Here is a 57,671-nt window from a genome sequence, read left to right as displayed (position 1 = left end):
TGTACGAGGAAGGCGACGACGCCGAGGTCCCGGGCATGGATCATCGGCTGGGTCCAGCCGCCGACTTCACGGTTGCCGGTGTGTACGTCCACCGCCATGACGTCGAAGAACAGGCCGGTCTCATGCGATATCCGGTCAGCGGACCACTGCCAGCCCTGGACGTCGTCGAGGTTGATGAGGGTGGCGTCGATCTCGACGCGCACCCGGGCGTCGGTGATCCAGCTCCGGATGTGGCGGGTGGTGTGGAGGGTGGCCTCGTCCTCGCTGAGCGACCTGAGGAGCGCGGTCCGGAACGTGCCGCCGCCGGCGGCGTGGGTGCCGGCGAGGCCGCGGCCCGCGAGCGGGAGGCAGGACAGCACCGTGCGGGCGTCCATGTTCACCAGATCGTCGGTGCGGAGTAACTCGTACAGCTGGCCGATCGACAGCCAGCAGAAACCGGGCAGCGGTTCGACGTCCTCGGAGACTTCGACAATCATGTTGCGATTGCGTTTCCGGTGGAACCAGGAGCCTTGTTCGGACTGGAGCACGTCGGCCAGCACATGGTGGGACCGCGGCCTGCGGAAGAATTCGAGATACGGTACCGGCTTACCGCCGTGCACCCCCGTGTAGTTGCTCCGGGTTGCCTGCACGGTGGGTGAAAGTTGTATACCGTTGTGGTTTCCGGGCTCCATTTTGGCCTGCATGAGGCAATGCAGGACGCCCTTGACTTCCTTGACCAGGATGCCCAGTACACCGACTTCCGGCTGCACGATGATCGGCTGTGACCACCCGCGGATTGGTCCTTGGCCGCTCCGCACTCGCAGGCCCTGTATCGAGAAGAACCGGCCCGAGTCGTGCACTAGATTTCCGGTCGATTTTTGGAATCGCCAGCCGACCAGTCCGCTGAAGGGTATCTCGCTCACCCTTGACCAGTCGCCGGCAGTGTACTCGGCGAACCACTGGTGAAAACCCCACCGATTCGTGACCGTTCCGTCGGCGGCCAGTGCGGAGCGCGCGACCCGCGCTGCTAAGTCGCTGTCCAGCGCCTGTGACGTCGGGGGACAGCCTGGGGAGCTGCGGGTCACCAATCACTCCTTGTTCCGCACGGCGTGCAGGGCTGCGTCCTTGCCCACTCCCGCTTTAGTGGCAACCCAAACCTGGCCGGACCCGGACTGTCAAGCTACTCAAGCGTTCAACGCGGGCAGGTTGCAGACAGGTTGAGTGACAGTTGACTCCCGGATAGGGGCGATCTGTGTACGCCTTCGAGCGATTTGTGATCAGCGTCACATGGGGTTGTGGATCGATCGACCGGTAATAGAGTGTGGAGCACAGCGGCCGGCAGCGTGGGGAAACCGGGGATACCGGCCAAATGTCCGAACGGTCGGCACATGCCTCCTCCGTGAGGCGGCCGTCGCAAGGACGAGCGCCGCAAGACCGAGCGAGCTGAGAAAGTCGACCTTCAGGGTACGGCGGGGGATGTAATTGTTAAAGGCTGCCCGTGCGTTAGAGCGCGATCGCGCTGAAGCCTCGATCGCCGTAGTCGGTTTTTCCTCTCGATTACCGCAAGCCAATTCCCCCGGGGCCTTCTGGCGGCTGCTCCGTGACGGCACGGACGCGGTGACGCCGCTACCGCCGGGCAGATGGACCCGCCGCACAGGCCAGGACGCGACCGTCGGCGCTGAACGCGGCGGCTTCCTCGGCCAAGTGGACGGCTTCGACGCCGACTTCTTCGGCATCTCGCCGCGCGAGGCGGCGGCCATGGATCCGCAGCAGCGGCTCGCGCTCGAACTCGGCTGGGAAACGCTCGAGGACGCGGGCATCGCCCCGGATCGGCTCGCAGGACAACGCGCGGGTGTGTTCGTCGGCGCGATCAGCGATGACTACGCCGCCATGGTGCGGCAGCGGAGTATCGACGCGGTCACCCACCACACCCTGACCGGCTCGCACCGCAGCATGATCGCCAACCGGCTGTCCTATGTGCTGGGCACCCGTGGTCCGAGCGTGGTCGTGGACTCCGGCCAGTCCTCCTCGCTCGTCGCCGTGCACATGGCGTGCCAGAGCCTGCGCGCCGGGGAGTCCGAACTCGCCCTCGCGGGCGGGGTGGACCTCAGCCTCGCCTTCGACGGCACCCTCAGCGTCTCCCGGTTCGGCGGGCTCTCACCGGACGGCCGCTGCTTCACCTTCGACGCCCGCGCCAACGGCTATGTCCGGGGCGAGGGCGGCGGGTTCGTCCTCCTCAAGCCGCTGGACCGGGCGCTCGCCGACGGTGACCGGGTACACGGCGTCCTGCGTGGTAGTGCGGTCAACAACGACGGCGGCGGCGGCAGCCTCACCACACCGAACCAGGCCGCCCAGGAGGACGTCCTGCGCCGGGCTTGTGCCGACGCGGGCGTCAGTCCCGCCGACGTGCAGTACGTGGAACTCCATGGCACCGGTACGGCCGTTGGCGACCCCATCGAGGCGGCGGCGCTGGCGGCCGTCCACGGGGCGGCCCGGCCGGCGGGCACACCGCTGCGGGTCGGCTCGGCCAAGACGAACGTGGGGCACCTGGAGGGTGCCGCGGGCATCACCGGCCTGATCAAGGTGCTGCTCGCCCTGAAGGCGGGCCACCTTCCCGCCAGCCTCAACTTCGAGATGCCCAACCCCCGTATCCCGCTGGACGAGTGGAACCTGCGGGTCCAGACCGAGCTGTCCGCGTGGCCGCGGCCGGACGCGCCGCTGGTGGCGGGGGTGTCCGCGTTCGGCATGGGCGGCACCAACGCGCATGTGGTGGTCGAGCGGGCCCCCGGCGCCGACATACCTCCCCGCGCCGACACCGACCCGGCGGACCCGGTCCTGGCCCTGGGGTCACTGGTCCCCTGGCCCATATCGGGGCGTACCGGCGGCGGGCTGCGTGGACAGGCCTCGCGGCTGCGGGAGTTCGCCGCCGCCACCGACGCCGCCGCCACCGACGTCGGCTGGTCCCTGGCGTCGTCGCGGGCCGCCCTGGAACACCGCGCCGTGGTGCTCGCCGGTGACCGGGACGGCTTCCTCGGGGGGCTGGACGCCCTGGCGTCCGGTGAGCCCGCCGGACAGGTGGTGCACGGCAGGGCCATGGACACGTCCGCCGGTGTGGTGTTCGTCTTCCCCGGGCAGGGGTCGCAGTGGGCCGGCATGGCGACCGGACTGCTCCGGTCCTCGCCGGTGTTCGCCGCCTCGGTCGAGCGCTGCGCCCGGGCTCTGGCGCCGCACATCGAGTGGGACCTCCTCGACGCTCTGCGTGACACCCACGGCGACAGCCCGCTGGAGCGGGTGGACGTCGTGCAGCCGGTGTTGTGGGCGGTGATGGTCTCGCTGGCCGAGGTATGGCGTGCGGCGGGCATCGCTCCGGCCGCGGTGGTGGGCCACTCCCAGGGGGAGATCGCGGCCGCCTGTGTGTCCGGCGCCCTGTCGCTGGAGGACGGGGCGCGCCTGGTGGCCCTGCGCAGCCGCGCCATCGCCGAGGAGCTGGCGGGGCTGGGCGGGATGGTCTCCATCGCCGCCTCCGCCGAGTGGGTCCAGGGTCTGCTGGCGGACCGGGAAGGGGTGTGGGTCGCCGTCGTCAACGGCCCCGCCGCCACGGTCGTCGCGGGCTCCACGGACGACCTCGCCGAAATTGTCAGCGCGTGTGACCGTGCCGATGTGCGTACCCGCAGCATCGCCGTGGACTACGCCTCGCACACACCGCACGTCGAGCGCGTCCGCGACCGGCTGCTGGCGCTGGCGGCCCCCGTCACCCCGCGTACCGGCGACATCCCCCTGTACTCCACGGTGACCGCCGCGCCGGTCGACACCGCGACGCTCGACGCCGGGTACTGGTACCGGAATCTCCGGGAGCCGGTGCTCTTCCACGACACCCTCGCCTCCCTGATCGACGCGGGACACACGCTCTTCCTTGAGGTCAGCCCGCATCCGGCGTTGACAACCGCGGTTTCGGACGCCGCTCACGCGGCCGGCGCCGAGGTCTTCGCCGGCGGCACGCTCCGCCGCGACCAGGGCGGCGTCCAGCGGTTCGTGACCTCGTGGGCGGAGCTCTGGGCCCATGGCGCCGACGCCGACTGGTCCCGCCTGTTCGCCGGGACCGGCGCCCGCCGGACCGACCTGCCCACCTATGCCTTCCAGCGCCGCCGCCACTGGCTCGACGCGCCCACCGCGGCGTCGGAGCCCGACCCGGCCCCCGAGGCCACCCCGAGTCCGCGGTCCGTCCCGCCGGACGCCGGCGGCCCGGACCCGGGCGGGCCGGGCCCCGACGGGCCGGACGTCGACGTGGCGGACGTCGACGTGGCGCACGTCGTGCGCGCCCACGCCGCCGCCGTGCTGGGCCAGTCGGCGCCGGGCGACCTCGACCCGCGGCGGACGTTCAAGGATCTCGGGTTCGACTCCATCATGCTCGGTGAGCTGTGCAGCCGGGTGAACACCGCCCTGGGCCTGCGTCTTCCCACCGCCGCCCTCTTCGACCACCCGACACCGGCAGGACTGACCGGTCACATCCGGGCCGTACGGACCGGCCCCGGCCCGGCGGCGGTCACCCGGCACGCCACCCCGGCCGGCCCCGACGATCCCATCGCCATCATCGGCATGAGCTGCCGCTTCCCCGGCGGCGTGACGTCGCCCGAGGATCTGTGGCGACTCGTCGCCGACGACGGGGACGCGATCTCGGCCTTCCCCGACGACCGTGGCTGGGACCTGGAGCGGCTGCTGCGCGCCGAAGGCAATGGCGTCAGTTTCGCCAAGGGCGGCGGATTTCTCGACCACGCCACCGACTTCGACGCCCGCTTCTTCGGTATATCCCCGCGCGAGGCCCTCGCGATGGACCCGCAGCAGCGGCTGCTGCTGGAGACCTCGTGGGAGGTGCTGGAGCGGGCGGGCATCGACCCGGACTCGCTGCGGTCCAGCTCCACCGGCGTCTTCGTCGGCACGATGGATCAGGAGTACGGGCCACGGCTGCACGACGCGCCGGACGCCCTCGACGGCTACCTGCTCACCGGCAAGACCACCAGCATCGCCTCGGGCCGCATCTCCTATCTGCTCGGACTGACCGGGCCCGCCATCACCGTGGACACCGCGTGCTCCTCGTCACTGGTGGCGCTGCATCTGGCGGTGCGTTCGCTGCGGCAGAGGGAGACCTCGCTGGCGCTCGTCGGCGGCGTGACGGTGTTGTCCACACCCGGCATCTTCACCGAGTTCAGCCGTCAGCGCGGGCTGTCGGCGGACGGCCGCTGCAAGGCGTTCGCGGCCGCGGCCGACGGCACCGGCTTCGCCGAGGGCGCCGGAATGCTGCTGGTGGAACGGTTGTCGGACGCCCGCCGCAACGGCCACCGGGTGCTGGCCGTGGTCCGCGGCTCGGCGGTCAACCAGGACGGCGCGTCGAACGGGCTGACCGCGCCCAGCGGTCTGTCGCAGCAGCGAGTCATCCGCGAGGCCTGGGCCGACGCGGACCTCGCCTCGGCCGACGTCGACCTGGTGGAAGCGCACGGCACCGGCACCGCGCTGGGCGACCCGGTCGAGGCCGGGGCCCTGCTGGCGACGTACGGCCAGGAGCGCCCCGAGGACCAGCCGCTGCTGCTGGGATCGGTGAAGTCCAACATCGGGCACACCCAGGCGGCCGCGGGCGTCGCCGGGGTCATCAAGACGGTGATGGCCATCCGGCACCGCCGGGTGCCCGCCACCCTGCACGTGGACACGCCGACGCCGCAGGTCGACTGGACCGCCGGCGCGGTGCGCCTGGCGACCGAGAGCGGGCCGTGGCCCGACCGCGAGCGGCCGCGCCGGGCCGGAGTGTCCTCGTTCGGGATCAGCGGGACCAACGCCCATGTGATCCTTGAGCAGGCTCCTCCCGCTCCCGCCCCGGCCCCCGCCTTCGTACCCGACGCCCGGCCCGCATCCGCCCCGGCGATGCGCAACGGTGGCGCGCTGCCCTGGGTGCTGTCGGCCCGTACGGCCCAAGGACTGCGGGGGCAGGCGGCGCGGCTGCGCGAGTTCCCCGCATCGTCCGACGCCACCCTGGAGGAGCTGGGACGGTCGCTCGCCACCACGCGTGGCGCGCTGGAACACCGTGCCGTCGTCGTCGCCGAGGACCGGGCGGCCTTCCTCGACGGACTGGCCGCCCTCGCGGCCGCGGAACCGGCTGCCCATGTGGTGAGCGCGACGGCCTCCGCCGAGCCGGGCGGGGCGGTCTTCGTCTTCCCCGGCCAGGGCGGCCAGTGGGCGGGCATGGCGACCGAACTCCTCGCCACCTCCCCGGCGTTCGCCGCCGCCATGGAGAAGTGCGCGCGGGCGCTGGCCCCCGAGACCGACTGGGACCTGTTCGACGCGGTGCGCGACGGCGACGCGTTGGAGCGCGTGGAGATTGTGCAGCCGGTGTTGTGGGCGGTGATGGTCTCGCTGGCCGAGGTATGGCGTGCGGCGGGCATCGCTCCGGCCGCGGTGGTGGGCCACTCCCAGGGGGAGATCGCGGCCGCCAGTGTGTCCGGCGCCCTGTCGCTGGAGGACGGCGCCCGGCTGGCGGTCCTGCGCAGCCGGCTGGTCGCGGCCGAGCTGGCCGGTGGGGGCCGGATGCTGTCGATCGCCGCCTCCGCCGAGCGCGTCCGGGAACTGCTGGCCGACCGCCCGGACGTCTGGATCGCGGTCGTCAACGGCCCGGGCGCGACGGTCGTCGGCGGCACCCCCGAGGCCACCGCCGAACTGCTGGCCGAGGCCGACCGCGCGGGGCTGCGCGCCCGGATGGTCGCGGTCGACTACGCCTCGCACACCCCCCATGTCGAGCACATCCGCGAGCCGCTGCTCACCGTGGCGGCCTCGGTCGCGCCGCGCCCCGGCGCCGTTCCGATGTACTCCACCGTCACCGGTGGGCTCATCGCGGGCGAGGCGCTGGACGCCGAGTACTGGTACCGCAATCTGCGCGAGCCCGTGCGCTTCCACGACACCGTCAGGACCGCGCGCGATGCCGGGCACACGGTCTTCCTGGAGGTCAGCCCGCACCCCGTACTGACCTCGGTGCTCCAGTCGGACGGCGACGGGGCCGAGCCCGAACTGCTCGCGGTCGGGACGCTCCGGCGCGACCAGGGCGGGGTCGGGCAGGTCCTCATCTCCCTGGCCGCGCTCTGGGCCCACGGCCTGGGCCCGGACTGGTCGGGGGTGTTCGCCCCCGGCCATGCCGACCCGGTCGACCTGCCCACCTACGCCTTTCAGCGGGAGCGCTACTGGCTCGCCCCGGCGTCCCCCGGCGGCGAGGTCCGGGTCGACCTGCCCTCCTCGCCACCGCCCGAGGCGCTCGACGGCTTCCCCCGGCGGGTGGCCGAGGCGGCCACGCCCGCCCAGCGGACCCGGGTGGTGCTGGACGAGGTGCGGGCCCACGCGGCGGCGGTGCTGGGATGGTCCGGGCCGGAAGAGGTCGAGATCCGGCGGGCCTTCCGGGAACTGGGTTTCGACTCGCTGACCGCGGTGGAGCTGCGGAACCGGCTGGCGGCCGCTACCGGGGTGAACCTCTCGCCCACCGTCGTGTTCGACCACCCGACGCCGTTGGCGCTCGCCGGGCACCTGCGCGACCGGGCCCTCGGCGAGGACGGCCTGGCGACGGTCGACGGCGTCCCGGTGGCCTCCGACGAACCGATCGCCATCGTGTCGACCAGCTGCCGCTTCCCCGGCGATGTGCGGTCCCCGGAGGAGCTGTGGCGGCTGCTGCTGTCCGACCGGGACACCATCTCGGGTTTCCCCACCGACCGCGGCTGGAACCTCGAGGACCTGTGCCACCCGGATGCCACCCGGCCCGGCACCAGCTATGTCCACCAGGGCGGATTCCTGTACGACGCCGCCGAGTTCGACGCGGAGTTTTTCGGGATCTCGCCGCGTGAGGCGGTGGCGATGGACCCGCAGCAGCGGCTGCTGCTGGAGACTTCCTGGGAGGCCCTGGAACGGGCCGGCCTCGACCCGTTCTCGCTGCGCGGCAGCGACGCCGGGGTGTTCATCGGAGCCGTCCCGCACGGCTACGGCGGCGACGACGCCACGGGGCAGGGGTCCGAGGGCTATCTCTTCACCGGTGCCGCGGGCAGCGTGGCCTCGGGCCGCATCGCCTACACCTTCGGTTTGGAGGGCCCGGCTCTCACCGTGGACACCGCGTGTTCCTCGTCGCTGGTGGCCATGCACCTCGGGGTGCAGTCCCTGCGGCAGGGCGAGTGCTCGCTCGCGCTCGTCGGCGGGGTGACGGTCATGTCCCACCCCACGGTCTTCACCGAGTTCAGCCATCAGCGCGGGCTCGCCCCCGACGGCCGGTGCAAGCCCTTCGCCGCGGGGGCGGACGGTACGGCGTGGGGCGAGGGTGTCGGCGTCGTGGTCCTGGAGCGGCTGTCCGACGCGGTCCGCAACGGCCATCAGGTACTGGCCGTGGTGCGCGGCTCGGCGGTGAACCAGGACGGTGCGTCCAATGGCCTGACGGCGCCGAACGGCCCGTCGCAGCAGCGGGTGATCCGGCAGGCGCTGGCCAACGCCCGGCTGTCGTCGGCCGATGTGGATGTGGTGGAGGCGCACGGCACCGGTACGTCGCTGGGTGATCCGATCGAGGCGCAGGCGCTGCTGGCCACCTACGGTCAGGACCGGCCCGCCGAGCGGCCCCTGCTGCTCGGCTCGGTGAAGTCCAACATCGGCCACACCTCGGCGGCCGCGGGGGTGGCCGGTGTGATCAAGATGGTGATGGCCATGCGGCATGGCACCGTGCCGGCCACGCTGAATGTCGATGAGCCGACGCCCCATGTGGACTGGTCGGCGGGCGCGGTCGAGCTGGTGAGGGAGAATCTCGCCTGGCCGGAGGCCGACCGCCCCCGCCGGGCCGGGGTGTCCTCGTTCGGCGTCAGCGGTACGAACGCCCATGTGATCCTCGAACAGGCCCCGGCCAACGAGGAACCGTCCCACGAGGACCGGCCCGAGCACACCGGCCCACTGCCCTGGGTGGTGTCGGGTCGTTCGGTTGCCGGGTTGCGTGGGCAGGCGTTGCGGTTGCGGGAGTTCGTGGCCGGGCGTGATCAGGTGAGTCCGGCTGATGTCGGGTGGTCGCTGGCGTCCGGGCGGGCGGCTCTGGAGCATCGCGCGGTGGTCATCGCCGATGGGCTTTTGGGGTTTGTGAGCGGGCTGGATGCCCTGGCGGCGGGGGAGCCGGCGGCGCAGGTGGTCAGTGGGGTGGTCTCCGGCGGGTCCGGTGGTGTGGTGTTCGTCTTTCCGGGTCAGGGGTCGCAGTGGGTGGGGATGGCTTCTGAACTGCTGGATGTGTCTCCCGCGTTCACCGAGTCGCTGGTGAGGTGTGGTCGGGCGCTGGCGCCGCACATCGAGTGGGATCTGCTGGATGTGCTGCGGGGTGAGGGTGCGCTGGAGCGGGTCGATGTGGTGCAGCCGGTGTTGTGGGCGGTGATGGTCTCTCTTGCCGAGGTATGGCGGTCGGTGGGTGTGGAGCCCTCCGCGGTGATCGGTCATTCGCAGGGGGAGATCGCGGCCGCGTGTGTGGCGGGTGCGTTGTCGTTGGAGGACGGGGCGCGGCTGGTGGCGCTGCGCAGCCGGGCGATTGCCGGGGAGTTGGCCGGCGAGGGCGGGATGGTCTCCATCGCCGCCTCGGTCGGTCGGGTGGAGGAGCTCCTTGCCGGTCGTGAGGGCGTGTGGGTGGCGACGGCCAATGGTCCGGAGGCCACGGTCGTCGCGGGGGACTCGGCCTGCCTTGATGAGGTGATGGCGGGGGCTGAGGCGGCCGGGCTGCGGGCGCGTCGGGTGGCGGTGGACTACGCGTCGCACACGCCGCATGTGGAGCGGATCCGGGAGCGGTTGCTGGAGCTGGCGGCGCCGATCGCTCCCCGTGCCGCGGAGGTTCCGATGTACTCGACGGTCACCGGTGGTCTGATCGCGGGTGAGGAGCTGGGCGCGGAGTACTGGTACCGGAATCTCCGTGAGCGGGTGTGTTTCCATGACACCGTCCGGGCGCTGCTGGACGCGGGCGACCGGGTGTTCCTGGAGGTCAGCCCGCACCCGGTGCTCGCGGGCGCGATCGAGGAGACCGGACGCGTACGCTCGGTGGACGCCGTGGTCACCGGCACCCTCCGGCGGGGCGAAGGCGGCTCCCGGCGGTTCCTGACCTCGCTCGCGGAGCTGTGGGCCCACGGCATCGACGCCGACTGGCCCCGGGTGTTCGCCGGGACCGGCGCCCGCCGCGTCGACCTGCCCACGTACGCGTTCCAGCCGAAGCGCTACTGGATCGAGACCACCGCGCCCCACACGGCTGCCGCGGCCGACCCGCGCGCCGCCTTCTGGGACCTCGTGGAGCGCGAGGACCTGGATGGCTTCGCGCGGACACTGCGGCTGGACGAGGCAGACCCCGAGCTGTCGGCCGTACTGCCCGCTCTGTCGGCGTACCACCGCAGGCACAAGGCGGCGTCCGCGATGGACTCATGGCGGTACCGGGCCACCTGGAAGCCGCTGACCGACCACGCGCCGGCGTCGCCGACCGGCACCTGGCTGCTGGCCGTCACCCGGGACCAGGCCGGAAGCGAGCTGTACGAGGCGGTCTGCGGGGCGCTGCGCAAGCGCGGCGCGGCGGTCGAAACGGTGGTGGCCCCCGAGGAGGGGCAGCCCTGGACGGAACTGCTCGCCGCGCACACCGACGCGGCCGGGGTGCTGTCGCTGCTCGGCACGGACGAAACGCCGCTCGGCGACGGGCGGGCGGCGCCCGCCGGATTCGGCCGTACCCTGCCGCTGATCCAGGCCCTGGAGGAGTCGGGCCCGGCCGCCCCGCTGTGGTGCCTGACCCAGGGCGCGGTGTCCATCGGAGAGCAGGACCCGCTCACCAGCCCGGCGCAGGCGCTGGTCTGGGGCCTGGGCCGGGTCGCGGCCCAGGAACTCCCCGCGCGCTGGGGCGGCCTGGTGGATCTGCCGCCCGCCCCGGACGGCAAGGACCTCAGCCGCCTGTGCGCGGTGCTGGCGGCCCGGACCGATGAGGACCAGATCGCGATCCGCCCGTCCGGGACCTTCGGGCGCCGGATCGTCCGGGCGCCCCTCGGCGACGTACCGGCGGACGTCTGGACCCCGGAGAAGGGCACGGTGCTGATCACCGGCGGAACCGGTGCCCTTGGCCGGCAGGTCGCGCGCCGGATGGCGGCCCAGGGCGCCGAGCACCTGCTGCTCGTCAGCCGCCGGGGCCAGTCCGCCCCCGGCGCCGCCGAGCTGATGGCCGAGCTGGCCGAGGCGGGAGCCCAGGTGACCGTGGCGGCCTGCGACATCGCGGACCCCGACGCGCTGCGCGACCTCGTGGCGTCGGTTCCCGCCGCGTATCCGCTGACCACCGTGGTACACACCGCGGCCGTACTGGACGACGGCGCCATCACCTCTCTGACGCCCGGCCAGGCCGATCGCGTGCTGCGGGTCAAGGCCGATGCGGCCTGGCGCCTGCACGAGCTGACCGCCGACCTGGATCTGTCCGCGTTCGTGCTGTTCTCGTCGCTGGCGGGCACGGTGGGGATGGCGGGCCAGGGCAACTACGCGCCCGGCAATGCCTATCTGGACGCGCTGGCCCGCCACCGTCGCTCGCGCGGGCTCGTGGCCACCTCGGTGGCCTGGGGCTCCTGGGGGCAGGGCGGCATGGCCGATCGGGACGCGGTGAGCGACACCCGGATCCGGCACGGCGTTCCGCTGCTCCCACCGGACTCCGCGCTCCGCGCACTGGAGGCCGCACTCGCCCACGGCGATACGGACATCGTGATCGCCGACATCGACTGGGACCGGTTCGCACTCGCCTACACCGCGACCCGGCCCAGCCGGCTGCTGGACGAGCTGCCCGAGACCCGCAAGGCCCTCGGCACGGCCGAGGACACCGGCCCGGCCACTGCCACCTCCGGGCTGCGCGACCGGCTCGCCGGGCTGGGAGCACAGGAGCGTGAGAGGCAGCTGCTCGCCGCCGTGCGCACCCAGGCGGCCGCCGTTCTCGGACACGACTCGGCCGACGCGGTGGACCCACAGCGGCAGTTCCTGGAACTCGGTCTGGACTCGGTGACCGCCGTGGAGCTGCGCAACCGGCTCAGCGCCGCGACCGGGCTGCGGCTGGCCGCCACCGTGGTCTTCGACCGCCCGACCGTGGCCGACCTCGCCCGCCATCTCGGCGCCGAGCTGTTCGGAGGCCCCGAGGAGCCGGAGAACCCCGGTGCCGAGGAACTCGACCAGCTCGAAGCCCTGCTGACGGCCATGCCCGACGGGGACCCCGCCAGGGCCGACATCGCCAGGCGGCTGCGGCATCTGCTGTGGTCGGCCACGGGGTCCGAGCAGGCAGCCGAGGACGCCGTCGACTCCGAAGGACTCGAGTCCGCGAGCAACGAAGAGATCTTCGACTTCATCGAGAAGGAATTCGGCATTTCCTGACCGCGCCTCTTGACCGCGCCGCACACGGCACCGGTGCGGCACCCGCCCGCCCACAACTGACCCACTACCGGGGGCAACGCACATGGATGACGTCAAAAAGCTCCGCCACTTCCTGACCCGGGTCACCGCGGAACTGCAGGAGACGCGGTCGCGGCTGCGGGCCGTGGAGTCGGCGGGCAGCGAGCCGGTGGCCATCGTCGGCATGAGCTGCCGCTACCCCGGCGGCGTCACCTCGCCCGAGGAGCTGTGGGAGCTGGTCTCCAGCGGCGGGGACGGGATATCCGCCTTCCCGGCCGACCGGGGCTGGAACGTCGCGGACCTGGTCGACGCCGCGGGCGAACGGCCGGGTACCTCTTATGTGGCCAAGGGCGGATTCCTGCACGACGCGGGCGAGTTCGACGCCTCGTTCTTCGGAATCTCGCCACGCGAGGCACTGGCGATGGACCCGCAGCAGCGGCTGCTGCTGGAGACGTCCTGGGAGCTGTTCGAGCGGGCCGGGATCGACCCGGCGTCGCTGCGCTCCAGCAGGACCGGCGTCTTCATCGGGTCCAGCTTCCGTGACTACGGCAGCAGGCTGCCCGCCATCCCGGAAGAGGTCGAGGGCCACGCCATGACGGGCGTGGCGGGCAGCGTGGCCTCGGGCCGCATCGCGTACACCTTCGGTTTGGAGGGCCCGGCTCTCACCGTGGACACCGCGTGCTCCTCGTCGCTGGTGGCCCTGCACCTGGCGGTGCGGTCGCTGCGGCAGGGCGAGTGCTCGCTCGCGCTGGCCGGCGGTGTCGCCGTGATGTCGACCCCCGACCTCTTCACCGAGTTCAGCAAGCAGCAGGGCCTGTCCCGCGACGGCCGGTGCAAGGCGTTCGCCGCCTCGGCGGACGGCATGGGCGCGGCCGAGGGCGTCGGGCTGCTGCTGGTGGAGCGGCTGTCGGACGCGGTGCGCAACGGCCGTCAGGTGCTGGCGGTCGTGCGGGGCAGCGCGGTGAACCAGGACGGTGCGTCCAGTGGTCTGACGGCGCCGAACGGTCCGTCGCAGCAGCGGGTGATCCGGCAGGCGCTGGCCGACGCCGGGGTGTCGGCCGCCGTGGTGGACGCCGTGGAGGCACATGGCACGGGTACGTCGCTGGGTGATCCGATCGAGGCGCAGGCGCTGCTGGCCACCTACGGTCAGGACCGGCCCGCCGAGCGGCCGTTGCTGCTGGGCTCGGTGAAGTCCAACATCGGCCACACGCAGGCGGCCGCCGGTGTCGCCGGGGTCATCAAGATGGTGATGGCCATGCGGCATGGCACCGTGCCGGCCACGCTGCATGTCGATGAGCCGACGCCGCATGTGGACTGGTCGGCGGGCGCGGTCGAGCTGGTGAGGGAGAATCTCGCCTGGCCGGAGGCCGAGCGGGTGCGGCGGGCCGCGGTGTCCTCGTTCGGCGTCAGCGGCACGAACGCCCATGTGATCCTCGAACAGGCCCCGGCCGACGAGCGTGAGCCCGGCACGGACGCCCCCGCCCCGGCGGCGCTCCCCGGCGCTTTCGCCTGGCCCGTGTCGGGTCGTTCGGCGGCTGGGTTGCGTGGGCAGGCGTCGCGGTTGCGCGAGTTCGTGGCCGGGCGTGATCAGGTGAGTCCGGCTGATGTCGGGTGGTCGCTGGCGTCCGGGCGGGCGGCTCTCGAAGATCGCGCGGTGGTCGTCGCCGAGGGCCGGGAGGGGCTGCTGGCCGGGCTGGATGCCCTGGCGGCGGGGGATCCGGCGGCGCAGGTGGTCAGTGGGGTGGTCTCCGGCGGGTCCGGTGGTGTGGTGTTCGTCTTTCCGGGTCAGGGGTCGCAGTGGGTGGGGATGGCTTCTGAACTGTTGGATGTGTCTCCCGCGTTCACCGAGTCGCTGGTGAGGTGTGGTCGGGCGCTGGCGCCGCACATCGAGTGGGATCTGCTGGATGTGCTGCGGGGTGAGGGTGCGCTGGAGCGGGTTGATGTGGTGCAGCCGGTGTTGTGGGCGGTGATGGTTTCTCTTGCCGAGGTATGGCGGTCGGTGGGTGTGGAGCCCTCTGCGGTGATCGGTCATTCGCAGGGTGAGATCGCGGCCGCGTGTGTGGCGGGTGCGTTGTCGTTGGAGGACGGGGCGCGGCTGGTGGCGCTGCGCAGCCGGGTGATCGCGAAGGAGCTGGCCGGACGGGGTGGCATGGTTTCCATCGCCGCCCCCGCCGACCGGGTCGGCGAACTCCTGGCCGACCGCCCCGAGGTGTGGATCGCGACCGTCAACGGCCCGGCCGCCACGGTCGTGGCCGGCGCCCCGGACGCGCTGGACGAGGTGATGGCGGCGGCGGAAGCGGCCGGGCTGCGGGCGCGCCGGGTGGCGGTGGACTACGCGTCGCACACCCCCCATGTGGAGCGGATCCGGGAGCGGCTGCTGGAGCTGGCGGCGCCGATCGCTCCCCGTGCCGCCGATATTCCGATGTACTCGACCGTCACCGCCACGCGGGTGGACGGTGAGGCGCTGGACGCCGAGTACTGGTACCGCAATCTGCGCGAGCGCGTCTGCTTCCATGACACCGTGCGCGCGTTGCTGGACGCGGGCGACCGGGTGTTCCTGGAGGTCAGCCCGCACCCGGTGCTCGCGGGCGCGATCCAGGAGACCGGCCACGGCGCGAGCGCCGACGTTCGCGCCGTGGGCACCCTGCGTCACGGCGAGGGCGGGCCGCGGCGTGTGCTGACCTCGCTGGCGGAGCTGTGGGCAGGGGGCGTCGACCCCGACTGGAGGGCGGTCTTCGGCGGCGCCGCCGCGCCCGTGGACCTGCCCACCTATGCCTTCCAGCGTGACCATTACTGGCTGCGGGACACCGGCGGCGTCGGTGATGTCGCCGGGGCCGGCCTGTCCGTCATGGGCCATCCGCTGCTCGCCGCCGGGGTCCGGCTGGCCGAGGGAGACGGCCATGTCTTCACCGGCCGGCTCTCCACCACCACGCACCCGTGGCTCGCCGACCACGCCGTACTGGGCCAGGTCCTGCTGCCGGGCGCGGCCGTCCTGGAACTCGTGCTGCGCGCCGGTGAGGCCACGGGCAGCGACCACCTCGACGAACTCGTCCTGCACGCACCGTTGGTCCTGTCCGCCGACGGCACGGCCGTCGACATCCAGGTCGGTGTCGACGCGCCCGACGAGCTGGGCCGGCGCGCGGTGCGCCTGCACTCCCGGCCGCACCGCCCCGGCCAGGACGACGACGCGGAGTGGACCGGCCACGCCGGCGGCACGCTCACCGCCGCGCCCGTCGATGAGCCCACCGCGGCGAACGCCACATGGCCGCCCGCCGATGCGGTCGCCGTGGCGACCGACGACTTCTACGACCGCCTCACCGCCTCCGGATACGCCTACGGACCGGCGTTCCGGGGTGTGCGCGCGGTATGGCGCCGGGGCCATGAGCTGTTCGCCGACGTCGAGCTGGACGAGCCCGGCGCCAGCGAGGCCGCGCGGTACGGCGTCCACCCGGCGCTCGTCGACGCGGCGCTGCAGACCCGTCTGGTGACGGTGCCGCAAGGCGAGGGCGAGCGCATGATGCCGTTCTCGTTCAGCGGCGCCCGCGTGCACGCCACCGGCGCCACCTGCGCCCGGGTCCGGCTGGCCCCGGCCGGATCCGACGCGATCTCGGTGCTGATGACCGACCGCACCGGGCTGCCGATCCTCACCATCGACCGGCTCGCCTCGCGTCCGCTCACCGCGGACGCGGTCGCCGGCCCGTCGGCGGACTCGATGTACGAGGTGACGTGGGCGCCGCTGCCCGCCAAGCCCGGCGCCGAGGAGCGATACGCCATCCTGGGCGACGCCCTGCCCGGCCTCGACGCGCCCCGCTACCCGGATGTCGCCGCGGTGCTCGCGGCCGTACGTGCCGGGGAGCCGGCGCCGGAGACGGTGCTGTTGCCGTGCCCGCGCGGAGACGGCGATGACCTCCCCGCCGAGAGCCGGGATGTTCTGGCCACCGTGCTCGGCACGGCCCGGGAGTGGCTCGGCCACGAGGAGCTCGAGGACATCCGGCTTGCCCCGGTGACGCGGGGCGGGATCGCCGTGCTGCCGGGCGAGGGTGCCGACCCGGTCCAGGCCGCGGTACGGGGACTGCTGCGCTCGGCCGCCACCGAGCACCCGGGCCGGATCCTCCAGATCGACCTGGACACCGACCCGGCGTCCGAGCGGTCGCTGTCCGCTGCGCTGGCCGCCGCGGTCGCCACGGGGGAGACGGAAGCCGCTGTCCGGGCGGGCGCCGCGTCGGTGCCCCGGCTGACCCGGGTCCCGCGGTCGGATACCGGGACGCTGGCCCTGCCCGGAACCTCTGTCCGGGCGGGCGCCGCGTCGGTGCCCCGGCTGACCCGGGTCCCGCGGTCGGATACCGGGACGCTGGCCCTGCCCGGAACCTCCGGAGCCTGGGGCCTTGACCTGGATGCGGCGGGGACGCTGGAGGGGCTGAGCCTGGTCGCCTGCCCGGCGGCCGAGGCGCCGCTGGAGGCGGGTCAGGTGCGGGTGGCGGTGCGCGCGACCGGCGTCAACTTCCGGGATGTGCTGGTCGCCCTCGGCGTCGTGCCGCACACCGAATCGCTCTTCGGCTGTGAGGGTGCGGGTGTGGTGGTCGAGGTCGGTCCGGGGGTGTCCGGTTTTGCCGTCGGCGATCGCGTGATGGGTCTGTTGTCGGGTTCGTATGCCGGTCCGGTGGCGGTGGCCGATTGCCGGATGGTGGTGCGGGTGCCTGGTGGCTGGTCCTTCGCCGAGGCGGCGTCGGTGCCCGCGGTGTTCCTGACCGCTTATTACGCGCTGGTGGATCTGGCGGGTGTGCGTGCGGGTGAGTCGTTGCTGGTGCACGCGGCGGCCGGTGGTGTGGGGATGGCCGCGGTGCAGTTGGCGCGTCATCTGGGTGTTGAGGTGTGTGCGACGGCGAGTGAGCCGAAGTGGCCCGTGGTGCGAGGCAGCGGGGTTCCGGCGGAGCGGATTGCCTCCTCGCGGTCGCTGGAGTTCGCGGACCGGTTCCTGGAGGTGACCGATGGCCGGGGTGTGGATGTCGTCCTCAATTCCCTGGCCCGGGAGTTCGTCGACGCTTCGCTGAGGCTGCTGCCGCGTGGTGGGCGTTTCCTGGAGATGGGCAAGACCGACATCCGCGACGCCGAGCAGGTGGCCTCCGTACACCCGGGAGTGTCCTACCGCGCCTTCGACCTCGGCGAGGCCGGCGCCGGCCGCCTCGGGGAGATGCTCGCCCACCTCGCTGAGCTGTTCGAGCAGGGTGCGCTCAGCCCGCTGCCGGTCACCGCGTGGGACACCCGCCAGGCACCACAAGCCTTCCGCCACCTCAGCCAGGCCCACCACACCGGCAAGGTGGTCCTCACCATCCCGCCGTCCGCGATCGAGGGCACCGTGCTGATCACGGGTGGCACGGGCGTCATCGGATCCGCCGTGGCCCGTCACCTGGCCACCGACCACGGTGTCACCGACCTGGTGCTGGCCGGCCGGCGTGGGCCGGACGCCCCCGGGGCCGCTGATCTGGTGGCGGAGCTGGCCGAACTCGGCGCCACGGCTCGGGTGGTGGCGTGCGACGCCGCCGACCGCGAGGCACTGGCCGGGCTGCTGGACGGGCTGCCGGAGTTGCGGGGTGTCGTCCACGCGGCCGGTGCCCTGGACGACGGTGTGCTCTCCGCGCTCACCCCGGAGCGGCTCGACGCCGTGCTCCGTTCCAAGCTGGACGCCGCCTGGCATCTGCACGAGCTCACCCGCGACCGGGACCTGTCGCTCTTCGCCCTGTTCTCCTCTGCCGCGGGCGTCCTCGGCGCCGCCGGGCAGGCCGGTTATGCCGCCGCCAATGCGTTCTTGGACGGTTTGGCGCAGTACCGTCGGCGGGCCGGGTTGCCGGGGCAGTCGCTGGCCTGGGGTCTGTGGGCCGAACGCAGCGCGATGACGGGGGGTTTGAGCCAGGCGGACCTGGAGCGGATGGGCCGGACGGGCGTGCGGGCGCTGTCGACCGATGAGGGTCTTGCTCTCTTTGATGCCGCGGTGCGGGGGCCGCGTGCGGTGGCGGTTCCGGTCCGGCTGGATGTCGGCGTGTTGCGGAGGCAGGGTGATCCGGCTCCGCTTCTGCGTTCTTTGGTGCGGGTGGCCGGGCGGCGTGCTGCTGCGAACGGGCCGGTTGGTGGTGGGTTGCGGGAGCGGCTGGTGGCGCTTTCGGCGGTGGACCGTGAGCGGGAGCTGACGGAGTTGGTGCGTGTTCAGGCCGCGGTGGTGCTGGGGCACGAGGGGGCCGGGGCGGTGTCGGCGGACCGGGCGTTCAAGGATGTCGGGTTCGATTCGCTGACGGCGGTGGAGCTGCGGAATCGGCTGGGTGCGGCGACGGGGCTGCGGTTGCCGGTGACGGTGGTGTTCGACTATCCCACCCCTGCCGCCCTGGCTGCTGAGATCGGTGAGCGGCTGTGCGCGGATGGCGGTGAGGTGGCGCGGTCGGCCGTCCCGGCGGTGCCGGTGGCGGTGTCGGCTGCCGTGGAGGACGATCCGATCGCGATCGTGGGGATGAGCTGCCGCTTTCCCGGCGGCGTCCGGTCGCCCGAGGACCTGTGGCGCCTGCTCACCGAGGGGCAGGACGCCACCGGCGCGTACCCGACCGACCGGGGATGGAACGTCGAGGACCTGGGTGACCCCACGTCACCGGGCCCGTCCTACGCCCGAGTCGGCGGATTCCTGCACGACATGGCCGACTTCGACCCCGAGTTCTTCGGCATCTCGCCCCGTGAGGCCCTGGCCACCGACCCCCAGCAGCGGCTGCTGCTGGAGACCACGTGGGAAGCGCTCGAACGCGCGGGCATCGACCCCACCGCGCTGCGCTCCACGTCGACCGGCATATTCGCCGGGCTGATCTACAACGACTACGCGTCGCGGTTCCCCCGGCTGCTCAGTGGCTTCGAGGGCTACCTGGGCAACGGCAGCGCCAACAGCGTCGCCTCCGGCAGGATCGCCTACACCCTCGGCCTCGAAGGCCCCGCGATCACGGTGGACACGGCCTGCTCGTCCTCGATGGTGGCCCTGCACCTGGCCGCCCAGGCCGTCCGGCAGGGCGAGTGCACCCTTGCGGTGGCGGGCGGCGCGACCGTGATGTCCACACCCCGGCCGATGATCGAGTTCAGCCGGATCGGCGGGCTCGCCCTCGACGGCCGCTGCAAGGCCTTCGCCGCCGAGGCCGACGGCATGGGCTTCGCCGAGGGCGTCGGCATGCTGGTCATCGAGCGCCTCTCCGACGCCCGGCGCAACGGGCACCGGGTGCTGGCGCTGCTCCGCGGCTCCGCGCTCAACCAGGACGGCGCGTCCAACGGCCTGACCGCGCCCAGCGGCCCCGCTCAGCAGCGAGTGATCCGCCAGGCCCTGGCCAACGCGGGCCTGAGCCCCTCCGACGTGGACGTCGTGGAGGCGCACGGCACCGGCACCTCGCTCGGCGACCCGATCGAGGCCCAGGCCCTGCAGGCCACCTACGGGCAGGACCGGCCCGCCGACCGCCCGCTGCTGCTGGGCTCGGTGAAGTCGAACATCGGCCACACGCAGGGCGCGGCGGGCGTCGCCGGAGTCATCAAGACGGTGCTGGCCCTGCGCCATGGCACCGTGCCCCGCACCCTGCACGTCGAGCAGCCCACCTCGCACGTCGCGTGGTCGGCCGGTGGACTGCGGCTCGCCGCCGACAGCTGCCCCTGGCCGGAGACCGGGCGGGCCCGGCGCGCCGCCGTGTCCTCGTTCGGCATCAGCGGTACGAACGCCCACGTCATCCTGGAGCAGGCCCCCGAGGAGCCGGAGCCCGTCACCGCCCTGGCGGCCGACGTGCCGGTGCCGTGGGTGATCTCGGCCAAGAACGCCGACAGTCTGCGCGAGCAGGCGGGCCGCCTCCACCAGCGGGTGTCCTCGGACCCCGCCCTGGCCCCGGCGGACGTCGCCCGCTCCCTGCTCACCACGCGCGCCACCTTCGAGCACCGCGCCGTGGTCATCGGGCGGACCCGGGAGGAGTTGCTGCGCCGTCTGGCGTCGCTGAGCGGCGGTGAACCCGCCGCGGGCGTGGTGCAGGGCCTGGCGGCCCCGCGCGCGAAGACCGTGTTCGTCTTCCCCGGCCAGGGCTCCCAGTGGGCCGGGATGGCGACGGAACTCCTCGACACCTCCCCGGCGTTCGCCGAACAGCTCGAGGCATGCGCCGCCGCCCTTCGCCCGTACATCGACTGGTCCCCGCTCGACGTGCTGCACGGCCACCCGGACGCGCCCTCCCTGGACCGGGTCGATGTGGTGCAGCCGGCGCTGTGGGCGGTGATGGTGTCGCTGGCCCACGTCTGGCGGGCGCACGGCGTCGAGCCGTCCGCCGTGGTGGGGCACTCCCAGGGAGAGCTGGCCGCCGCGGCCGTCTCGGGCGTGCTGTCGGTCGCCGACGCCGCCCGTGTGGTGGCCCTGCGCAGCCGGCTCATCGCCCGGGAGCTCGCCGGGCGGGGCGGCATGGTCTCGATCGCCCGGCCGCCGGCCGAGGTCGAGCAGGTTCTGGAATCGTGGGGCGAGCGGATCTGCGTCGCCACGGTGAACGGGCCGCGCTCCACCGTCGTCGCCGGTGAAGCCGGGGCGCTGGACGAGCTCATGGAGCGATGCGAGCGCGAGGGGGTACGGGCTCGCCGGATCCCGGTGGACTACGCCTCGCACACCCCGCAGGTCGAGGGGATCCGCGAGGCCCTGCTCCAGCTGGCCGAGCCGGTCGTGCCCGGGCCTGCGGACCCGCCCCTGTACTCCGCCGTCACCGGGGGAGTCCTGGAGACCGCGGCGGACGCCGAGTACTGGTACCGCAATCTGCGCGAGCCCGTGCGGTTCGAGCAGGTCACCCGCGCCCTGGCGGCCGACGGCCACGATGTGTACGTCGAGGTGAGCCCGCACCCGGTGCTGACCACCGGCATGGCGGAGACCCTCGAGGACCAGCCCGGCGAGATCACGGTCACCGGCACGCTGCGGCGTGACGAGGGCGGGCGGGACCGGCTGCTGACGGCGCTGGCGGAGCTGTTCGTGGCCGGTGTCCCGGTGGACTGGGCGGCCGCGTTCGACGGTGGCCGGACCGTGGACCTGCCGACCTACGCCTTCCGCCGACAGCGCTACTGGCTGGACGCCCCGTCGGAGCCGGAGGGGTCGCGTACCGGCGCCGCCGTCGACGACGCCTTCTGGTCCGCGGTCGACCAGCGCGATCCGGAGGGCCTCGCGTCGGCCCTCGGCATCGAGGACGCGGCCGTACGGACCTCGTTGAGCACGGTGCTGCCCGCGCTGTCGCAGTGGCACCGGCAGCAGCGTGAGCATTCCACCGTGGACGCGTGGCGCTACGGCATCCAGTGGTCACCGGTCCCGGACGCGGCACCGGCCGGGCCGGCGGGTGGATGGCTGCTGGTCGTCCCCGAAGGGTTCGAGGACGACCCCCGAGTGGCCGCGCTGACAGCGGGGATCGAGCGCCGGGGCGGGCGCACGCTGCCGGTCGTGGTCGCCGTCGACCGGGCCGGCACCCTCGCCGGCGAGCTGAGGGGGGCCATCGGGAGCGAGCAGCTGAACGGTGTGCTGTCGCTGGCCGCCTGGGACGAGCGGCCGCACCCCTCCCACCCCGCGGTGACCAGGGGCTTCGCCCACACCCTGACGCTGTGCCAGATGCTGGAGGCCGCTGGGGTCACGGCCCCGCTGTGGTGTGTCACCAGCGGCGCGGTCGCCACCGGGGCCGACGAGGCCCCCGTCAGCCCGGCGCAGGCACTGGTGTGGGGGCTCGGCCGGGTGGCCGCCCAGGAACACCCGGCCCGCTGGGGCGGTCTGATCGACCACCCGGTCAAGCTGGACGAGCGGAGCGTGGACCGGCTCTGCGGGCTGCTGACCGGAGCCTCCGGCGAGGACCAGCTCGCCGTACGGGCCTCCGGCGTGCTGGCCCGCAGGCTGGCCCGTACTCCCGCACCGGCGGCGCCCGGACGGGAGTGGACCCCCGCCGGCACCGTGCTGATCACCGGCGGCACCGGCGCCATCGGCGGCCATCTCGCCCGCTGGCTGGCCTCCCGGGGCGCCCCGCACCTGCTGCTGCTGAGCCGGAGCGGACCGGACGCCGAAGGAGCCCGGGAGCTGCTGGCCGACCTGGAGCGGGCCGGTGCCCGCGTCACCATCCTCGCCTGCGACGCCGGGGACCGGGCCGCGCTGGAGGCCGCGCTGGCCACCGTCCCGGACGAACTGCCGCTCACGGCCGTGTTCCACACCGCCGCGGCTCTGGACGACGGGCCGCTGGACACGCTGACCGTGGAGCGCGCCGACGCCGTGCTCCGCTCGAAGGCCGGTGCCGCCTGGAACCTGCACGAGCTGACCGCTTCACTGGACCTGTCGGCCTTCGTGCTCTTCTCCTCCACCGCGGGCACCTTCGGGGCCGCCGGGCAGGCGAACTACGCGCCGGGCAACGCCTACCTCGACGCGCTGGCCTGGCACCGCCGGGCCCACGGCCGGGTGGCCACCTCCATCGGGTGGGGCGCCTGGGCCCAGGGAGGCATGGCGGAGAAGGAGGCCGTCGCCGACCTGCGCCGCAGGCACGGCGTCCCGGTCATGTCGCCGGAACGCGCCCTCCTGGCACTGCGTCAGGCCCTCGACGCCGACGACACCTTCGTGGTCGTCGCGGACATCGACTGGGACCGCTTCTACCTCGCCTACACCGCCGCCCGGCCCAGCCCGCTGCTGCACGACCTGGCCGAGGTCCGCCGGATCCGGGAGTCGGCCGTGGCCGGAGGCGGACCGGGCGAGTCCGGGCCGGACCTGACCGAGCGGCTGGCCGGGCTCGGCCGGGCCGAGCAGGAACGGCTGCTGCGCGAGGTGGTCCGTACCCACGCCGCCGCCGTCCTCGGCCATGACACGCCCGAATCGGTGCCGCTGAACCGCCCCTTCTGGGAACTCGGCCTGGACTCCGTCACCGCCGTGGAGATCCGCAACCGGCTGGGCGGGGCCGTCGGGCGCAAGCTCCCCGCCGGTCTGATCTTCGACTACCCCACGGCCGGTGAACTGGTCGCCTACCTCCACGGCGAGCTGTGCCGGGACGCGACCGAGACCAGTCCGGTGATGTCCGACCTGAACCGGCTGGACGTCACCCTGGCCGCCCTGGCCGACGACGACCCGGCCCGGAACGAGGTCGCCCAGTGGCTGGAGAAGCTGCTGCGCCGGGTGAGCCCGGCCTCGGTGGTGACACGCGGACCCGCGACGGACTGGGGGCTGGACACCGCTTCCCAGGACGAGGTGTTCGCCCTCATCGACGAAGAGCTGGGCGAGTCGTAACCGGCTCCCCGCCCCGCCTGCCCCACCGCTAGGGACTACCAAGGATGGACCCGTCACCCATGGCCAATGAAGAGAAGCTCTTCGAGTACCTCAAGCGCGTCACCGCCGAACTGAAGGAGACGCGGGCGCGCTTGCGGGACGCGGAGGCGGCGGCCGGTGAGCCGGTGGCGATCGTCGGCATGAGCTGCCGCTACCCCGGCGGGGTGACCTCGCCGGAGGACCTGTGGCGGCTGGTCGCCGACGGTGAGGACGCGATCTCGGAGGTCCCGGCCGACCGCGGCTGGGACCTGGCGGGTCTGTTCGACGTGGACGGGGCGCGGCCCGGCACCTCGTACGTCAACCGGGGCGGCTTCCTCCACGACGCCGCCGACTTCGACGCCGGGCTCTTCGGCATCTCGCCCCGTGAGGCGCTGGGCATGGACCCGCAGCAGCGGCTGCTGCTGGAGACGTCCTGGGAGCTGTTCGAGCGGGCCGGGATCGACCCCGCGTCGCTGGGCGGCAGCCGCACCGCGGTCTTCATGGGGTCCAGCTTCCACGGTTACGGCGGCGACCTGACCGCCGCGCCCGACGAGGTCCAGGGCTATTTGCTCACCGGCCGCGCGGACAGCGTGATCTCCGGCCGCATCGCCTACACGCTGGGCCTGGAAGGCCCGGCGATCACGGTGGACACCGCCTGCTCGTCGTCGCTCGTGGCGCTGCATCTGGCGGTGAACGCGCTGCAGCGCGGCGACTGCTCCCTCGCTCTCGCCGGTGGTGTGATGGTCATGTCCACCCCCGAGGTGTTCGTCGAGTTCAGCCGCCAGCAGGGGCTGTCCCGCGACGGCCGGTGCCGGGCGTTCTCCGGGAGCGCCGACGGCACCGGTCTCGCCGAGGGCGTCGGCGTCCTGCTGGTGGAGCGGCTGTCGGACGCGGTGCGCAACGGCCATCAGGTACTGGCCGTGGTGCGCGGCTCGGCGGTGAACCAGGACGGGGCGTCCAACGGTCTGACCGCTCCGAACGGCCCCTCGCAGCAGCGGGTGATCCGGCACGCGCTGGCCGACGCCGACCTGTCCCCCGTACAGGTCGACGTGGTGGAGGCGCACGGCACGGGCACCAGGCTGGGCGACCCCATCGAGGCGGACGCGCTGCTGGCGACGTACGGTCAGGAGCGGCCCGCCGGACGGCCGCTGCTGCTCGGGTCCCTGAAGTCCAACCTCGGCCACACGCAGGCCGCGGCCGGGGTCGCCGGAATCATCAAGATGGTGATGGCGATGCGGCACGGCACGGTGCCCGCGACGCTGCACGTGGACGAGCCGACCCCGCACGTGGACTGGGAGTCCGGCGCGGTGGAGCTGGTCACCGAGAACACCCCGTGGCCCCGGACCGGGCAGCCGCGCCGTGCCGCCGTGTCGTCGTTCGGTGTGAGCGGCACCAATGCGCACGTGATCATCGAACAGGCCCCGGCCGCCGAGGCCCTGGCCGCCGAGCAGCCGCCCGCCGAGCAGCCGCCCGCCGAGCAGCCGCCCGCCGTCGGCGCGTTCGCCCCGCTGGCCGCGCCGGACGGTCCACTGCCCTGGGTGGTGTCAGGGCGTACCCGCGAGGGACTGCGGGCGCAGGCCGCACGGTTGCGCGGGTTCGCCGCCGCCTCCAACGCGCGTCCCGCCGATGTCGGCTGGTCGCTGGCCTCCTCGCGCGCCGCGCTGGAGCACCGCGCGGTGGTCGTCGCCGAGGACCGGGAGGGGCTGCTGGCCGGGCTGGACGCCCTCGCGGCGGGGGAGCCCGCCCCGCACGTGGTCAGTGGCGTCGCGGGCGGTGAGGCGGACGGTGGCGTGGTGTTCGTCTTCCCGGGCCAGGGTTCGCAGTGGGTGGGCATGGCCACCGAACTGCTGGACACCTCCCCGGTGTTCGCCGAGTCGGTCCGGCAGTGCGCGCAGGCGCTGACGCCCTACACCGACTGGGACCTCCTCGAGGTCCTCCGGGGCGGCGACACGCTGGACCGGGTGGACGTCGTGCAGCCCGTGCTGTGGGCGGTGATGGTGTCGCTGGCCGCGCTGTGGCGCTCGGCCGGCGTGGTGCCCTCGGCGGTGGTGGGCCATTCGCAGGGTGAGATCGCGGCCGCGTGCGCGGCGGGCGCCCTGTCACTGGAGGACGGGGCGCGGCTGGTGGCGCTGCGCAGCCGGGTGATCGCGCGGGACCTGGCCGGACAGGGCGGCATGGTGTCGGTCGCCGCCTCGCCCGACCGGGTCACGGAGCTGCTGCCGGGCCGGGCCGGGGTATGGGTGGCGGCGGTGAACGGTCCGTCCGCCACGGTGCTCGCGGGCGAACCGGACGTCCTGGCCGAGGTGGCCGCGGCGGCGGAGGACGCCGGGCTGCGGGCCAAGACGGTAGCCGTGGACTACGCCTCGCACACCCCGCACGTCGAGCGGGTCCGCGACGCGCTGCTGGAACTGGCGGCCCCGATCACCCCCCGGTCCGGGGACGTCCCCCTGTACTCCACCGTCACCGGCGCCCCCATCGAGGGCGAGGCGCTCGACGCCGAGTACTGGTACCGGAACCTGCGCGGACAGGTTCGTTTCCACGACACCGTGAGGACCCTCGTCGGGGAGGGCTCCACAGTCTTCCTCGAGGTCAGCCCGCACCCGGTGCTTGCGGGCGCGATCCAGGACGCCGGGCACGCCGCAGACACCGACGTCCAGGCGGTGGAGACCCTGCGGCGCGGCGAGGGTGGGCCCCGGCGCGTTCTGACGTCGCTGGGCGAGCTGTGGACGTGCGGCATCCGCCCCGACTGGGCGGCGGTCTTCGGCGGTGAGGTGGCGCGGGTGGACCTGCCCACGTACGCCTTCGAGCGGCGGCGCTACTGGCTGTCCGGCGCCGCCAACGGCATGGGCGGCCCGGCCGGGGCCGGTCTCTCACCGCTGGGACACCCGCTGCTGGCGGCCGGGATCGGCGTGGCCGAGGGCGGCGGATACGTCTTCACCGGGCGGTTGTCGATGTCCTCGCACCCCTGGCTCGCCGATCACGCGGTGGAGGGCCGGGCCCTGGTGCCGGGCGCGGCCATGCTCGAACTGGTCCTGCGGGCCGGTGAGTACACCGGCTGCGACCGGCTGGAGGAGCTGGTCCTGCGAGCCCCGCTGCTCGTGCCCGCCGACGGCACCGCTGTGGAGCTGCAGGTCGGTCTCGACGCCCCCGACGAGCTGGGCCGGCGCGCGGTACGGCTGCACTCCCGGCCGTACCGCCCCGGGCCGGACGAGGACGGGGCGGAGTGGGTCTGCCACGCGACGGGCACGGTGACCACCGCGGCCGCGGACGCGTCGGCGACCCCGGCGCCGGAGACCGTATGGCCGCCCGCGGACGCGCGACCGGTGGAGGTGGCGGGCTTCTACGACCGTCTCGCGGACGCCGGTTACGCCTATGGGCCGGTTTTCCAGGGCGTCCGCGCGGTGTGGCGGCGCGGTGAGGAGGTGTTCGCCGAGGTCGGTCTCGAGGAGTCCGGCGCGAGCGACGCCACGCGGTTCGGGGTGCACCCGGCCCTGGTGGACGCGGCGTTGCAGAGCAGGCTCGCCGTGCTCCTGGACGACGGCGGCGAGCGGAAACTGCCGTTCTCGTTCACCGGGGTGCGCCTTCACGCCACGGGGGCCGTCACCGCGCGGGTCCGGGTGACCCCCGCCGGGCCCGACACGATCTCGCTGTCGATGAGCGACCATGCCGGGCTGCCGATCCTCACCGTCGACCAGCTCACCTCGCGTCCGCTCGCCCTCGGTGCGGCGGCCGGCGTGCCGGTGGACTCGATGTACGAGGTGACCTGGGCACCCCTGCCCACCGCCGAGGCCGAGGTGGACCGGGTCGCGCTCCTGGGAGAAGCCCTGCCGGGGCTCGACGTGCCCTCGTATCCGGATGTCGCCGCCGTGCTCGCGGCCGTACGGGCGCAGGAGCCCGTGCCCGGGACGGTGTTGCTGCCCTGCCCGCACGGGGACGGCGCCGACCTCCCCGCCGTGAGCCGGGATCTGCTGACCCGGGTGCTCGGCGCGGTCCAGGAGTGGCTCGGCCACGAGGAGCTGGAGGACATCCGGCTGGTCCTGGTGACGCGGGGCGCGGCCACGGTGGAGGCGGGCGAAATTGTCGACGTCGCGCAGGCCGCGGTACGGGGCCTGGTGCGTTCGGCGGCGTCCGAGCATCCGGGCCGGCTGCTGCAGGTGGACGTCGATGGTGGCGCGGAGTCGGTGGCGGCGCTGGCCGGTGTGGTGGCGGCCGCGGTGGCGGCGGGTGAGCCCGACGCCGTGGTCCGGTCGGGCGAGGCGCTGGTGCCCCGGCTCGGCCGGGCCGCCCCGTCGGACGCGAACCTGCTCACCGTTCCCGACGGCACACAGGCGTGGAGCCTTGACCTGGATGCGGCGGGGACGCTGGAGGGGCTGAGCCTGGTCGCCTGCCCGGCGGCCGAGGCGCCGCTGGAGGCGGGTCAGGTGCGGGTGGCGGTGCGCGCGACCGGCATCAACTTCCGGGACGTGCTCGTCGCCCTCGGCGTGGTTCCCCTCTCGGGCGCGGCCTTCGGCTGTGAGGGTGCGGGTGTGGTGGTCGAGGTCGGTCCGGGGGTGTCCGGTTTTGCCGTCGGCGATCGCGTGATGGGTCTGTTGTCGGGTTCGTATGCCGGTCCGGTGGCGGTGGCCGATTGCCGGATGGTGGTGCGGGTGCCTGGTGGCTGGTCCTTCGCCGAGGCGGCGTCGGTGCCCGCGGTGTTCCTGACCGCTTATTACGCGCTGGTGGATCTGGCGGGTGTGCGTGCGGGTGAGTCGTTGCTGGTGCATGCGGCGGCCGGTGGTGTGGGGATGGCCGCGGTGCAGTTGGCGCGTCATCTGGGTGTTGAGGTGTGTGCGACGGCGAGTGAGCCGAAGTGGCCCGTGGTGCGAGGCACCGGGGTTGCGGCGGAGCGGATTGCCTCCTCGCGGTCGCTGGAGTTCGCGGACCGGTTCCTGGAGGCCACCGGTGGCCGGGGTGTCGATGTCGTCCTCAATTCCCTGGCCCGGGAGTTCGTTGATGCCTCGCTGCGGCTGCTGCCGCGCGGCGGGCGTTTCCTGGAGATGGGCAAGACCGACATCCGCGACGCCGAGCAGGTGGCCGCCGTACACCCGGGAGTGTCCTACCGCGCCTTCGACCTCGGCGAGGCGGGTCCGGACCGGGTCGGTGAGATGCTGGCGGATCTGGTGGAGCTGTTCGAGCGGGGTGTGCTTGCTCCGTTGCCGGTGACGGCGTGGGACACCCGGCAGGCGTCGGAGGCGTTCCGGTATGTGAGTCAGGCCCGGCACGTGGGCAAGGTGGTGCTGACCACTCCGCCGCCCGCGATCGAGGGCACCGTGCTGATCACGGGTGGCACGGGCGTCATCGGATCCGCCGTGGCCCGTCACCTGGCCACCGACCACGGTGTCACCGACCTGGTGCTGGCCGGCCGGCGTGGCCCGGACGCCCCCGGGGCCGCTGATCTGGTGGCGGAGCTGGCCGAACTCGGCGCCACGGCTCGGGTGGTGGCGTGTGACGCCGCCGACCGCGAGGCACTGGCCGGGCTGCTGGACGGGCTGCCGGAGTTGCGGGGTGTCGTCCACGCGGCCGGTGCCCTGGACGACGGTGTGGTGTCGGCGTTGACGCCGGAGCGGCTGGAGACGGTGCTGCGGCCGAAGGTGGACGCGGCGTGGAACCTGCACGAGCTGACGCTGGACCGGGATCTGTCGTTCTTTGCTCTGTTCTCCTCTGCCGCGGGCGTGTTCGGGGCGCCGGGGCAGGGCAATTACGCCGCAGCCAATGCGTTCTTGGACGGTTTGGCGCAGTACCGTCGGCGGGCCGGGTTGCCGGGGCAGTCGCTGGCCTGGGGTCTGTGGGCCGAACGCAGCGCGATGACGGGGGGTTTGAGCCAGGCGGACCTGGAGCGGATGGGCCGGACGGGCGTGCGGGCGCTGTCGACCGATGAGGGTCTTGCTCTCTTCGATGCCGCGGTGCGGGGGCCGCGTGCGGTGGCGGTTCCGGTCCGGCTGGATGTCGGCGTGTTGCGGAGGCAGGGTGATCCGGCTCCGCTTCTGCGTTCTTTGGTGCGGGTGGCCGGGCGGCGTGCTGCTGCGAACGCGCCGGTTGGTGGTGGGTTGCGGGAGCGGCTGGTGGCGCTTTCGGCGGTGGACCGTGAGCGGGAGCTGACGGAGTTGGTGCGTGTTCAGGCCGCGGTGGTGCTGGGGCACGAGGGGGCCGGGGCGGTGTCGGCGGACCGGGCGTTCAAGGATGTCGGGTTCGATTCGCTGACGGCGGTGGAGCTGCGGAATCGGCTGGGTGCGGCGACGGGGCTGCGGTTGCCGGTGACGGCGGTGTTCGACTATCCCACCCCTGCCGCCCTGGCTGCTGAGATCGGTGAGCGGCTGTGCGCGGATGGCGGCGAGGTGGCGCGGTCCGCGACTCCGGCGGTGCCGGTGGCGGTGTCGGCTGCCGTGGACGACGATCCGATCGCGATCGTGGGGATGAGCTGCCGCTTCCCCGGCGGCGTCCGGTCGCCCGAGGACCTGTGGCGCCTGCTCACCGAGGGGCAGGACGCCATGTCACCGTTCCCCACCGACCGGGGATGGGACCTCGACGCGCTGTTCGATCCGGACCCGGACCGGCCCGGCACGTCGTACACCCGTGTGGGCGGGTTCCTGGACGACATGGCCGACTTCGACCCCGAGTTCTTCGGCATCTCGCCGCGCGAGGCGATGGCCATGGACCCCCAGCAGCGGCTGCTGCTGGAGACGACCTGGGAGACGTTCGAGCGCGCCGGTGTCGACCCGGGCGCCCTGTACGGCTCGCTGACGGGCGTCTTCATCGGCGGCTCCGTGTCCGGCTACGGAATGAACCTCTTCACCTCCTCCGACGGCCTCGACGGCCACCTGCTGACCGGCAACGCGAGCAGCGTGGCCTCCGGGCGGGTGGCCTACACCTTCGGCCTCGAAGGCCCCGCCATCACCGTGGACACGGCCTGCTCCTCGTCGCTCGTGGCCCTGCACCTGGCCGCCCAGGCCCTCCGGCAGGGCGAGTGCGACCTCGCGATCGCCGGCGGCGTCACGGTCATGCCGAGCCCGGCGCTCATGGTGTCGTTCAGCAGGCAGCGCGGGCTGGCGGCCGACGGCCGCTGCAAGGCGTTCGCGGCGGGCGCGGACGGGACGGGCTTCGCCGAGGGCGTCGGTGTGCTGCTGGTGGAGCGCCTGTCCGACGCCGTCCGCAACGGACACCAGGTCCTGGCGCTCGTACGTGGTACGGCGGTGAACCAGGACGGTGCGTCCAACGGTCTCACCGCGCCCAACGGCCCCTCCCAGCAGCGGGTGATCCGGCAGGCACTGGCCAACTCCAAGGTGGCCGCCGCCGAGGTGGACGTGGTGGAGGCGCACGGCACCGGAACCGCGCTGGGTGACCCGATCGAGGCGCAGGCGCTGCTGGCCACCTACGGCCAGGACCGGCCCGCGGACCGGCCACTTCTGCTGGGCTCGGTGAAGTCGAACATCGGGCACGCGCAGGCCGCGGCCGGCGTGGCGGGTGTCATCAAGATGGTGATGGCGATGCGGCATGGTGCGGTGCCGCGGACGCTGCACGTGGACGAGCCGACGCCGCATGTGGACTGGTCGGCCGGCGCGGTGGAGCTGGTGACCGAGGGCCGGGAGTGGCCGGAGGCGGAGTGGCCGCGCCGCGCGGGCGTGTCCTCGTTCGGGATCAGCGGCACCAACGCGCATGTCGTCCTGGAGCAGGCCCCCGTGGCCGCCACGCCGCCCGAGAGGGAGCCCACGGAACCCACGGGCGCCGCGGTCCCGTGGGTGGTCTCCGGCCGGTCGGCGGCCGGGCTGCGGGCGCAGGCGGCGCGGCTGGGTGCGTTCGTGGCGGCGGCCGGCGCTGACGCGGGTGTGGCCGAGGTGGGCTGGTCGCTGGCATCAGGGCGGGCGGCTCTGGAACACCGTGCGGTGGTGGTCGCCGGGGACCGGGACGCGTTCCTGTCGGGGCTGGACGCCCTGGCGGCGGGCGAGTCCGCGGGGAACGTGGTGAGCGGTGTGGTGGAGAGCGACCGGCGGATCGCGCTTGTGTTCTCGGGCCAGGGGTCGCAGCGGGCCGGTATGGGCCGTGAGCTGATGGCGCTGCCGCCGTTCGCCGAGACCTTCGACGAGGTGTGCGACGCGTTTGACGGGCTGTTGGACGTCCCCCTGCGTGAGGTGTTGCTGAGCGAACCGGGGACGCCCCATGCGGACCTGGTGGACCGCACGGATGTGACGCAGGCGGGCCTGTTCGCCTTTGAGGTGGCGCTGTTCCGGCTGCTGGAGCGCTGTGGGGTGAGCGCCGACTTCGTGATGGGGCATTCCGTGGGGGAGTTGGCGGCGGCCCATGTGTCGGGCGTGTGGACGCTCGCGGACGCGGCCCGGGTGGTGGCCGCGCGGGGACGGTTGATGCGGGAGCTGCCCCCCGGTGGGGTGATGGCGGCGCTGGAGGCCGGAGCGGCGGAGGTCGCCGAGTGGGTGGAGAACGCCGGTGACGGGGTGTGGATCGCGGCGGTGAACGCGGAACGGTCCGTGGTGGTGTCCGGGGTGGAGAGCGCCGTGGCCGCGGTGACGGAGACGGCACGGTCGCAGGGGCGTCGCACTCATCGACTGCGGGTGGAACAGGCTTTCCACTCCGGCTTGGTGGAGCCGATGCTGGGCGCGTTCGCCGAGGTTCTGGGCGAGGTGTCGTGGGGCGTACCGCGCATCCCCCTCGTGTCGAACGTGACGGGTGCGGTGGTGGAGCCCGCGGAGATCGGAAGCGTCGGCTACTGGGTGCGGCACGCCCGCGAGGCGGTGCGGTTCGCCGAGGGCGTGGAGTGGCTCGGGCAGCACGGGGTGACCGATGTCGTCGAGGTGGGGCCGGACGCGACGCTGAGCGGTCTGGTCGCCGAGCAACTGGCCGCGGCGGTGGCGGTGCCCACCGCCCGGCGGGACCAGGACGAGGTCGTCACGCTGACCCACGCGTTGGCGCACCTGCATACGCGGGGCACCGCGGTGCGGTGGCCGACGCTGCGGCCGGGCCGCCGTCTGGACCTGCCGACCTACGCCTTCCAGCGCCGGCGCTACTGGCCGAGCCGGCCCGCCCCGGTCGGTGTCGACGCCGCCGTCGGCTCCGTCGGGCTCGAAGCCACCGGCCACCCGCTGCTCGGCGCGCGCGTCGGCCTGGCCGACGGCGACGGCGTGCTGCTCACCGGACGGCTGTCCCTGGCCGAACAGCCGTGGCTGGCCGACCACGCGGTGCTGGACACGGTCCTGCTCCCCGGCACCGTCTTCGTCGAGATGGCGCTGCGCGCGGGCGAGGAGGCGGACTGCCCGGTCGTGGAGGAACTCACCCTGCACGCCCCCCTGGTGCTGCCCGGCGACGCCACCGTCCGGATCCAGCTGACCGTGGGCGGCCCCGATGAGAGGGGCCGCCGCCCCGTCGCCGTGTACGCGCGCCGGGAGGACGCAGCGGAGTGGATCACCCACGCCACCGGACTGCTGGCTCAGGCGGCACCGGTGGCCACCGCCGAACGGCCCGTCTGGCCGCCCGAGGGCGCCGAGCACGTCAGCCTGGACGGCCTCTACGACCAGCTGAGCGACGGCGGATTCGGCTACGGACCGGCGTTCCAGGGACTCACCGCCGCATGGCGGCGCGGGGCCGAGGTCTTCGCCGAGGTCCGCCTGCCCGAGCAGAGTGCCACCGACACCGAGGGGTTCTGCCTGCACCCGGCGCTGCTCGACGCGGCGCTGCACGGCATCTCCCTGATGCACGCGGCCAACGGCGCCGATGCCCCGCGCGGCCTCCCCTTCTCCTGGCAGGGCGTACGGCTGTACGCCGCCGGGGCCGGTTCGCTGCGCGTCCGTCTCTCCCCGACCAGCACCCCCGGGATCGCGGTGACGGTGACCGACGACGCGGGGCTGCCGGTGGCGTCGATCGACGCGCTGGTGCTGCGGCCGGTCACCGGGGATCAGCTCCAGGCCGCCCGCGGCCACGGCGATTCGCTGTTCCGGCAAGGCTGGACCGAGGTGACGCCCGTCGCCGCACCGGATGGCGCGCCCCCGCTCCGCTGGGCCGCGATCGGCGCCGAGGCGGCCGCCGTGGTGCGCGCGGCGGGCGCGGACGCCGACCCGTACGAAGACCTGGAGGCGCTGGGCACGGCGATGGCCGAGGGCGTCCCCGCACCTGACGCGGTGGTCAGCGTATGCCCCGACTTCCCCGGCGAGACGCCGGAAGCGGTCGCGGCGGCCACCGGCTGGGCGCTGGAGACGGTGCGTGGCTGGCTCGGCGACGACCGGTTCCCCGGCGCCCGGCTGGTGCTGGTCACCCGTCACGCCGCGTCCGCCGACGGCCGGGAGGCCGGGCTGCCGCACGCGGCGGTCCAGGGCCTGGTGCGCTCGGCCCAGTCGGAGCACCCGGACCGCATCGTGCAGATCGACCTCGACGGCGATGCGGCGGCCGCCCGGCTGACCGATGCCGTGCTGGCCGCGCGCGGTGCCGACGAGCCCGAGCTGGCGATCCGCGACGGCGTCCTGCGGGCACCCCGGCTGAGCCGTACCGCCCCGGCCGCCGACGCCGACACGCCCGCGTGGGACCCGCGGGGCACCGTGCTGATCACCGGTGGCACCGGAGCGCTGGGCAGCGCCGTGGCCCGGCACTTGGCCGTCGTCCACGGCGTCGAACACCTGCTGCTCGTGGGCAGGCGGGGCGTGCGGGCCGCCGGTGCCCAGGAGCTCGTGGCCGAACTGGCCGCGCTGGGCACCGAGGCCACCGTGGTGGCCTGCGACGTCGCGGACCGCGAGAGCCTCGCCGCCGCGCTGGCGGCCATTCCGGCCGACCGGCCCCTGCGCGGTGTGGTGCACGCCGCCGGGGTCGTCGACGACGGGATCGTCTCCTCGCTGACCTCCGAGCGGCTCCGCACCGTGCTGCGCCCCAAGGCGGACGCGGCCTGGAACCTGCACGAGCTCACCGCGTCGGCGGACCTGACCGCCTTCGTGCTGTTCTCCTCGGCCGCGGGCGTGCTGGGGGCCGCGGGACAGGCCAACTATGCCGCGGCCAACGCGTTCCTCGACGCCCTCGCCCGGCACCGACGCGCCCACGGCAGGCCCGCGCACTCGCTGGCCTGGGGCCTGTGGGAGCGGCGCGGCCAGATGTCCGGCGCCCTGACCGGGCGCGACCTGGCCCGGGTGTCCCGGGGCGGGATGTCCGCGCTGTCGGTCGAGGCGGGGCTCGCGCTGTTCGACGCGGCGCTCGCCGCCGACGAGCCGGTCCTGGTGCCGATGGTGCTCGACCCGGCCGCCGCCCGGAGCGGCGGCGCGGCCGTTCCCCCGGTCCTGCGCGGGCTGGTACGGACCCCGGCCCGGCGTGTCTCGCGGGAGACCGCGCCCACGGGTCTGCGGGAGCGGATCCGCACGATGTCCCCGGCCGAGCGGGGCAAGGCCGTGCTCGACGTCGTGCTGCGGCATGTCGGCGCCGTGCTGGGCCACGCGCCCGGCAGCGCCGTCGAGGCGGACCGGGCCTTCTCCGATCTCGGCTTCGACTCGCTGACCGCCGTGGACCTGCGCAACCAGCTCGCCGACGCGGCGGGGGTACGGCTGCCGGCCACCCTGGTGTTCGACTACCCGACGCCGAGGGCGCTCGCGGACCACCTGCACGCCGAACTCGTGGACGCCGAAGTCACCGCCGCGCCGGCGCCTGCGGCGGTCGCGACCGAAGAGCCGATCGCGATCGTCGGGATGAGCTGCCGTTACCCCGGCGGGGTCGAGTCGCCCGAGGAACTGTGGGACCTGGTCCTCCAGGGCCGGGACGCGATCACTCCCTTCCCCGACGACCGGGGGTGGGACGTGGCGGAACTGCGTGACCCGGACGCCGGCCGGCCCGGTGCCGGCCATGTGGGCGCGGGCGGGTTCCTGCACCGCGCCGCGGAGTTCGACCCCGCGTTCTTCGGGATCTCGCCGCGTGAGGCGCTGGCCATGGACCCCCAGCAGCGGCTGCTGCTGGAGACTGCCTGGGAAGCCTTCGAGGACGCGGGCATCGACCCCACCGCCGTCCGGGGCAGCCGCGTCGGTGTCTTCGCCGGGCTGATGCACCACGACTACGCGACCCGGCTGCGCGCCGTCCCCGAGGAGGTCGCGGGCTTCCTGGGCAACGGCAACACCGGTTCCATCGCCACCGGCCGGCTCTCCTACACCTTCGGCTTCGAGGGCCCGGCGGTCACCGTGGACACCGCCTGCTCCTCCTCGCTGGTCGCCCTGCACCTCGCGGCGCAGGCACTGCGCCAGGGCGAGTGTTCGCTCGCCCTGGCGGGCGGCGTCGCGGTGATGTCGACGCCCGCGGCGTTCGTCGAGTTCAGCAGGCAGCAGGGGCTGGCGCCGGACGGCCGGTGCAAGTCGTTCGCCGCCGCCGCGGACGGCACCACCTGGTCCGAGGGCGTCGGCCTGCTGCTGGTCGAGCGGCTGTCGGACGCCCGGCGCAACGGACACCGGATCCTCGGTGTGGTGCGCGGCACGGCGGTGAACCAGGACGGTGCGTCCAACGGTCTCACCGCGCCCAACGGCCCCTCGCAGCAGCGGGTGATCCGGCAGGCGCTGGCCGGCTCCGGGGTGGCCGCGGCCGAGGTGGACGTGGTGGAGGCGCACGGCACCGGAACCGCGCTGGGTGACCCGATCGAGGCGCAGGCGCTGATCGCGACCTATGGCCGGGAGCGTACGGACGACCGTCCGCTGCTGCTCGGCTCCCTGAAGTCCAACATCGGGCACGCGCAGTCCGCCGCCGGCGTGGCGGGTGTCATCAAGATGGTGATGGCCATGCGCCATGGCGTGGTGCCGCGGACCTTGCATGTGGACGAGCCGACCCCGCATGTGGACTGGTCGGCGGGCGCGGTGGAGCTGGTGACCGAGGAACGGGAGTGGCCGCGGACGGCGCGGCCGCGGCGCGCCGCGGTGTCCTCGTTCGGCATCAGCGGGACCAACGCGCATGTGGTCCTCGAGCAGGCGCCGGAGGACCGGGAACCGGCGGTGGTCGCTCCCATGCCGGACGACGGGGGGCCGGGCCCGGTGCCGTGGCTGGTGTCGGGCCGGACGGCCGAGGGGCTGCGGGGCCAGGCGGCGCGGCTGCGTGAGTTCGTCGCGGACGCCGGGTCCGATGCCGCCGTGGGCGAGGTGGCCTGGTCACTGGCCTCCTCGCGGGCGGACCTGGAACATCGCGCGGTGGTACTCGCGGACGACCGCGCGGACTTCCTCGCCGGATTGGGCGCCGTGGTGGCCGGTGAGTCCGCGGCCCATGTGGTGAGCGGAGTCGTGGAGAGCGGCCGGCGCGTCGCGCTGCTGTTCTCGGGCCAGGGCTCCCAACACGCCGGGATGGGCCGCGACCTGCTGGGGTTGCCGGTCTTCCGCGCGGCCTTCGACGAGGCGTGCGCGGCGTTCGACGGACTGCTCGATGTGCCCCTGCGGCGGGTGCTGCCGGCCGAGGAGGGATCCCCGGAGGCGGAGTCCGTGCATCGGACCGAGTACACGCAGGCAGGGCTGTTCGCCTTTGAGGTGGCGCTGTTCCGGCTGCTGGAAAGCTGTGGCGTGAGCGCCGACTTCGTGATGGGCCATTCCGTGGGGGAGTTGGCGGCGGCCCATGTGTCGGGTGTGTGGTCGCTCGCCGACGCCGCGCGGGTGGTGGCCGCGCGCGGGCGGCTCATGCAGGGGCTCGCGCCGGGCGGTGTGATGGCCGCCGTGGAGGCCGACGAGCCGGAGGTCGCGGCGTGGGTGGCCGAGGACGCCGGCCGGGTGGCCGTCGCCGCCGTGAACGCGCCCCGCTCGGTGGTGGTTTCCGGCGTGGCGGACGCGGTCGATGCGGTCGTGGAGACCGCGCGCTCCAAGGGGCGCCGCACGCACCGGCTGCGGGTGGCGCAGGCCTTTCACTCCCCCCTGGTGGAGCCGATGCTGGACGCGTTCACCGAGGTCCTGAGCGGTGTTTCCTGGGGCACGCCGCGGATTCCGATCGTGTCGAATCTGACGGGCGAGGCCATCGGAGCCCAGGAGATCGGGAGCGTGGACCACTGGGTGCGCCACGCCCGCGAAGCGGTGCGGTTCGCCGACGGGGTGGCCTGGCTCGGCAGGCAGGGAGTGACCGACTTCGTCGAGGTCGGTCCGGACGCCACCTTGAGCGGACTGGTGGCCGATCAGCTGGGCTCGCCCGGTTCGGCGATCGTGGTGCCGACGACGCGGCCGGATCAGGACGAAATCGTCACGGTGTCGCACGCGCTGGCACGTCTGCACACCCGGGGCACCGCGGTGGTGTGGCCGACGCTGCGGCCGGGCCGCCGTCTGGAGCTGCCGACCTACGCCTTCCAGCGCCGGCGCTACTGGCTGGACGCGCCCGCGAGCACCGGCGAGGGCCGCGGTCTCGAAGCGGACCAGGCGTTCTGGTCCGCGGTGGAGGGCGAGGACGTGGACGCGCTGGCGCGCACCCTGGGCGTCGCCGAGGAGGAACGGCGGTCCCCGCTGCGGGAGATGCTGCCGATGCTGTCGGACTGGCGTCGCCGCTCCAGGGAGCGATCCGCGCTCCAGGACCTGCGTTACCGGGTGGCCTGGCGCCCGGTCACCGAACCCGCCGCCGCGCTCACGGGCACCTGGCTGGCGGTCACCGCGGGCGGCCCGGCGGCCGACGCCTGCCTCGAAGCGCTGGTGCGGCAAGGCGTCGACATCGCCACCGCCGACCTCACCGGCTGCGAGCCCGATGACCTCGCCGACCGGCTGCGCGCCGCTCATCCGGGCACCCTGGTGCGCGGTGTCGTCTCACTGCTGGCGCTCTCCGACGCGCCGGATCCCCACGGGACCCTGAGCACGGCCCTCGCCCTCGTACGCACGATGGGCGAACTCGCCATCACGGCGCCCCTGTGGTGCGTCACGCGCGGGGCGGTCGCGGTCTCGGCGGACGAGGACGCCGACCCGGACCAGGCTCAACTCTGGGGGCTGGGCCGGGTGGCCGCCCTGGAACACCCCGACCGCTGGGGCGGACTGGTCGACCTGCCGTGGGAGGCCGGCCCCCGTGCCGCGGGCCGGCTGTGCGCCGCACTGGCGGGCACGACGGGCGAGGACCAGCTGGCCGTCCGGGCGAGTGGTCTGCTCGCCCGCCGGCTGACCCGGGCCCCGCTGACCACTCCGGCCGTCGGCTCCGGATGGACGCCGCGCGGTGCCGTTCTGGTCACCGGCGGCACCGGAGCGCTGGGCGCGCATGTCGCCCGGTGGCTGGCCCGCGCCGGAGCCGAGCACCTGATCCTGACCAGCCGCCGGGGTCCGGCGGCGCCGGAGGCCGCCGCGCTGGAGGCCGAACTCACCGGGCTGGGGGCCCGGGTGACGGTGGCCGCCTGCGACGTCGCCGACCGCGCGGCGCTGACCGCCCTGGTCGGGCGGCTCACCGCGGAGGACGTCAAGATCAGCGCGGTGCTGCACACCGCGGGCATCGCGCGGCCCACCAGCATCGAGGACACCGGCCCCCAGGAGGTGGCGGCCGTCTGCGGCGGCAAGGTCGACGGCGCCCGCAACCTGGACGAGGTGTTCGCCGACGCGGATCTGGACGCCTTCGTCCTGTTCGCCTCGACGGCCGGCGTCTGGGGCGGAGCGGGCCAGGGCGCCTACGGCGCCGCCAACGCCTACCTCGACGCCCTGGCCCAGCGGCGCCGGGCACGCGGCCGCACCGCCACCTCGATCGCCTGGGGCCCCTGGGGTGGGGGCGGCATGGCCGCGCGCGAGGACGCCGAAGCGCATCTGCGCCGCCGTGGCGTCAGCCCGCTCGCGCCGGAATCGGCGCTCGCCCTGCTTCAGCAGGCGCTGGACCACGACGAGCCGCTGCTCACGGTGGCCGACGTCGACTGGGACCGCTTCGCCCTGTCCTTCACCGCGGCCAGGCCGAGCACCCTGCTCGACGAGATCCCCGAGGCCACGGCGCGGGTGTCCGCCGAGCCCGCGCCCGACACCTCGGCGCGGCCGGCGCAGCGGCTCGCGGGGCTCTCCGGCGCCGAGCGGCAGCAAACGCTGGTCGAGGTGATCCGTACCCAGGCGGCCGAGGTACTCGGACACGCCACCCTCGACGGGATCGAGGCGGGCAGGCCCTTCCGCGACCTCGGCTTCGACTCGCTGGCGGCGGTGGAGTTCCGCAACCGGCTGAGCGAGGCCACCGGGCTGAGCCTGCCCGCCACGTCGATCTTCGACTATCCGACACCCCGCGAGCTGGCCGGGTATCTGCGGGCCGCCCTGGGCGACGAGGACGAGGTCACCGAGGCCTCGGTGCTCGCGGAGATCGACCGGCTGGACGGCAAACTCGCGGCGGTCGCGGCCGGCGCGGACTCCCACCCGGACATCGCGGCCAGGCTGGAGACCCTGTTGGCGCGGTGGCGCGGCGAGACGGGCGAGCAGGCCGAAGAGTCGACGGCCGACCACATCCACTCCGCGACGCGGGACGAGGTCTTCGACTTCATCGACAACGAGCTCGGTATCTGAGCGTGAGCGGCGAGCAGCAGAGGCGGAGTACACGAATGGGATCCACGATGGGTGACGACGACAAGACGCTGGAGTACCTCAAGCGGGTCACCGCCGACCTGCACAAGGTCCGCGGGCGGCTGCGGGAGGTCGAGGAGGCCGACCGGGAGCCGATCGCCATCGTGGGGATGAGCTGCCGGTTCCCCGGCGGCGCCGACTCCCCGGAGGCCCTGTGGCGGCTGCTGGCCGAGGGCACCGACGCCGTCTCGGCATTCCCCGGCGACCGCGGCTGGGACCTGGGCAGGCTCTTCGACGCCGACCAGGACCAGTGGGGCACCTCGGCCACCCGGGCGGGCGGATTCCTCTACGACGCCGCCGAGTTCGACGCCGAGCTCTTCGGGATCTCGCCGCGTGAGGCGCTCGCCATGGACCCCCAGCAGCGGCTGCTGCTGGAGACCTCCTGGGAGGCGATCGAGCGGGCCCGTATCAACCCGAAGTCGCTGCGCTCCAGCCGGACCGGTGTGTTCGTGGGGACCAACGGGCAGGACTACGCGACGCTGCTGTTCGGTAAGGCCCAGCAGGATGTCGCCGGCTATGTGGGCATCGGCAACGCGGCCAGCGTCGCCTCCGGCCGACTCGCCTATACCTTCGGTCTGGAGGGTCCGGCGCTCACCGTGGACACGGCGTGTTCCTCCTCGCTGGTGGCGCTGCACCTGGCCGCGCACTCGCTGCGCACCCGGGAGTGCGCGATGGCGCTGGTCGGTGGCGTGACGGTGATGTCGACCCCCAGCATGTTCACCGAGTTCAGCAAGCAGCAGGGCCTGGCCCCGGACGGCCGGTGCAAGGCGTTCGCGGCGGGGGCGGACGGTACGGCGTGGGGCGAGGGCGTCGGCGTCCTGCTGGTGGAGCGGCTGTCGGACGCGGTGCGCAACGGCCGTCAGGTGCTGGCCGTGGTGCGCGGCTCGGCGGTGAACCAGGACGGTGCGTCCAATGGCCTGACGGCGCCGAACGGCCCGTCGCAGCAGCGGGTGATCCGGCAGGCGCTGGCCAACGCCCGGCTCTCGTCGGCCGATGTGGATCTGGTGGAGGCGCACGGCACCGGTACGTCGCTGGGTGATCCGATCGAGGCGCAGGCGCTGCTGGCCACCTATGGCCAGGACCGGCCGGCCGAGCGGCCGCTGCTGCTGGGCTCGGTGAAGTCCAACATCGGCCACACCGCGGCCGCCGCGGGCGTGGTGAGCGTCATCAAGACGGTGATGGCCATGCGGCACGGCACCGTGCCGCCCACCCTGCACGTGGACGAGCCGACGCCGCACGTCGACTGGAGCGCGGGCGCGGTGAGGCTCGCCACCGGGACCACGCCCTGGCCCGAGACCGGCCGTCCCCGCCGGGCCGGGGTCTCCTCGTTCGGCGTCAGCGGTACGAACGCCCACATCATCCTCGAACAGGCCCCGGCCGCCGGGGAACCGCCCCGCGAGGACCGGCCCGTGCCATTCGCGGCGGCGGGCGGGACGCTGCCCTGGGTACTGTCCGGGCACACCCCGGGCGCGCTGCGCGGCCAGGCGGCGAGGCTGCGTGCGTTCGCCGCGGCGGGTGACCGGGACCAGGCCCCGGTCGGCCGCTCCCTGGCGCTGACCCGGGCGGGCCTGCGGCACCGGGCCGTCGTGCTGGCCGGGGACCGGGACGGCTTCCTGGGCGCCCTGGACGCCGTGGCCGCCGATGACCCCACCCCCCACGCGGTGACCGGCGCGAGCGCCGGTGAGGACCCCGGCGTGGTGTTCGTCTTCCCGGGGCAGGGCTCCCAGTGGGCCGGGATGGCCACAGAACTGCTCGACTCCTCGCCGGTGTTCGCCGAGTGGATGGACAAGTGCGCCCGGGCGCTGGCACCGCACCTGGACTGGAACCCGCTCGACGTGCTGCGCGACAACGACGCGCTGGAGCGGGACGACGTCGTACAACCCGTGCTCTGGGCGGTGATGGTCTCGCTCGCCGGGCTGTGGCGTTCCCTCGGCGTCGTACCGTCCGCGGTCGTGGGCCACTCCCAGGGCGAGATCGCCGCCGCGTGCGCGGCCGGTGCGCTCTCGCTGGAGGACGGCGCGCGGCTGGTCGCGCTGCGCAGCCGGGTGTTCGCGGAGCACCTGTCCGGCAAGGGCGGCATGGTGTCCGTCACCGCGACCGTGGACCGGGCCGGTGAACTGATCAAGGACCGGGCGGGGGTGTGGATCGCGGCCGTCAACGGTCCGGAGTCCACCGTCGTCGCGGGCGATCTCGACGCCCTCGCCGAGGTACGGGCCGAGGCCGAGGCGGCCGGGCTGCGGCCGCGGAAGGTCGGCATCGAGTACGCCTCGCACACCCCGCACGCCGACCGGGTGCGCGACGAGCTGCTGGAGCTGGCCGCGCCCGTCACCCCCCGCTCGGGTGAGGTGGCGATGTACTCGACCGTCACCGGCGCTCCGATCGACGGCCAGGCGCTCGACGCCGGCTACTGGTACCGCAACCTGCGCGAGCCGATCCGCTTCCAGGACACCGTCCGCGCCCTGCTCGACGAGGGCCACACCGTCTTCGTAGAGGTCAGCCCGCACCCGGTGCTGCTGCCCGCGGTGCAGGACACGGCGCAGGCCGCCGGGTGCGAGGCGGTGGTCACCGGGACCCTGCGCCGGGACGACGGCGGCACGCGCAGGCTGCTGACCTCCCTGGCGCGGCTGTGGGTCCACGGGGTCGAGGCCGACTGGCACGCGGTGTTCGGCGACGGCGACCTGGTGGACCTGCCGGCCTACGCCTTCCAGCGCCGCCGGTACTGGCTGGCGGGGCCCGCCGACGGCGCGGCGGACGTGTCCGGGGCCGGTCTGTCCTTGGTGGGGCACCCGCTGCTGGCCGCTGGGGTGGAGGTGGCCGAGGACGACCGCTTCGTCTTCACCGGCCGGCTGTCCCGGGACACCCACCCCTGGCTGGCCGACCACACCGTGCTGGACCGGGTGCTGGTGCCGGGCACCGCTCTGGTGGAACTCGCCCTGCGGGCAGGCCAGTACGTGGGGTGCGAGCAGGTCACCGAACTGGTGCTGCGAGCCCCCCTGGCCCTGCCCGCGGAAGGGGGCGCCGTGGACGTCCAGGTGACCGTGGGCGAGCCCGATGAGCAAGGGCGCCGCGCCGTGCGGATCTTCTCCCGCGCCGCCGGCGGGGACGACGGCGTACCGGCCGAGTGGGTCGGCCATGCCACGGGCACGCTGAGCGCGGACCCGGCGGACGCCCCCGCGCCCGATGACGCGGCGTGGCCGCCCGCCGACGCCCAGCCGGTCGCCACCGACGGGCTGTACGAGCGCCTGGCCGGCTGGGGATACAGCTACGGCCCGGTGTTCCAAGGTCTGCGCGCCCTGTGGCGGCGTGGTGAGGAGCTGTTCGCGGAGGTCGCCCTGGCCGAGCCGGGAGCGGCCGAGGCCGGCCGGTTCGCGGTGCACCCGGCGCTGGCGGACGCGGCGCTGCACTCCCAGGTCGCCTCGGCACTCGCCCATGGCACCGAGGTGGAGCCCCGGCTGCCGTTCTCCTTCGGCGGCGTCCGCCTCCACTCCACCGGCGCCACCACCGCGCGGGTCCGGCTGGCGCCCAATGGCACCGACTCGGTGTCGGTGACCATGACCGACACCGCCGGGCTGCCCATCCTGACGGTCGACAGCCTGACCTCCCGGCCGGTGACGGCCTCCGCCCTCCAGGCCAAGCCCCGCGTGGACGCGCTGTTCCATCTGGACTGGACCGCGCTGCCCCTGGACGGCGCCGGTCCGCGGAGCCTGGCGGTGCTCGGCGACGCCCAGGCGCCAGAGGGCGCGGCCGCCTTTGCCGACCTGGCCGCGCTGCGGGCCGCGGCAGGCGCCGGCCGGCCGGTCCCGGACGTGGTGATCCTGGCCGTCCCGGCCGTCGACACGGCGGCACCCGAGGCGACCCGCACCGCCGTGGGCACGGTGCTGACGGCCGTTCAGGAGTGGCTCACCGCCGAGGAGACCGCCTCGGCCTGCCTGGCGGTGGTGACCCGGGGCGCGGTGGCCGCCGCGCCGGGCGACACGGTCGACGTCGCGCAGGCCGCGGTACGGGGCCTGGTGCGTTCGGCGGCGTCCGAGCATCCGGGCCGGCTGCTGCAGGTGGACGTCGATGGTGGCGCGGAGTCGGTGGCGGCGCTGGCCGGTGTGGTGGCGGCCGCGGTGGCGGCGGGTGAGCCCGACGCCGTGGTCCGGTCGGGCGAGGCGCTGGTGCCCCGGCTCGGCCGGGTCGGGCGGGACGCGGCGCCTGCCCTGCCCGAGGTCGGCGCGTGGAGCCTGGACGTGGACGGCAGCGGCACCCTGGAGGGGCTGCGCCTGGTGCCCTGCCCACAGTCCGAGGCGCCGCTCGCCGAGGGACAGGTGCGCCTTGAGGTGCGTGCCACCGGGGTGAACTTCCGGGATGTGCTGCTCGCACTGGGCGTGGTGGCCATGGCCGACTCCTTCACGGAGGTGGCCTACGGCTGCGAAGGCGCCGGTGTGGTGGTCGAGGTCGGCCCCGGGGTCACCGGCATCGCCGTCGGCGATCGCGTCATGGGGCTGCTCTCCGGCTCGTACGGCGGGCCGCTCGCGGTGACCGACAGCCGGACCGTGGTGCCGATGCCGCGCGGGTGGTCATTCGCGCAGGCGGCGGCCGTCCCCACGGTGTTCATGACCGCCTACTACGGGCTGAAGGACCTGGCCGGGATGCGCGCGGGCGAATCGCTGCTGGTGCACGCCGCGGCGGGCGGCGTGGGCATGGCCGCGGTGCAGCTCGCCCGTCACTGGGGGATCGAGGTGTACGCGACCGCGAGCGAGCCGAAGTGGCCGGTGGTGCGGGGGACGGGCGTCCCGCCCGAGCGGGTGGCCTCCTCGCGCACGCTGGAGTTCGGCGACCGGTTCCGGGCCGCGACCCAGGGCCGCGGCGTGGATGTCGTACTGAACTGTCTGGCCCGGGAGTTCGTGGACATGTCCCTGGATCTGCTGGCGCCGGGCGGCCGTTTCATCGAATTGGGCAAGACCGACATCCGTGAGCCCGCCGCCATCACCACGGCCTGGCCCGAGGTACGGCTCTACCGCGCCTTCGACCTGAACGAGGCGGGTCCGGACCGGGTCGGTGAGATGCTGGCGGATCTGCTGGAGCTGTTCGAGCGGGGTGTGCTTGCTCCGTTGCCGGTGACGGCGTGGGACACCCGGCAGGCGTCGGAGGCGTTCCGGTATGTGAGCCAGGCCCGGCACGTGGGCAAGGTGGTCCTGACCACCCCGCCGTCCCCGCTGGACGGCACGGTGCTGATCACGGGTGGTACCGGGGTGGTGGGTTCGGCGGTGGCGCGTCATCTGGCCGCCGAGCATGGTGTCACCGATCTGGTGCTGGCCGGCCGGCGTGGCCCGGAGGCCCCCGGGGCCGCCGATCTGGTGGCGGAGCTGGCCGAACTCGGCGCCACGGCCCGGGTGATGGCGTGCGATGCCGCCGACCGCGAGGCACTGGCGGGGTTGCTGGACGGCTTGCCGGGGCTGCGGGGTGTGGTGCATGCGGCGGGTGTGATCGATGACGGTGTGGTGTCGGCGTTGACGCCGGAGCGGCTGGAGACGGTGCTGCGGCCGAAGGTGGACGCGGCGTGGAACCTGCATGAGCTGACGCTGGACCGGGATCTGTCGTTGTTCGTGTTGTTCTCGTCGGCGGCTGGTGTCTTCGGGGCGCCGGGGCAGGGCAATTACGCGGCGGCCAACGCCTTCCTGGACGCGTTGGCGCAGCACCGTCGGCGGGCCGGGTTGCCGGGGCAGTCGCTGGCCTGGGGCCTGTGGGCCGAACGCAGCGCGATCACCGGGGACCTGGACCAGGCCGACCTGGACCGGATGGGCCGTACCGGCGTACAGCCGCTCTCCACCGACCAGGGCCTCGCCCTCTTCGACACCGTCATCGCGCTCAACCAGGCGAACACCGTGCCGGTCCGCCTCGACGTCACCCGGTTCACCGGAACGGTCCCGCCCCTGCTGCAGGGGCTGGTCCGCACGGCCAAGCCCTCCGCCACCAACGCCGCGGTGGTCTCCGCGACCGCGGGTGGCGGGCTGACCGAGCGCCTGGCGGGCCTGCCGCCCCAGGAGTGCGAGCGAGTGCTGACCGAACTGGTCTGCGCCCAGGCGGCCGTGGTGCTGGGCCACGACGACCTCGCCGCCGTGGACGCCGAGCGGCCGTTCAAGACGATGGGCTTCGACTCGCTGACCACCGTCGAACTGCGCAACCGGCTCAACTCCGCGACCGGGCAGCGGCTGCCGGTCACGGTCGTCTTCGACCACGCCACGCCCGCCGCGCTCGCCGCCCACCTGCGGCACCAGCTGCTCCCCGAGATCGACGCCGTCGAACTGGCGACGACCGGGATCGATCGGCTGGAGGCCATCCTCGCCGACGTCAGCGGCGACGACCCCGGCCGCGCGGGGCTCACCGCGCGGCTGCGTGCCCTACTGACGAAGTGGACCGACGCCGAGGGGCCGGACGACGGCGCCGATCTGGACGCGGCCACGGACGCGGAGCTCTTCGACCTCATGGAGAACAAGCCGTGGTCCAGCTGAACCAGCGGGCGGAACGAACCGCCGGCGCACGCGACTTCACCCGTTGAACGTTCAAAAGAGGCCCTGGATGTCGAACGAGCACAAGCTCCGCGAATACCTCAAGCAGGCGATCGCGGACGCCCGATCCGCCCATCAGCGGCTCCGGGCGGTGGAGGACGCCGCCCGGGAGCCCATCGCCATCGTGGGGATGAGCTGCCGGTTCCCAGGAGGCGTGACCTCGCCGGAGGAGCTGTGGGAGCTGGTCGCCGCCGGGCGCGCGGGGATCGCGGACTTCCCCGCGGACCGTGGCTGGGACCTGGGCGCCCTCTATGACCCGGAGGGCCTGCGCCCGCGCAGCTCCTACCTCAGCAAGGGCGGATTCATCGACGGCGCCGCGGAGTTCGACGCCGACTTCTTCGAGATCTCACCCCGCGAGGCGCTGGCGATGGACCCGCAGCAGCGGGTGCTCCTCGAAGCCTCCTGGGAGGCGTTCGAGCGTGCCGGGATCGATCCCGGCGCGCTGCGCGGGCAGAACGCGGGCGTCTTCGTCGGGGGAGTGCTCTCCGGATACGGCGCCGGGGGCCCGGGCGGGCCCCAGGACACCGAGGGTTATTTGCTGACCGGCAGCGCCTCCAGCATCCTCTCCGGGCGGATCTCCTTCACGTACGGCTTCGAAGGGCCCGCGATCACGGTCGACACCGCCTGTTCGTCCTCGCTGTCCGCCCTCCACCTGGCGGTGCGCTCGCTGCGGGCCGGCGAGAGCTCACTGGCCCTGGTCGGCGGGGTGATGGTGATGGCCACCCCGGACGCCTTCACGGAGTTCAGCAAGCAGCGCGGGCTGGCCAAGGACGGCAACTGCAAGGCGTTCGCGGCGGCGGCGGACGGCACCGCCTGGGGCGAGGGCGTCGGGCTGCTCGTGCTCCAGCGGCTGTCCGACGCGCAGCGCGAGGGCCGCCGGATCCTGGCCGTCGTCCGGGGCTCGGCGCTCAACCAGGACGGCGCCTCGCACGGGCTCACGGTGCCCAGCGGCCCCGCCCAGCAGCGGGTGATCCGGCAGGCGCTCGCCGACGCGGGCGTCCTGGCGTCCGAGGTCGACGTCGTGGAGGCGCACGGCACCGGCACCACGCTGGGCGACCCCATCGAGGCCCACGCGCTCCTCGCGACGTACGGACAGGACCGGACCGGGCAACGGCCGCTGCTGCTCGGCTCGGTGAAGTCCAACATCGGCCACACCCAGTCCGCGGCCGGGGTCGCCGGCGTCATCAAGATGGTGATGGCCATGCGCCACGGCGTCGTGCCGCCCACCCTGCACGTGGACGAGCCCACTCCGCACGTCGACTGGACGGCCGGGGCCGTCCAACTGGCCACCGCGCGCGTCCCCTGGCCCGAGACGGGCCGGCCCCGGCGGTCGGCGGTCTCCTCCTTCGGGATCAGCGGCACCAACGCCCATGTCATCCTCGAACAGGCCCCGGCCCCCGAAGAGCCGGCGGCGGCCGAACCCGCCCCCGGGGCCCTCATCAGCGGCGGCCCGCTGCCCTGGACGCTCTCCGCGAAGAGCCCGGCCGGGCTGCGCGGCCAGGCCGCGGCACTCCACACCTTCCTGAGCGGCGGCGACTTCCTGAGCGGCGGCGACTTCCTGAGTGGCGGCGACGCCGATACGGACGCCGATGCGGACGCCGGTGCGGACGCCGATACGGCCGTGGCCGCCGCACTGGCCGGCAAGCGCGCCGCCTTCGGCCACCGCGCCGTGGTCCTCGCCGCCGACCGCGCCGGGTGCCTCCCGGAACTGGAGGCGCTCGCCCGCGGCGCGGAGGACGCGGCGGACACGGTGCGCGGCGTGGCCCGGCGCGGCGCCACGGTGGCCTTCGTCTTCCCCGGCCAGGGATCGCAGTGGACGGGGATGGCGACCGGGCTGCTGGAAGCGTCCCCGCGGTTCGCCGAGTCCTTCCGGGAGTGCGCCGCCGCACTCTCCCCCCACGTGGACTGGGATCTGCTGGAGGCGGTGCGGGACGAACAGGCGCTCCAGCGGGTCGATGTGGTGCAGCCCGCGCTGTGGGCCGTGATGGTCTCCCTGGCACGCCTGTGGCGCTCGGCGGGCATCACCCCCGCCGCCGTCATCGGCCACTCCCAGGGCGAGATCGCCGCCGCGTGCGCCGCCGGGGTGCTGTCCCTGGCCGACGGGGCGCGGCTGGTCGCCCTGCGCAGCCGGGTCATCGCCGAGGACCTGGCCGGTCAGGGCGGGATGGTCTCGGTCGCGGCGTCGGTGGAGCGCACCACCGAACTCATCGGCGGCCGCGACGGCGTCTGGGTGGCCGCGGTCAACGGCTCGGCCGCCACCGTGATCGCCGGTGCGCCGGACGCGCTCGCCGAGGTGGTCGCCGCCGCCGGACACGAGGGCGTACGGGCCCGTACCATCCCCGTCGACTACGCCTCGCACACCCCGCACGTCGAGGGGGTGCGCGAGCGGCTGCTGGAGCTTGCCGCGCCGATCACCCCACGCGCCGGGACCATCGCGATGCACTCCTCGGTGACGGCCGGGCCGGTGGACCCCACGGCCTGCGGCGCCCGGTACTGGTACCAGAACCTGCGGCAGCCCGTCCGGTTCGCCGAGACGGTGACCTCGCTGCTGGACCAGGGCGTGGACACCTTCATCGAGGTCAGCCCGCACCCGGTGCTGACCGCCGCGATCGAGGACCTGGCGGAGGCCGCGGGCGGGCGGGACACCGTGGTCACCGGCTCGCTCCGCCGGGACCAGGACGAACGCGCGGCGCTCACCCGGTCGGTGGCCCTGCTGTGGACCCGAGGTGTCGAGGTGGACTGGACGGCGTTCCTGCCGTCCGCCACGGCACCCGTCGACCTGCCGACCTATGCCTTCCAGCGGCAGCGGTTCTGGTTGTCGCCCCCCGCCTTCACCGGCGACGCCTCCGGCTTCGGGCTCGACCCGGCCGGCCACCCCCTGCTGGCCGCCGCGACCCGCCCCGCCGGGGCCGACTCGGCCGTGTTCACCGGCCGCGTCTCGACGGCCACCCAGCCGTGGCTGGCCGACCACGCGGTGATGGGTGCGGTGCTGCTGCCGGGCACCGCGTTCGTGGAGCTGGCCCTTGCCGCGGGCCGGGAGTTCGGCTGCGACCGGCTCCGCGAGCTGACCCTGGAAACCCCGCTCACCCTCGACGGCACCGGTGACGTCACGCTCCAGGTGCAGATCACCGACGCCGACGCGTCGGGGTTACGGACCCTCACCGTCCACTCCCGCCCCGAGGCCCCCGGCGCGGACGCCCAGTGGACCCGGCATGCCACGGCGACCCTCGCCCCCGACGATCCACCGGCCCCGGGCGAACAGGACCCGCTGGGCGGGGCATGGCCCCCGCCGGGCGCCTCGGCGATCGAGGTGGGCGACTTCTACGACGCGCTGTTCGAGCGCGGCTACGAGTACGGCCCGGCCTTCCAGGGGCTGCGCGCGGTGTGGCGGCGCGGCGAAGACGTCTTCGCCGAGGTGACGCTGGCGGAGGAGACGGTGACGGAGGGCTTTCACGTCCACCCGGCACTGCTGGACGCGGCCTTGCACGCCACGGGCCCCGGCGGGCTCTTCGGCGACGGGGGCGACGAGGGCGCGGTGCGGCTGCCGTTCGCCTGGTCCGGCGTCCGGGCGTGGGCGAACGAGGCCCGGTCGGCGCGCGTATGGCTGACCGCCGTGGGCGAGGACGCCGTCCGCGTACGGGTCGCCGACGCGGCGGGCACCCCCCTCGCGGCCGTGGACGAGCTGGTGCTGCGTCCCATGGCCGCCGCGACCGGACCACAGGCCCCGGCCCGCTCGCTGTATCTGCCCCGGTGGGACCGGTGGCAGCCGGACACCCCCGCGCCGGCCGCGCGCGTGGCGGCCTGGGACGACGGCGTCCCGGCCTCGGAGGTCCTCGCCGAGGGCCCGGATGTGGTGCTGCTCGACTGCGCGGCCGCGATGGCGTCCGGCGAGGACCCACCCGCCGCCGTACGGCGGCTGACCCACACGGTGCTCGCGCGGATACAGGAGTGGCTGGCGCACGACGGCGCCACGGCCGCCCGGCTGGCCGTGCTGACCCGGCATGCGGTCCCGGCCGACGCCGGGGACAGCGCCGACCCGGTGCACGCGGCGGTGCACGGGCTGGTGCGGTCCGCGCAGTCCGAGCACCCGGACCGCTTTCTGCTCCTCGACTGCGACGGCGACGGCGACGCCGCCGATGTCCCGGCCGAGGTGCTGGGCGCCATGGCGGCGGCAGGCGAACCGGAGATCGCGATCCGTGGCGAGCGGCTCTTCGTCCCGCTGCTCACCCGCCCCGGCACCACCGCCGCCCGGACCACGCCCCCCTGGTCCGGTGAGGGCTCCGTGCTGATCACCGGCGGCACCGGCGTCATCGGCTCGGCGGTGGCCCGGCACCTGGTCACCACCCATGGCGTCACCGACCTGGTTCTCACGAGCCGCCGGGGAGCCGACGCGCCCGGCGCGGCCGAACTCGCCGCCGAACTCACCGGCGCGGGAGCCCGGGTGCGGGTCGCTGCGTGCGACGTGGCGGACCGCGACGCGCTCGCCGCCCTCCTCGCCTCCGTCCCGAGGCTGCGGGGCGTGGTGCACGCGGCCGGCGCCCTGGACGACGGCGTGGTCACCGACCTGACGCCGGACCGGCTCGACGCGGTCCTGCGTCCCAAGGCCGACGCGGCCTGGCATCTGCACGAGCTCACCGGCGGTGTCGAGCTGTTCGTCCTGTTCTCCTCGGCCGCCGGAGTCTTCGGCACCCCCGGACAGGCCAACTACGCGGCTGCCAACGCCTTCCTGGACGCGCTCGTCCTCAGCCGCCGGACTGCCGGCCTGCCCGCGCACTCCCTGGCCTGGGGCCTGTGGGAGGAGACCAGCGAGCTGACGGCCGGTCTGGACGAGGTGGACCGGCGGCGGCTGGGCCGGGCCGGACTGCGCCCCCTCACCACGGAGGAGGGACTGGCCCTCCTGGACCAGGCCCTCGCCCTGGACGATGCCCATGTCCTGCCGGTCCGGCTGGACCTGCCGCGCGGCAAAGGCCAGCAGCCGCCACACCTGCTGCGCGCCCTGGTCCGTACCCCGGCCCGCCGGTCCGACGGCCCCGCCGGGGCACACAGCTGGCGGGAGCGGTACGACGCGACAGCGGTCGAGGGGCGCGAGGCGATGGTGATCGGCCTGGTCCGGGCGCAGGCCGCCACCGTGCTCGGCCACCCGGACGCCGACGCGGTCGCCGTCGACCGGGGGTTCAAGGACCTCGGCTTCGACTCGCTGACCGCCGTGGAACTGCGCAACCGGCTGGGCGAGATCACCGGAGTCCGGCTGCCCGCCACCCTGGTGTTCGACTACCCCAACCCGGGCGCGCTCGGCGCCCATCTGCACACCGTCCTGTCCGGCACGACCAGCGCGCCCGCCGAGGTGACGCGGGTGGTCGAGCCGGACGAGCCCATCGCGATCGTCGGCATGAGCTGCCGCTTCCCCGGTGGGGTGGGCTCGCCCGAGGACCTGTGGGAACTGCTCATCGGCGGCCGTGAGGGGATCGGCGGCTTCCCCGCCGACCGCGGCTGGGACCTGGACTCGCTGTACGACCCGACCGGCGAGCGCCCCGGCAGCTCCCTGGTGAACCAGGGCGGATTCCTCGACGCCATCGCCGACTTCGACGCCGCCTTCTTCGGCGTGGCGCCGCGCGAGGCGGTGGCGATGGACCCGCAGCACCGCCTGCTCCTCGAGCTGTCCTGGGAGGCCATCGAGCGGGCCGGCATCGACCCGACGCGGCTGCGCGGCAGCCGTACGGGCGTGTTCTCCGGCCTGATGTACCACGACTACGCGGCGCGGCTGCGGTCGGTACCGGACGACATCGCCGGATTCCTCACCAATGGCAACGCGGGCAGCGTGGCCACCGGCCGGGTCGCCTACACCTTCGGCTTCGAGGGCCCGGCGGTGACCGTGGACACGGCGTGCTCCTCGTCCCTGGTCGCACTGGACATGGCCGTGAGCGCGCTGCAGCGCGGTGAGTGCGACCTCGCCCTCGCGGGCGGGGTGACCGCCCTGGCCACACCGGTGGTCTTCGCCGAGTTCACCCGCCAGCGCGGGCTCGCCCGGGACGGCCGGTGCAAGGCCTTCTCCAACGCCGCGGACGGGATGGGCGTTGCCGAAGGCGCGGGCCTGGTCCTGGTGGAGCGGCTGTCCGACGCCCGCCGCAACGGCCACCGGATCCTCGCCGTCGTACGGGGCTCGGCGGTCAACCAGGACGGCGCCTCCAACGGCCTGACCGCGCCCAACGGCCCCTCCCAGCAGCGGGTCATCCGCCAGGCGCTCGCCAAGGCGGACGTGACCGCCGCCGACGTGAACGTGGTCGAGGCGCACGGCACGGGAACGTCGCTGGGCGACCCCATCGAGGCGCAGGCGCTGCTGGCCACCTACGGCCAGGACCGGGCCGCGGACCGGCCGGTGCTGCTGGGCTCGGTGAAGTCCAACATCGGGCACACCCAGGCCGCCGCCGGCATCGCCGGGGTCATGAAGATGGTGCTGGCGATGGAGCACGCCACCGTGCCCCCGACCCTGCACGTGGACGAGCCGAGCGAGCACATCGACTGGTCGGCCGGGGCCGTCGCACTGGTCACCGAGGCGGTGCCCTGGCCGCACACGGACGGTCCGCGCCGCGCGGCGGTCTCCTCGTTCGGCATCAGCGGCACCAACGCCCATGTCGTCCTCGAACAGGCCCCCGAACCCGAGCCGGTGACCGGGCGGCAGGCCGCCGCCGTGGCCTCCCCGCCCGGCGCCGTGCTGCCCTGGACGCTCTCCGCCAAGTCGGCCGCCGCGTTGCGCGGCCAGGCCGAGCGGCTGCGCGACCTTGCGGCCCGGGGCACCGACCTCGCGGCAGCCGCCACGGCGCTGAGCGGAGCCCGGGCGGCGTTCGACCACCGCGCGGTCGTCCTCGCCGCCGACGGCCCCGGATTCCTGAGCGGGCTCGACGCCCTGGCCCGGCGCGAAGCCCTCGCGCCGGAGGTGGTCAGCGGGACCGTGCGCCCCGGCGCCGGTGTCGCGTTCGTCTTCCCCGGACAGGGCGCCCAGTGGACGGGCATGGCGCTCGGGCTGCTGGATTCCTCGCCTCTCTTCGCCGAGTGGCTGCGGCGCTGCGGCGAGGCGCTCGCCGCCCACACCGGCTGGGACCTGCTCGAGGTGCTGCGCGGCGCCGACGGCGCCCCGTCCATCGACCGGGTCGACGTGGTACAGCCCGCGCTGTGGGCCGTCATGGTGTCGCTGGCCCAGCTGTGGCGCGGCATCGGCATCTCCCCGACGGTGGTCGTGGGCCACTCGCAGGGCGAGCTCGCCGCCGCCTGTGTCGCGGGGGCCCTGTCCCTGCCCGAGGCGGCCCGGATCGTGGTGACGCGCAGCGCCGTGATCGCTCATGAGCTGGCCGGCCGCGGCGGCATGGCCTCGGTGTCGGTCCCCGCCGACCAGGCGCGGGCGCTCATCGAGACGTACGCGGGCGATGCCGGCGCGATCTCGGTCGCCGCCGTCAACGGCCCCAGCGCGGTCGTCGTCGCCGGAGAGGAGGAGCCGCTGCGCCGCGTGCTCGACGGCTGTGCCGCGGACGGCATCCGGGCCCGCCGCATCCCCGTGGACTACCCCTCGCACTCACCGCGGGTCGAGCTGGCCAAGGAGCGGCTGCTCGCGGAGGTGGGCGAGGTCACCGCCGGTCCCGCCGAGATCCGCTGGCACTCCACCGTGACCGGCGAGCCGATGGACGGCCCGGCGGCCGACGCCGGCTACTGGTACCGCAACCTGCGCGAGCCGGTGCGCTTCGCCGACGTGGTGGCCACCTTGGTGGAGCAGGGCGTGGACACCTTCATCGAGGTCAGCCCGCACCCGGTGGTCACCTCGGCGATCGAGGACATCGCCCTCGCCATCGAAGGGCGTGACGTGGTCGTGGCCGGTTCGCTGCGCCGCGACGCGGACGAGCGCGCCGAACTGCTGCGCTCGGCCGCCATGCTGTGGACCCGGGGCGCTCCCGTGGACTGGGCGGCGCTGCTCCCCGCCGCGGCCACCGCCGTGAACCTGCCGACGTACGCCTTCCAGCGCGAGCGCTACTGGCTGGACGCGCCCCAGGAAGCCGGCGACGCGAGCGGCGTCGGACTCCAGCCGACCGGCCACCCCGTGCTGACGGCCGCCGTCACCCCGGCGGGCACCGACACCGTACTGTTCACCGGGCGGCTCTCGGCCGCCGGTCAGCCCTGGCTCGCCGACCACACCGTGCTGGACACGGTGGTGCTGCCCGGCGGAGCGCTGCTCGACTGGGCTCTGCACGCGGCCCAGCACCTCGGGGAGCCGGCCCTCGCGCGGCTGGACCAGGAGAAGCCGCTGGTCCTGGACGCCACGGGCGCGGTACGGGTGCAGCTGATGGCCGAGGCGCCGGACGAGTCGGGCCGCCGCGAGCTGACCGTCCACTCCCAGCCGGAAGGGTCCGCGACAGCCGCGTGGACCCGCCACGCGAGCGCCGTGCTGGAGCCGGCCGGAGCCGCCCTGGACAGCGGATTCGCCGAACTGACCGGCGTATGGCCCCCGTCGGGTGCCTCGCCGGTGGACGCGACCCTCCTCTACGACGAGCTGTTCCAGCGGGGCCAGAGCTACGGCCCGGCGTTCCAGGGGCTGCGCGCCGCCTGGCGGCGCGGCGACGAGGTCTTCGCCGAGGTGGCCCTCCCCGAGGAGGCAGCGGACGGCGCCGCGCTCCTCGACGCGGTCTGCCACGCCTGGCTGCTCAAGGACGTCGCCGGGGCCGGTGAACCACTGCTGCCCGCCACCTGGTGCGGCGTGCGGCTGTGGGCCCACGACGCCCGCTCGCTGCGGGTGGGGCTGACGCCCACCGGAGAGGGCGCCGTACGCGTCCGGGCCGTCGACGACCTCGGCGCCCCCGTGCTGGGCATGGACGAGGTGGCGCTGCGCCCGGTGACACCGGCTCAGCTGCGCTCGGCCGGCGCGGCCGCCGCGCGCTGGTTGTACGCGGTGCGCTGGGACGGATGGGAGCCCTCCACGCCCGTTGCTGAACCGGCCGAACTGGCCGAACTGGCCGAACCGGCTGAACCGGCTGAACCGGCTGAACCGGCTGAACCGGCTGAACCGGCGAGCGGCCCGCGTACGCGGCTCTGGGCGGGCGACAGTCCGGCCGAGGAGCTCGAGGCCGCGGTAGCCGAGGGCCTGGACCTGGTGATCTGGGACTGCCCCGCGGCCGGCGCGTCCGGGACCGAGGTCCCCGGTCAGGTCCGGGAGACGCTCACCACGGTGTTGGAGAGGATCCACGTGTGGCTGGCCGACGACAGGTTCGCCGGCACCCCGCTGGTCGTGGTGACCCACGGCGGGGTCCAGGTCTCCGACGCCGACACCCTGGATCTGCCCCAGGCATCCATCCATGGCCTGTTGCGCTCGGCACAGTCCGAACACCCCGGCCGATTCCTGCTCGTCGACAGCGACACCGGAGCCGCCACGCTCCCGCCGGCGGCGCTGAGCGCGGCGCTGGCCGCGGACGAGACGCAGCTCGCGATCCGGGGCGGCGGGGTGTACGCACCCCGGCTGGCCCCGGCCCGGACGGCGGCCCAGGACCCCGAGCCGCCCGCCATCACGGGAACCGTACTGGTCACCGGGGGAACCGGGCTCATCGGCGCGGCGGTGGCCCGCCACCTGGTCTCCGTCCACGGCGTCACCGGCCTGGTGCTGACCAGCCGCCGCGGCATGGACGCACCCGGCGCGGCCGAACTCGCCGACGAACTGGGGGAGCTGGGCGCGCGCGTACGGATCGCGGCATGCGATGTCGCGGACCGGGCCGCCGCCGCGGAACTCCTCGCTTCCATCCCGGACCTGCGCGGCGTGGTGCACGCGGCCGGCGTCCTGGACGACGGCGTGGTCACGGCGCTGACTCCGGAACGGCTGGAGACCGTGCTGCGCCCGAAGGTCGACGCCGCCTGGCATCTGCACCAACTCACCGGCGACGATCTGGACCTGTTCGTGGTGTTCTCGTCCGCCGCCGGGGTGCTCGGCGCGCCGGGACAGGCCAACTACGCGGCGGCCAACGTCTTCCTCGACGCCCTGGCCCTTCACCGCCGCGCCCAGGGCCTGCCCGCCGCCTCGATGTCCTGGGGCCTGTGGGGCGAGACGAGCGGGCTGACCGGAACGCTCAGCGAGACCGAACTGCGGCGCGTGAGCGGCGGCGGACTGCTGCCGATGAGCACCGAGGAAGGGCTGGCCCTCTTCGACCAGGCCCTCGGCGCCGACCACGCGCACACCGCGCCGGTGCGCTTCGATCCCGTGCTCCTGCGGGGCGCGGACGGCTCCGTACCCGCGCTGCTGCGCGGCCTGGTACGCACCCCGCCGCGCCGCGCCACGACGCTGGACGCGCAGGCGCTGCGCCACCGGCTGGCCGCGCTGGATGAGGGCGATCGACGGGAGACCCTGCTGGGTCTGGTCCGCGAGCACGTCGCCACGGTGCTGCGGTACGCCACGCCGGATGACATCGCCCCCGGCCAGTCCTTCACCTCCCTCGGGTTCGACTCGCTCACCGCGGTCGAACTGCGCAACCGGCTGGCCCGGGTCGCCGACACCCGGCTGCCGACCACGCTCGTCTTCGACTACCCCACCCCCGAACTGCTCAGCGGCTATCTGCTGGGGCTCCTGGCGCCGGAGGGGGACGGCGGCGAGTGGGGCACGGAGCCCTTCGGCCGGCTCGAGGCGATGCTCGCCGAGGAGCGGGACGACGCCGAGATCAGGAAGGTGACGGCCCGGCTGGAGACGCTGCTGGTCCGGTGGCGGGAGCGGTCGGCCGGGCAGCACCACGGATCCGGGGCGGAGGACACCGGGGACGACGGGCTCGGCTCGGCGTCCGAGGAGGACCTGCTGCGGTACATCGACGACGAGTTGGGGCTGAGCTGATGCGCGCGACGCCCACGCGGGAGCGGTCGGCCGGACAGCACCACGGATCCGGGGCGCAGGACACC

Annotated in this window: 6 protein-coding genes (1 of these 6 running past the window's edge); 5 read left to right on the top strand and 1 reads right to left on the bottom strand. The window is 74.2% G+C overall.

Annotated elements, in window-relative coordinates; all coding sequences use genetic code 11:
* Positions 1-1,064: the 5' portion of an NDP-hexose 2,3-dehydratase family protein gene (locus ABZU99_RS32705; protein WP_356050277.1), read on the bottom strand. Its footprint begins 406 nt before the window's first position; 1,064 of the gene's 1,470 nt are visible here — the first part of the coding sequence; the start codon lies at positions 1,062-1,064; the stop codon falls past the left edge of the window.
* 397 nt (positions 1,065-1,461) lie between these two features.
* On the opposite strand from ABZU99_RS32705, the gene ABZU99_RS32700 reads away from it, so the two are divergent.
* The 5 genes from ABZU99_RS32700 to ABZU99_RS32680 all read left to right on the top strand — a co-directional run bounded on the left by ABZU99_RS32700 (position 1,462) and on the right by ABZU99_RS32680 (position 57,606).
* A complete protein-coding gene (locus ABZU99_RS32700) occupies positions 1,462-12,381 on the top strand; it encodes a type I polyketide synthase (protein ID WP_356050276.1) in 10,920 nt (3,639 codons plus the stop codon).
* 82 nt (positions 12,382-12,463) lie between these two features.
* Positions 12,464-23,668, top strand: a complete 11,205-nt coding sequence (locus ABZU99_RS32695; protein WP_356228112.1) for a type I polyketide synthase — start codon at positions 12,464-12,466, stop codon at positions 23,666-23,668.
* A gap of 59 nt (positions 23,669-23,727) precedes the next feature.
* Positions 23,728-40,146 (top strand): type I polyketide synthase, encoded by a 16,419-nt coding sequence (locus ABZU99_RS32690; protein WP_356228109.1) that lies wholly within the window; start codon positions 23,728-23,730, stop codon positions 40,144-40,146.
* 35 nt (positions 40,147-40,181) lie between these two features.
* Complete coding sequence (locus ABZU99_RS32685; protein WP_356228107.1) at positions 40,182-46,700, top strand: SDR family NAD(P)-dependent oxidoreductase; 6,519 nt, start codon at positions 40,182-40,184, stop codon at positions 46,698-46,700.
* A gap of 67 nt (positions 46,701-46,767) precedes the next feature.
* Complete coding sequence (locus ABZU99_RS32680) at positions 46,768-57,606, top strand: type I polyketide synthase (RefSeq protein WP_356050140.1); 10,839 nt, start codon at positions 46,768-46,770, stop codon at positions 57,604-57,606.
* The last annotated feature ends 65 nt before the right edge of the window (positions 57,607-57,671 follow it).

The organism is Streptomyces sp. NPDC005266, from assembly GCF_040607655.1.
GTDB lineage: Bacteria > Actinomycetota > Actinomycetes > Streptomycetales > Streptomycetaceae > Streptomyces.
This window is presented reverse-complemented; position numbering and strand designations above follow the sequence as displayed.

Bases quoted from the DNA above. Each gene is read 5' to 3' on its own strand.
- ABZU99_RS32690 (WP_356228109.1), top strand. From the start codon at position 23,728: ATGGCCAATGAAGAGAAGCTCTTCGAGTACCTCAAGCGCGTCACCGCC.
- ABZU99_RS32680 (WP_356050140.1), top strand. From the start codon at position 46,768: ATGTCGAACGAGCACAAGCTCCGCGAATACCTCAAGCAGGCGATCGCG.
- ABZU99_RS32685 (WP_356228107.1), top strand. From the start codon at position 40,182: ATGGGATCCACGATGGGTGACGACGACAAGACGCTGGAGTACCTCAAG.
- ABZU99_RS32695 (WP_356228112.1), top strand. From the start codon at position 12,464: ATGGATGACGTCAAAAAGCTCCGCCACTTCCTGACCCGGGTCACCGCG.